The organism is Burkholderia sp. Cy-637 (assembly GCF_011753175.1).
Lineage (GTDB): Bacteria > Pseudomonadota > Gammaproteobacteria > Burkholderiales > Burkholderiaceae > Burkholderia > Burkholderia gladioli.
Genome location: NZ_VWWC01000012.1, coordinates 1 through 56,843, shown reverse-complemented (window position 1 = coordinate 56,843; position 56,843 = coordinate 1). Strand labels below are relative to the sequence as shown.

Here is a 56,843-nt window from a genome sequence, read left to right as displayed (position 1 = left end):
GGCACGCCCCAGTGATCATGCAGGTTCATGGCCGCCTGGATGGCCGACTGCCCCATCTGGCAGGCGCCGCCCACCAGCACGCAATTGCCCGGCAGGGCCGAACCGTAATCCATCGTCATCAGGTCGATGGTGTAGTTCTTCAGGTTCGAGCTCTTGATCGCCTGCATCACCCAGTCGCCGAGCACGTTGAAGCTGTCCGGCGCGCTGGCGCCCCAGGACGTGGCCTGGGTGGCGCCGTTCGGGGCCGGGGCCACGGTCTGCAGCGTGAAGCTGAAGCGCAGGTTCGGGAACTGCTGCTGGGCGTTGGCGGCACGCTGCACCAGGCTGTTGATCACGGCCTGCGACTGGCCCCCTTCGATATCGAAATCGATGCCGACCAGGTTCTTGGACGCGTAGCGGTTGATGAACGTCGTCATGCCCGCATCGGTGCCGCAGGTGAAGACGCCCGCCGCGCCGCCGGTCGACAGGATGTAGTTGACGTTGGCGGCCGACAGCAGCGGCACGTTGACGGAAGCCAGCGTATTGCCGGCCACGCCGCCCCAGTTCTCGCTGCCGCATTCACCGTTGGCGAAGGCCAGCGTGAGCGTGTGGGTGCCCGTAGGCAGCGCCGAGGCGATCGGCTTGAGCGAGCCGGTCACGTTGGTGGAGATGGTGTTGGTGTTCCAGTTCAGCGAGATCGAGGTGTCCTTGTACGGGCCGTAGATGAAGCCGGCCGCCGTGCCCGTGGGCGAGCCCGTTCCCGGTCCGCTGCCGCCGCCGTTGCCCGGCCCCGTGCCGCCGCCCCCACCGTTGCCCGGGCCGGAGCCCGAGACCAGCGTCCACAGCGAGGCCACGGTCGGGTTCCAGCCGGTGCCGGTGTAGTCGGTCTGGTTGACGGTCGCCTGGTAGTCGCTGCCGTTGTAGGTCACGATGGTGCCGGCGGCGTAGAAGGTATCCGGCGCCCAGGCCGCGGCGGCCATCGCCGCGTGCGGGGCGGCCGTCGACAGCAGCAGGGCCGCCGCCGCGTTCAGCACCAGGGCCGGGAGCGCCAGACTTTTTCTCTTCATTTTGATATTCATTTCTTGTATTCCTGATCGATGGGAGAGGGATGGAAATCGCGGATCCTCTTGATTTTTTTCGCACGTCCATCGAATTCGATGGCGGCATTTCATTATTGAAGATTATCCGGAATCGGAAAGCTGACAGGAATATCAGGTTTTCCGGATTTTCATCGATCGGTTTCGCACCGGGCTTCGAAACTGCGTGTATGTAGTTGCTTCACAAACTACAGACCGCCCTATCCATCGGACGCTCGGCATGTTAAGTAGTTACATGATTGCGCGATGGTCTCCAGGTAAAATCGGCGCGGAACGGGCGTCGATCAATCAATGGAAATTGAATTTATTACCGAGACAGGATTTTATTTTATTTATTTTCCAGATCACTTATTTACTCTATTTCTTATTAACCAATTCAGATCGGCTTCATGGCTCCAGCATGAAACCAGATCGATGCGATGCATCCCGTCGACGATGAAGCGAATCGTCCCGGAATGCATCGCAAGCGGCTCGCTCAGGAACGGGCCTCGGCCCCATCCGCCGGGTCCGGTCGGCGCAGCTTGTGGGTCACCTCGTCGAGCTTGTCGCCCAGCATCCGGCGCACCGCCACGTAGAACACCGGGATCAGCAGCACGCCCAGCGCCGTGGCGAACAGCATCCCGCCGATCACGCCGATGCCGATCTCGTGCCGCGAGGTCGAGCCCGCCCCGCTGGACAGCACCAGCGGCAGCACGCCGAGGATGAAGGCCATCGAGGTCATCAGGATCGGCCGCAGCCGCAATCGCGCGGCGCGCAGCACCGCGTCGTACAGCGTCAGGCCTTCGGCCTGCCCCTCGATCGCGAATTCCACGATCAGGATCGCGTTCTTCGCGGCCAGCCCGATCACCGTGACCATGCCGATCTTGAAGTAGATGTCGTTCGGCGTATTCGTCAGCAGGCAGAACGAGAGCATCCCCAGCAGGCCGAGCGGCACCACCAGCAGCACCGAGACCGGCACCGACCAGCTCTCGTAGAGCGCCGCCAGGCACAGGAACACCACCACCACCGACAGCAGCATCAACTGCGTGGCCGAATCGCCGGCGATGATTTCCTGGTACGACTGCCCGGTCCAGTCGGCGGCGAATCCCGGCGGCAGCGACTTGTCGACGATCTGCTGCAGCGCCTGCATGGCCTGGCCGGTCGAATAGCCCGGCGCGGCGTTGCCGACGATCTCGACCGCGGAATAGCCGTTGTAGCGCGGCAGCGCCTGCGGGCCGACGCTCCAGCCCGAGTGGATCACGCTCGACAGCGGCACCATGTTGTACGGGCTGATCGCCGCGTTGCTGGAGGACGGATCGACCGGCGCGGTGGAGGTGCTGACCGTGCCCGAACTCGAGGCCGAGGCCGAGGCGGTGCTGCCGCTGGTGGTGGAGGCGCTCGCATTGGTCGGCGTGTAGAAATGGCCCAGCGCATCGAGGCTCATGCGGAACGGCGCATCCGCCTCCAGGTAGACGCGCTTGACGCGGCCCGCGTAGGTGAACTGGTTCACGTAGAACGGCGCCAGCTCCATCTGGATGGTGTTGTAGACGTCGGACAGCGACAGCCCCATCGATTCGGCCTGCACACGATCCACCGAGAGCTTGAGCTGCGGCGCCTCGGGCAGCGAGTTCGGCCGGATGCCGTACAGCACCGCGCTCTTCGCGGCCGCGCCGAGCAGCATGCCCTCGGCCTGCCCGAGCTGCGCGCGGGACTGCCCGGCGCGCGCCTGCAGGTACATGTCGACGCCGCCGAACTGGCTCAGGCCGCGGATGGTCGGCAGGTTCACCACGAAGATCTGCGCGTCGTTGATGCCGTGCAGGATCCCGTTCGCCTTCGGGATCAGCTGCATGGCCGTCTCCGAGCGCTGGCCCCAGTCGGTGAGCTTGATGAAGGCCATGCCGACGTTCTCGCTGCTGCCGACGAAGCTGAAGCCCTCGATGCCGAACACGTCGTCGATATCCTTGCCGATCGCGCTGTGCTTCAAGCGCTCGCGCACCTCCTTCATGACCCGGTCGGTGTTCTGCAGCGTCGAGCCGGGCGGCAGGTTGACCAGCGCGAGCACGAAACCCTGGTCCTCGTCGGGCACGAACGAGGTCGGCAGCCGCGTGTAGAGGAAGCCGGCCAGCACGCTGACGGCGACGAAGGCCACCATCCAGCGCGGCACATGGCGCACCGCGCGCGCCACTTGGCCGATGTAGGTCTCGCTGAGCCGGTTGAAGCCCGACTCGAAGCGGCGGAACACGAGGTTCGGCTCGCCGTGCCGGTCATGCTTCAGGATGGTGGCGCACAGCGAGGGCGTGAACGACATCGCGAGAAAGGCCGAGAAGGCCATCGACACGGCGATGGTCAGCGCGAACTGCGCGTAGATGATGCCGGTGGCGCCCGGTTGCAGGGCCGAGGGCACGAACACCGCGGCCAGCACCACGGTGATCGCGATGATGGCGCCGGTGATCTGCCCCATCGCCTTGCGGGTGGCCGCGCGTGGGTCCAGCCCCTCCTCGCGCATGATGCGCTCGACGTTCTCGATCACCACGATCGCGTCGTCCACCACGATGCCGATCGCCAGCACCATGCCGAACAGGGTCAGCTGGTTGATCGAGAAATGCAGGGCCGACAGGCCGATGAAGGTGCCCAGCAGCGCCACCGGGATCACCAGGGTCGGGATGATGGTGGCGCGGATGTTCTGCAGGAAGATCAGCATCACGAAGAACACCAGCACGATCGCTTCCACCAGGGTCTTGACCACGTCGAGGATCGAGGCCGTGATGAAGGGCGTGGTGTCGTAGGGCACGTCCCAGGTGACGCCGTTGGGCAGGTCCTTGGCGAGCACCGCCATCTCGGCCTTGACCGCCTTGGCCACCGCCAGCGCGTTGGCGCCGGGCAGCAGGTAGATGCCCAGGCCGCCCGCCGGCTTGCCCTGGTAGATGGCCGAGGTGCCATAGGTCTGCGCGCCGAAGGTGATGCGCGCCACGTCGCCCAGGCGCACCACCGTGCCGTCGTTCTTCGACAGCAGGATGATGTCGCGGAACTGCTGCAGCGAGGAGAACAGCGTGTCGCCCGACACCGTCGCCGTGAACGTCTGCCCCTTGACGGCCGGGTCGGCGCCCACCGAACCGGTCGCGAACTGCGCGTTCTGCGCGCTGACCGCGTTCTGCACCTGGGTGGTCGACAGCCCATAGGCCTGCAGCTTGTCCGGGTCGAGCCAGATGCGCATCGCGTACTCGGCGCCGAGCATGAAGGTATTGCCCACCCCGTTGATACGCGCGATCACCGGCTGGATCTGCGAGGCGATCACGTCGCTCAGGCGGGCCGCGTCGATGTCGGGGTTGCTCGATTGCAGACTCAGGAACATCAGGATGTCCGGGCTCGCCTTGGCCACCTGCAGGCCCTGCTGCGTCACCTCGGTGGGCAGCAGCGGCTCGGCGAGCGCGACCTTGTTCTGCACCTGCACCTCGGCGATGTCGGCATTGGTGCCGGTGGCGAAGCTCAGCGTGATGGTGGCCTGGCCGTTGCCGTTCGACGCCGAGCTGAAATACAGCAGGTTGTCGATGCCGGTGAGCTGCTGCTCGATCACCTGGGTGACGGTGGATTCGAGCGTGGCGGCATTCGCGCCGGGATAGGTGGCGGTCACCGTCACCTGCGGCGGCGCGATGTCGGGATAGGAGTCGATACCCATCTTCAGCAGCGAGATGGTGCCGATCAGGCAGATCAGGATCGGGATCACCCAGGCGAACACGGGACGATCGATAAAGAAGCGCGGCATGGATCGTTCTCCTCAGGATGCCTGGCCGGCGTGCGGCGCGGATGCGGCGCCCTGGGCCGCGGCCGGCGCCTGCCAGGGGCCGGCCTTGACGGTCACGCCCTCGCGCGCGCCCTGCAGCCCGGTGACGATCACCTCGTCGCCGGCAGCCAGCCCGCTGGTGACGATCCAGTCGTTGCCATAGCTGGCGCTCGCCTCCACGTTGCGGCGCTGCGCCTTGCCGCCGGCCACCACCATCGCGTAGGCACCCACCACGTCGCGCTGGATCGCCTGCTGCGGGATCAGGAACACGCCGTTGCGGCGGCCGAAGTCGGCCTTCAGGGTGACGAACATGCCGGGCAGCAACTGGTGCTGCGGGTTCGGGATGCGCGCGCGCAGGTTGACCGCGCCGGTGGTCGCGTTCACCTGGGCATCGGAGAAGTCGAGCGCGCCCGCCTGCTCGTAGGTGCTGCCGTTCGGCAGCGTGACGCTGACGGCGGTGTCGGCCTGCCCCGCGAGCGCGACGTGGCCCGCGCCCTGCGCCTGGCGCAGCGTCACCAGGTCGGCCGCGCTGAGGGTGAAGTTGACGTAGAGCGGATCGATCTGCTGCACGGTGGCCAGCAGCGTGCCGCTCGCGCCGGCGTCGGACACGCCGCTGCCCACCACGGTGCCGGCGGTCACCTGCTGCTCGCCCGCGATGCCGGTGATCGGCGAGGTGACCTTGGTGTAGCCCAGGTTCACGCGGGCGCTTTCCACCGAGGCCCGGTCCGCCTGCACCTTGGCGGCCGCGCTGCGCTCGGCCGCATCGGCGTTGTCGACGGTCTGTTGCGACACCGATCCGACCGGCAGCAGCTGATGGTCGCGCTCGGCCGTGATGCGATCGTTGACGTAGGTCGCCTGGTCCTCCGCCAGCGTGGCGAGGCTGTTGTCGAGCACGGTCTTGTAGTAGCTCGGGTCGATCTCGAACAGCGTCTGCCCGGCCTTCACCTCGCTGCCCTCGGCATAGCTGCGCTTGAGCAGCACGCCCGACACGCGGGCCGTCACGTTCGCGCTGTAATAGGCCGACAGGCGGCCCACCAGGTCGCGCGTCAAGGGCACGTCCCGCGGCTGCGCCGTGACGGTGGCCACCACCGGCGGCGGCGCGGGCGGCGGCCCGCTCTTGCCGCATCCGGCCAGCGCCAGCAAACCCGTGGACAGCAGCGATGCACCCAGGAAAGATCGATTCATGTCACACCACACCGAATTCGTGAAATGGAAAACCCGCGCGGCGCGATGAAGCCGTCGCCGCCGGATGGAGAAAGCGCGGGAGTCGGGCTCGCGAGCGGATCGGTCGACTGCGCGACCCGCGCCGCCGCTCATTCGAGGCCGGTCGAGGCGGCACCCGCCGGCTTGGGGCGCGTCGACGAACCCAGCTGCATGCCGTGCGCGTCGTCCGTTTCGTGCGCGTCGTCCCATTGCCAGCCGCCGCCGAGGTTGCGGATCAGGCTGACGCTGCTTTGCGACAGCAAGGCACGCGTGTCCTCCAGGTTCTGCCGCGCCTGGATCAGCGTGAGCTGCTGGGTCAGCAGGTCCTGCTCGCTGGCCGTGCCGATGCGCTGCTGCGCGCTCGCGCTGTCGAACAACTGCTGGTTGCGGCGGTAGATGCCCGCATACGAACGGGCCTGGTCCTGCAGGTGGTTCAGCGAGGACAGGCTGTCCTCGACGTTCTGGAACGCGCCCAGCACCGTCTGGCGATAGCTGGCGACATCCTCGTCATAGGTCGCGCGCGCCTCGCGCACGGCGGCCGTGCGCGCGCCGCCGTCGAAGATCGTCGCGGCCAGCGTGGGGCCCAGGGTCCAGAAGCGGCTCGGCACCGTGAACAGGTTGGCCAGCGTGTTGTGCTGGAAGCCGCCCTCGGCCGAGAGCGTGAGCGTCGGGAAAAAGGCCGCCTCGGCCACACCTATCTTGGCGTTGGCCGCCGACGCGGTGCGCTCCGCGCTGACGACGTCGTAGCGTCGTTCCAGCAGTTGCGACGGCAGGGCCAGCGGCACCGCCGGCAGCGCGAACGCATAGTCGGGCCTGGGCTCGATCGAGAAGCCGCCGGGCGCCACGCCGACCAGCACCGCGATCGCGTGCTCGTCCTGTTCGCGCGTGATCCGCGTCGACTGCAGCGAGGCGATCACCAGTTCGAGCGTGTCCTGCGCGTTGAGCACGTCGTCGTTGGACGAGGTGCCGAGCGCGAAACCGCGGCGCGTCATCTCGAGGATCCGTTCGTCGATGCGGCGCTGCTGGGTCAGCAGGTCGATATCCATGTCGGCCTGGCGCAGCTCCAGGTAATCGATGGCCAGGCTGGCCGCGATCGACAGGCGCTCGCCCGCCAGTTGCGCGTCGCTGGCCTGCGCGCTGGCCTTGCTCGACTCGATCTGGCGGCGCACGCTGCCCCATAGATCGGGCTCCCAGCTCGCCGTCAGCGAAGTGGAAGCCAGGTTGCTCACGCCCGCCTGCGAACTGCCGCTCGATGCCGCGTTCGCCCCGCTGCCGGAGCGGGTGCCCGAGAGGTTCGCGCCCACCGTCGGGAACAGGCTGGCGCGGTCGGCCATCACCGTCGCCAGCGCGAGCCGGTAGGCCGCCTCGGCCTGCGCGATCGACTGGTTGGCCCGCTGCGAGCGCTCGATCAGGTCGGTCAGCGTGGCGTCGTGATAATCGAGCCACCAACGGCTCGACAGCGAGGCTTGCGGGTTCGCCTCGGCGCGCTGCCAGTTGGCCCCTTCCTTGAAGGCCAGCGGCAGGTCCATGGTCGGCTTCCGGTAGTCCGGCCCCACCGCGCAGGCGCTCAGCGCGACGGCCACGGCAGCCGTCGCCAGCCAGCGCGTCGCGCGTCGTGCCTCCATTACAGAAACTTTCGGATCGCTAAGCGATGCATGCTTGCCGGAATCCATGTCTTGTCGATCTGCTGGGGCCATGCGGCTCGTCCTGTCCTGGTTTCCCGGCTCACGCGTCGTAATCGCCAGAAATGAGGAAGCTCGCCGCGCCACGCGAAAAGCCCTCGCATCGGGCGATGGCGAGCCGGGAATAGTGGTCTAATCAACTTGTCTGGCTCGCAGCTTAGAGCGTTTTTTTTGACCCCACTAGACGAGCTATTCGCATTGATGTCGTCCGAAATTGAGAGGAATCGATGATCGACCTCAACGAGATCTACCTGTTCGTCGAAGTGATACGAGCCGGCAGCTTCGCCGAAGCCGCGCGCCGTCTCGGCATGCCCGCGAACACCATCAGCCGGCATATCCAGGCGCTTGAAAGCAAGATGAAAAGCCCGCTGATCCTGCGCACCACGCGCAAGCTGACGCTCACCGCGGTCGGCCAGTCCTTCTACGATCAATGCGCGCAGAACGTCGCCGACATCGTGCAGGCCAGCCAGGAGGCCAGCGATATCCACACGGCGCCGGTCGGCCCCTTGCGCGTCGCGCTGCCCGGCGATTTCTTCCACATCTTCCCGGTGGCCTGGATCACCGAATTCCTGGCGACCTATCCGCAGGTCAACCTGGAATTCCTGATCGACGACGCGCGCGCCGACCTGGTCACGCATGCCGTCGACGTGGCGCTGCGGCCCGATTCCCTGCTGGAGGAGAACGACGTGCGCCGGGTCCTCACCTCGACGCCGCGCCGGCTGGTCGCCGCCCCGGCCTACCTGGCCGCGCGCGGGGTGCCGCGCAAGCCCGAGGACCTGGCTCGGCACGATTGCCTGCTGCTGTCGCGCAAGCCGGGCACCCAGGTCTGGTCCCTGAGCGGCCCCGAGGGCGTCACGCGTGTCGAGGTGGGCGGCCGCTTTCTCAGCAGTTCGCCCAACCTGATCCGCAAGACCGCCATCGACGGGCTCGGCATCGCCCTGCTTCCCGAGGTCTTCACGCAAGCCGACATCGATGCCGGAAGCCTGGTCGCGCTCCTCGACGACCATCGGTCGGCGAGCATCCAGCTCTGCGCCGTTTTTCCCAGCCATCGGTACATCCGGCGCGTCACCACGCTGTTCGTCGACTACATCCAGGACAAGCTCAGGACGACCCAGCAGCAGGTTGCCCTGGACCTTGCCGCGCGGCTGTCGACAAACCGAAGCGCGGCTGTCGAAAACATTACTGCGCGGCATGGAGGTCAATCCCCCGGATTCGGGCACTAGCCCGGTGCGTGGAAGCTGGCTAGATTGTGAGCGCCGGATCGGGGCGGCCGTATCGGCCAGCCGGATGCGATCCGTCAGCCCTGCGCGCGGCGGCGGCCGGACCTCGGCCGCGAGCGTCGTGCCAGGCCGTCACGCTCAGATCGTCATCGCACAACCGGGAGCCTTCGATGAGGCGTACGCAGGAGCAGGCCATGCACACGCGTGCCAGGATCCTCGACTCCGCGGTCCAGGCCTTCCTGCGGCAAGGCCTGTCGCATACCTCGCTGGCCGATATCGCCGGCGTGGCGGGCGTCACGCGCGGCGCCGTCTACGGGCACTTCAGGAACAAGTCCGCCTTGTTCGAGGCCATGCTCGAGCATGCGGGGCTGCCCGTCGATCCCTTCCTGATCGCCTGGCACGCGCCGGAGCCGGACCCGCTCGAACAACTGCGGGCGGCCCTGGTCCGCCATCTCGCGCTGGTGTTGTCGAATGGTGTGGCGCGGCGCGTCTACAGCATCGTCCATTCGCGCTGCGAAGTATCGGAGGAGACCCGGGAGTTCTGGGAGAAGGTGCATATGGGGCGCCGCGCCGCCGAGCAGCGCATCGTCGATGCGCTGGCCGATGCGCACGCGCAGGGACAGCTCGCCGACAACGCGGATATCGCGCAACTGGCGGCCTTCACGCACGCCAGCCTGATGGGCTTCTTCATTCGCAGCCTGGCGGAACAGGCGAGCATCGCGCCGCGCCAGAGCGCCGAGCATGTCGTCGATCTCGCCTTCCTGCTGCTGCGCCCGTTCGAGGCGGCGGATTGAGTCGCGAGCGCGTTCACGGCACTCGCGATGGCACGCGCCCCTCGAACCGCGATCGGCTCGCGCGCGAGCGACGAGGCCCATGCCTTCGGCCGCCTGCTGCTGCGTGCCGACCTGGCCTTGCACCAGGCCATCACGCGATGCACGCAGGACGCCCTGCAGGTGACGGCGCAGCAGGCTCGCGTGCTGTACCTGGTCGGGCAGCCCGAGCTGGCCCGCGCCGCCGATATCTCGCGTCAATGCGAGGTCGATCCCAAGGCCATCACCTGCATGGTCGATCGGCTGGTGCGCGACGGTTTCCTGCAACGCCGACGCGGCACGATCGATCGGCGCGTCGTCGAGCTGGTGCTGACGGCGCGTGGGCGGGCGGTGGCCGCCGGTACACCGGCGGCGTTCCGCGAGGCGCATGAGCGGCTGTTCGCGGGCTTCGAGGCGCAGGACATGGCGCGCCTGGCCACGCTGCTGCAGCGCATTCTCGAACGATAGCGCCCGCCTCGCCCTTCAGAGCCGGAATGCGCCCGGCAACAGGGCATCGGCCGTGGTCACCTGCGTCTGCCCCTTCAGGTTGCTCAGCACCACCTCCAGGTCCGCGCCGCCCAGCTCGTGGATCACCTGTCGGCAGGCACCGCAGGGCGCGATCGGCCCGTCGGTGTCGCCCGTCACCGCCAGCCGCACGAAATCGCCCGGGCGATGGCCGGCCGCGATCGCGGCGAACAGCGCCGTGCGTTCCGCGCAATTGCAGAGGCCGTACGAGCCGTTCTCGACATTGCAGCCGTGAAAGACCGTGCCGTCGCGCGTTTGCAGCGCGGCGCCCACCTTGAAGTTCGAATACGGCGCATAGGCGCGCTCGCGCGCGAGCTTCGCCTGTTCGACCAATGTATCCCGTTCCATGTCGATGTCCTCGTGTTGTCGATAAGCTGCCTATCGCGCCGTGGCGCCGGCCGCTCGCGGCGCGGCCAGGAAAGACTTGCCGTCCTCGAACGCGTCCAGCCCGAACCACGACGCGAGACTCTGGCCGATGTCGGCGAAGCTGTCGCGCACGCCGAGGCTGCCGGGCGCCACCTGCTTTCCATACACCAGCACCGGCACGTGCTCGCGCGTGTGATCGGTGCCGGGCCAGGTCGGGTCGCAGCCGTGGTCGGCCGACAGGATCAGCACGTCGTCCTCGCGCAGCAGCGGGTACAGCTCCGGCAGCCGCGAGTCGAAATACTCGAGCGCCGCCGCATAACCGGCCACCTTGCGCCGGTGCCCGAAGTTCTGGTCGAAGTCGACGAAGTTCGTCATCACCAGGCTGAAGTCGGGTGCCTCGCGCGCGGCCGCCAGCGTCGCGTCCCACAGGCCGTCCAGGCCGTTGGCCTTGATCTTTTGCGTGACGCCCATCCCGGCGTAGATGTCCGAGATCTTGCCGATCGCGATCACCTGCCCGCCCGCGCGCGCGAGCTTGTCGAGCACGGTGGGCGCCGGCGGCGGCACCGCCAGGTCGCGGCGATTGCCGGTGCGCGCGAAGTTTTCCGGCGCGTCGCCGACGAAGGGCCGCGCGATCACGCGGCAGATGTGGTAGGCATCCACCTCCTCGCGGGCGATCTCGCAGAGGCGATAGAGCCGCTCGAGGCCGAAGCTGCCTTCGTGGCAGGCGATCTGGAACACCGAGTCGGCCGAGGTATAGAAGATCGGCTTGCCGGTGGCGATGTGCTCGGCACCGAGCGAGGCGATGATGTCGGTGCCCGAGGCGTGGCAGTTGCCGAGGTAGCCCGGCAGGCCGGCGCGCCGCACGATCGCGTCGAGCAGCGCCGGCGGGAACGAGGCCTCGCGTTCGCTGAAGTAACCCCAGTCGAAGCGCACCGGCACGCCGGCCATCTCCCAGTGGCCGGACGGCGTGTCCTTGCCCGAGGAGCACTCGCGCGCGGCGCCGTAGGCACCGAGCAGCGCCGGCGCCGACGACATGCCCGCCGGCAGCGCGCCACCGGCCAGCGCGCCGGCCAGCCCGATGCCGAGTTGCTCGAGATGCGGCACGCGCAGCGGCCCGCCACGGCCGGCCTCGCCCTCGCAGCGGCCGGCCGCGCAATGCTCGGCGATATGCCCGAAGGTGTTCGAACCTTGGTCGCCGAAGCGTTCGGCATCGGGCGCCGCGCCGATGCCGAGCGAATCGAGAACCAGAACTAGCGCACGCATGATGCTCGCTCCTTGCCCGGCGTCACTTAGCGGACCAGCCGGTGAATGGTGGGCGGCAGCGGCTCGGCGCTGGCGCCGAGCGTGTAGGCGCGCTGCACCTCGGCCAGCGCGCGCGCGGCGGCCGCTTGGTCGCGCGCATGCACGTAGCCGAGCGGATCGCCCGCGTCGACCGGCTGCCCGAGTTCGACGAGATCCGACAGGCCCACCGAATAATCGATCGAGTCTTCCGCGCGCGTGCGGCCGCCGCCGAGCGCCACCACCGCCAGGCCGAGCCCGCGGCAATCGACGCGCTGCACCACGCCGCCGGCCGGCGCCGGAACCGGCACCTTCACCGCGGCGGCAGCCAGGTATCGCGTCGGCGTCTCGACCAGGTCCTTCGGGCCGCCGAGCGCGGCCACCATGGTCGCGAAACGCTCGGCCGCCGCGCCGGAATCGAGCGCGCGCTGCAAGGCGGCCCGCGCCTGCGCCTCGTCGGCGGCCAGGCCGCCCGTCACCAGCATCTCGGCGGTGAGCGCCATGGTGACCTCGTGCAGCCGAGCCGGACGCGACTTGCCGCTCAGGTAGTCGATCGCGCAGAGCACCTCGATCGCGTTGCCGGCGCAGGGCGCCAGCGACTGGTTCATGTCGGTCAGCACGGCGGTGGTCTTCATGCCGGCGCCGTTGCCCACATCGACGATGCTCTGCGCCAGCTCGACCGATTTCTCGAAGCTCGGCATGAAGGCGCCCGAGCCGACCTTGACGTCCATCACCAGCCCGTCGAGCCCGGCCGCCAGCTTCTTGGAGAGGATCGAGGCGGTGATCATGGCGACCGATTCCACCGTCGCCGTCACGTCGCGGATCGCGTAGATGCGCTTGTCGGCCGGCGCCAGCTGGGCGGTCTGGCCGATGATGGCCACGCCGACCTCGCGCACCGTGCGGCGCAGCAGCTCCGGATCGGGCGTGACGTCGTAGCCGGGGATCGCGCTCAGCTTGTCGAGCGTGCCGCCGGTGTGGCCGAGCCCGCGTCCCGAGATCATCGGCACGTAGCCGCCGCAGGCGGCGATCATCGGCCCGAGCATCAGGGACACCACGTCGCCCACGCCGCCGGTCGAATGCTTGTCGATCACCGGGCCGTCGAGCGCCAGCGAGCGCCATTCGAGCACCTGGCCGGAATCGCGCTGCGCGAGCGTGAGGGCCACGCGCTCGTCGACGGCCAGGTCGTTGAAGAACACCGCCATCGCGAACGCGGCCACCTGGCCCTCGGTCACGCTGCCGTCGGTGATGCCGCTGACGAAGGCCGCGATCTCCTCGCGGCTCAGCGGCTGGCGATCGCGCTTCTTGCGGATGAATTCCTGGGGCAGAAACATATCGGATTCCTTTCAATAAGTGAGGGACGGCGCGCTGCCGGGGCCGTGGCCGAGCGTGGCCGGCGCCCGGACTCCATCGTCCGTGTCGTCGTGGTTCAACGAGGTCGGCTCGATCAGGTGCAGCGCCTTCAACGCGGCTTGCGCCGGTTGCTTGCGTGTCCGATGGTCGACTACGGGAACCGTCATGCGAATCTCGCTCGTCAATGCAGGGAAAAGAACAGGCCGGCGATCGCCGCGCTCATCAGGTTCGACAGCGTCGCGGCGGTCAGCGCGCGCAGCCCGTGCCGGGCCACCTCGGAGCGCCGCTCCGGCGCCACCGCGCTGAAGCCGCCGGCGAGGATCGCGATCGACGAGAAGTTGGCGAAACCGCACAAAGCGAAGGACACGATCGCGATGGTCTTCGGATCGAGCACCTGCAGCCCGGCGGCCATCACCTTGGTGCTGTCCTTCAGGTAGGGCGAGAGATCGCCATACGCGACGAACTCGTTGAAGATCAGCTTCTCGCCGATGAAGTTGCCGGCCAGCGCCGCGTCGTGCCAGGGCACGCCGATCAGCCAGGCCAGCGGCGCGAACACCACGCCGAGGATGCCGAGCAGGGTGAGGTGCGGAAAGCCGACCAGGGTGGCGATGCCGCTCACGATCGCGTTCATCAGCGCGATCAGGCCGACGAAGGCGATCAGCATCGCGCCGACGTTCATGGCGATGCGCATGCCGACCGAGGCGCCCGAGGCGGCCGCCTCGATCACGTTGGCGGCGCGCTTCTCGTCGAAGTCGAGGCCCTCGATCACCACCCGGCTGGGCTCGTCGGTCGGATACAGCAGCTTGCCGAACAGCAGGCCGCCGGGCACCGCCATCACCGAGGCCGCCAGCAGGTATTCCATCTTCACGCCGAGGCCGGCGTAGCCGACCAGCACCGAGCCGGCGATCGAGGCCATGCCGCTGGCCATCACGGTGAAGATCTCGGCGCTCGTCATCTGCCGCACGAAGGGCTTGACCAGGGCCGGCATCTCGCTCTGGCCGAGGAAGATGGTGGCCACCGCCGAGCAGCCCTCGATCCGGCTCACGCCGAGCAGCTTCGAGAGCAGCGCGCCGAAGATGCGCACGATCCACTTCATCACGCCGATGTAGTACAGCACCGCGATCAGGGAAGTGACGAAGATGATCATCGGCAGCACGCGCAGCCCGAACACGAAACCGCCGTCGCCGAACAGGTCGAACATCTTGTTGCCGACCAGGCCGCCGAACACGAAGGCGATGCCGTGATTGCCCATCTCCAGCACCTGGTTCACGCCGTTGGCGGCCATCGCCAGCGCGGCGCGGCCGGTCGGCACGAACAGCACCAGGGCGCCGAGCACGAGCTGGGTCGCCAGGGCCGCGAGCAGGGTGCGCAGGCTCACGCCGCGCCGATTGTTCGACAGCAGGTAGGCAATCGCCAGCAGGCAAGCCATTCCCAACAGACTACGCAGAATATCCACCCTCGCTCTCCTCTCGTCTCTTTCATGTCATGGCGCCCTGCCCGGGCGCCTCGATATCGTTTCGATGCTCATGTCGTGCCCGGCTCGCGCCGAGCAGTATGCGCCCTTGCCGTCGCGGCGCAAGCGGGTTCGTGCGGATAGGCACGCGGGCCGTCATCAGAACTGGTAGCCGACGCTCGCGTAATAGCCCCAGCCGTTCGAGCGGTTCTGGAACGGGCCGTCGCCGAAGTTCAGCTCGGTGCCGGCCCACTGGCCGCCATGGTGGAAATAGCGGGCCGCGGTCCAGAAACGCCAGTGCTTGAACGAGTAGATCAGCACGTTGGTCGACACGAAGGCGGTATCGGTACGCGTGTTGTCGCCGGTTTCCTCGCGCAGCTTCGAGCCGAAGTCGTAGTTGAAGAAGCCGACGTAGAGCAGGTTGCCGCCATGGAACGTGCCCAGCGGCAGGATGTACTTCATCTGCGCGCGATAACCGTCCCAGCTGTTCTGGTTCGCGGCGCCGTAGTTCTCCCACTGGCGATGCAGGTAGAGATTCGCGGAGAGCATCAGCGGCGTATGCGTGTCGATATCGGTGCCGATACCCGCATACAGCGTGTTCTGCCGGCCGGGCGTGTTGTGCCCCTGGTCGTAGATCCAGTCGAAGGCCACGTACCATTCCTTGAACGGCCCGATGGCGAGCGACTTGCCGAGCAGGTGGTCGATCGAGACGCGCGGCTCCTGCTCGCTGAACACCGGCGAACCCTTGTTGGTGAAGCCGCCGTCGTAGCCGTTGCCGACCCCGAGCACGCGCGGCACGTCCACGTAGCCGTAGAGATCGAATGGCCCCTTGCGGCCGAAATACTCGTACTCGAGATAGAGGTCGTTGGTCCGGTGCGGGCCGAAGCGGATGTTCTTCGAACCGATCAGCCCGATGCTCTGGTGGAACCAGTCCGACAGATAGGGCGAAGGCGGCACCACCGTCGCCGCGGGCGCCGCGGGCGCCACCACATCGCTCTCGGCCAGCATCGTCGCGCCGGCCGGCGGCTCGGCCATGGCCGAGGTGGACGCCAGGGCCGCCATCACCGCCACGCCTGCCGCCAACACGGCCAGCCAGGCTGCCGCCGGCCGTTTTTTTGTTTTCTTTTTCTTATTCTGTATTCCTGCATGCATACAGGTGACTCCGCTCTCTCAGGTTCTTGGTATCGGGTTCCCGGCCGATCGATGTCGGGCTCGGGTCGCGGGCCGGCGCGCTGCCCTATATTCGCGCGCGCCGCCTGCTTCGGGTGCGTCCTTGCTTCGAGATCGCCCACCGGCCGGCTTGCGGCTGCCGGTCCTGCCGGGCGGGCAGACTCATGCAGGATCCGTGCCATATGTTGACCGATCGGACAGCTCGAACGCCGGTGTCTCCAACCGGCGGCGCGCAGTATAAACCAATGGGCCGGCGCGTAAACCAAAGCGCAAGAATCTGGCGGCGGAAGCCGGAAACGTCGTGCCGAAAGCCTCGATCGCTCAGCCTTCGCGCTCGACCGGCTGCGGCTCGCGCAGGCGGTTCGCGATCCGCGTGGCCTCGTAGTAGGCCGGATTCGGCGGACGCTTCAGGTAGCGGCCCGCGCCGCGCACGGCACGCAGTTCGCCGTCGGCCCAGGCCAGCGCGCCGCGCGTGAAGGTATGCGTGGCCAGGCCCCGCACCGTCATGCCCTCGAACACGTTGAAGTCGACCTGCTGGTGATGCGTCTTCACCGAGATGGTCTTGGTCGCGGCCGGGTCCCAGACCACCAGGTCGGCATCGGCGCCCACCTGCACGGCACCCTTGCGCGGATACAGGTTGAAGATCTGCGCGGCATTGGTCGAGGTGATGCGCACGAATTCGTTCGGCGTGAGGCGCCCCTGGTTGACGCCGTGATGCCAGAGCACCGCCATGCGATCCTCCACGCCGCCGCAACCGTTCGGGATGCGCGTGAAGTCCTCGCGGCCCATCGCCTTCTGCGAGGCGCAGAACACGCAGTGATCGGTCGCCGTGGTATGCAGCTGCCCGGCCTGCAGCGCGCGCCACAACGCGTCGCGGTGCTCGGCGGAACGGAACGGCGGGCTCATCACGTGGGCCGCCGCGCGATTCCAGTCCGGATCGCGATACACCGCCTCGTCGATCACGAGATGACCGGGCAGCACTTCGCCGAACACGCGCAGGCCCTCGTTGCGGGCACGCGCGATCGCGTCGACCGCGTCCTTGGCCGAGACGTGGACGATGTAGACCGGCACGCCCAGCACCTGCGCGATGCGAATCGCGCGATTGGCCGCCTCGCCCTCCACCTCGGGCGGACGCGACAGCGGATGCGCCTCGGGCCCGGTGATGCCGCGCGCGAGCAGCGCGCGCTGCAACTGGAACACCAGCTCGCCGTTCTCGGCATGCACGGTCGGCAGCGCACCGAGTTCGAGCGAACGCGCGAAGCTGTTCACCAGGATCTCGTCGTCGGCCATGATCGCGTTCTTGTAGGCCATGAAGTGCTTGAAGCTGGACACGCCGTGCTCGTTCACCAGGGTGCCCATGTCGCGATGCACGGATTCGTCCCACCAGGTCACGGCCACGTGGAAGCCGTAGTCGGCGGCGGACTTTTCCGCCCAGCCGCGCCAGGTGTGGAAGGCCTCCATCAGCGACTGGCGCGGGCTCGGGATCACGAAGTCGATGATGCTGGTGGTGCCGCCCGACAGGCCCGCCGCGGTACCGCTGTAGAAATCGTCGCTGGCGGTGGTGCCCATGAAGGGCAACTCCATGTGCGTGTGCGGATCGATGCCGCCGGGCATCACGTACTGGCCGTGCGCATCGACGATCTCGGCGCCGGCCAGCGCCTCGATCCGCTCGGCGATCTGCAGGATCGTGCCGCCATCCTGCGGGGCGGCGCACAGCACGTCGGCGCGGTAGCTGCGCTCGGCATCGACCACGGTACCGCCACGAATCAGGGTTGTCATCGCAATGCCTCCTCGTTATCTGAATGAACTGGAACGAGCTGGATCGGGCGACGCGCTCAGGCGCTCGCCACCTGCGCGCGCCGGCTCGCGCCGAGCTTCATCCAGCTGCCATAGACCAGGGACGCCAGCACCAGGCCGACGAACCACGCATAGGTATAAAGCGTGTTGAAGAACGCCGGCACGTTCGGGAACGCGGCCGGAAACGCGACGTGCAGGAAACCGGGCAGGTTCGGCAGCACGCCGGCGGCCAGCGCCACCAGCGCCGCCGGGTTCCAGCCGCGCACGTAGCTGAACGGCCCCGCCGCGTCGAACAGCGCGCGCGCGTCGAGCCGCGTGCCGCGGATCAGGAAGTAGTCGACCATCAGGATCCCCGCGACCGGGCCCAGCAGGGCCGAATAACCGACCAGCCAGGTGAAGATGTAGCCATCGGTGGTGGCGAGGATCTTCCACGGCATCATCAGGATCGCGATGGTGGCGGTGATCATGCCGCCCGCGCGATACGAGATGCCCTTCGGCCACAGGCTGGAGAAATCGTAGGCGGGCCCCACCAGGTTGGCCGCGAGGTTGCAGCACATGGTGTCGAGCGTGAGGATCACCAGCGCGATGCCCACGCCGATGCCGGTCATGCGGCTCGCCAGGTCGATAGGATCCCAGATGGTCTTGCCGTAGATCACCACGGTGGCCGAGGTCACCACCACCGAGACCACCGACAGCAGCGCCATCGGCACCGGCAGGCCGATCGACTGCCCGATCACCTGGTCGCGCTGGCTGCGCGCGAAGCGGGTGAAATCGGGGATGTTGAGCGCGAGCGTGGCCCAGAAGCCGACCATCGCGGTCAGCCCCGGCCAGAAGGTGGCCCAGAAGCGCCCGGCCTTGGCGCCGCCGGCCGCGAACTGCGAAGGCGTGGACAGCATCGAGCCCACCCCGCCCGCCTTCGAGGTCGCCCACCAGACCAGGGCCGCGCACATCAGCACCTTGACCGGCGCGGACCAGCTCTCGAGCCAGCGGATCGAATCGGTGCCGTGCAGGATGAAATAGAGCTGCAGTGCCCAGAACGCCAGGAAGCAGGCCAGTTGCCCGACCGAGATGTCGACCAGCGGCAGCGCCGCGCCATGCAGCGCATTGCCGGTCAGGATGTTGAGCAGCGTGTAGATCGCGCTGCCGCCGAGCCAGGTCTGGATTCCGTACCAGCCGCAGGCGACGATGGCGCGCAGCAGCGCGGGCAGCTTGGCGCCCTGGGTGCCGAACGAACTGCGCACCAGCACCGCGTAGGGGATGCCGTGCCTGGCGCCGGCATGGCCGATCAGCAGCATCGGCACCAGCACGATCAGGTTGCCGAGCAGGACCGTCAGCACCGCCTGCCACGGCGACATGCCCTGCTCGGTCAGCCCCGCCGCCAGCATGTAGGAGGCGATGTTCATCACCATCCCGACCCATAGCGCCGCGAAGTGATACCAGCGCCAACTGCGCTGCGCGGCCGTGGTCGGCGCCAGGTCCTCGTTGTAGAGACTGCCGCCGGCCACGGCCGGTCCTGCCTCGCCGGCCAGGCCGGCGGACTGCGCTGTGAGCTTCATCGAATCGACTCCACGGAATCGCTCGCGCCGTCCCGGCAAGGCCCGGGCCGCGGCGTGAACCGTTCGCTGGCGGCGCGCGAGAGGCCTGCCCTCGCGTGCCGGACGCCGGTCAGGCTGCCTTCACGTGCGGCTCGGCGGGTGCCGTGGACGCCGCGCCGGCATCCACGCGCGCCGGATTGTTCGGGTGCGTGGTCCAGTTCGCGTAATCGCCGGCGTCGACGCGCTCCATCGTGATGCATTGCTCGACCGGACAGACATGCATGCATAAATTGCACCCGACGCACTCGGCGTCGATCACCTCGAAGTGGCGCTGCCCGTCCTTCTCGCGCGTGATCGCCTGGTGCGAGGTGTCCTCGCAGGCGATATGGCAGAGCCCGCACTGGATGCAGCGGTCCTGGTCGATGCGCGCCTTGATGTCGTACTTGAGGTTCAGGTACTTCCAGTCGGTCACGTTCGGCACCGCGCGCCCGCGCACGTCCTCGAGCGTGGCGTAGCCCTTCTCGTCCATCCAGTTCGACAGCCCGTCGGCCAGGTCCGAGACGATCCGGAATCCGTAATGCATCGCCGCCGTGCAGACCTGCACGCTGCCGGCGCCGAGCACGATGAACTCGGCCGCGTCGCGCCAGGTGGAAATGCCGCCGATGCCCGAGATCGGCAGGTTCGGCGTTTGCGGATCGCGCGCGATCTCGGCCACCATGTTCAGCGCGATCGGCTTCACGGCCGGGCCGCAGTAGCCGCCGTGGGTGCCCTTGCCGTCGACGGTCGGCATCGGCGCCATCTGGTCCAGGTCGACGGCGACGATCGAGTTGATGGTGTTGATCAGCGACACGCCATCGGCGCCGCCCTTCCAGGCCGCGCGCGAGCCCATGCGGATGTCGCTGATGTTGGGGGTGAGCTTCACCAGGCAAGGCAGCCTGGTGCCCTCCTTCACCCAGCGCGTGACCATCTCGACGTATTCGGGCACCTGGCCGACCGCCGCGCCCATGCCGCGCTCGCTCATGCCGTGCGGGCAGCCGAAGTTCAGCTCGACCGCGTCGGCGCCGGTATCCTCGATGCGCGGCAGGATCCATTTCCAGTCCTGCTCGTTGCAGGGCACCATCAGCGAGACGATCAGCGCGCGATCCGGCCAGTCGCGCTTGACCTGGGCGATCTCGCGCAGGTTCACCTCCAGCGGACGATCGGTGATCAGCTCGATGTTGTTGAGCCCGGCGATGCGCTGGCCGTTCCATTGCACGGCGCCGTAGCGCGAGCTGACGTTGACGACGTGCGGGTCCAGCCCGAGCGTCTTCCAGACCACGCCGCCCCAGCCGGCCTCGAACGCGCGATTGACGTTGTAGGCCTTGTCGGTGGGCGGCGCGGAGGCGAGCCAGAAGGGATTGGGCGAGGTGATGCCGGCGATGTTGCAGCGAAGATCGGCCATGTTCGGCTCCGTGAAGGTGGGGTCCTGGTCGTGTGCGTGGCTGGGGCGTGGCCGGCGGTTCAGGCGGCCTTGGCGTCGCGTCGCGCGAGCGTCGCGTCGATCGCGGCGGCCGCGCGCTTGCCGTCCTCCACCGCCTGCACCGTGAGGTCGATGCCTTCGGTGGCCGCGCAATCGCCGCCGGCCCACACATCGGGCAGCGCCGTGCGTCCCTCGGCGTCGACGGCGATGCGCGTGCCGTCCGCCGTCAGCAAGCCGGCTTCCACGCCGGCCGGCAGCAGCGTCTGGCCGATCGCCTTCAGCACCATGTCCGCCTCGATCAGGCAGCGCTCGCCCGAGGCCGTCTCGAACTCGACGCCGCTGACCCGCCCGCCCTCGCCCGCGATGCGCAGCGGCCTGGCATGCGTGAGCAGGCTCACGCCGCTCTTCTGCGCGAACTCGCGTTCGGCCCAGGTCGCGCTCATCGATTCCACGCCGCGCCGATAGACCATCGTCACGCGCTCGGCGCCGAGCTTGCGGCTCTGCACGGCCGCGTCGATGGCGGTATTGCCGCCGCCGATCACCACCACGCGCCGGCCCACCGGCACCTGCTCCAGCGCCTCGGCCTGCCGCAGCCCCTCGATGAAATCGACCGCGTCCATCACGCCGGCCAGCGCCTCCCCCTCGATTCCGAGCGCGCGCACGCCGCCCAGGCCGATCGCGAGGAACACCGCGTCGTGCTGCTCGCGCAGCGCCTCGAGCGTCAGCTCGCGGCCGAGCGCCAGGCCCGTGCGCACGGTGATGCCGCCCACCGACAGCAGCCACTCGACTTCGCGCTGGGCGAAATCGTCGACGGTCTTGTAGGCGGCGATGCCGTATTCGTTGAGGCCGCCGGCCTTCGGGCGCGCGTCGAACAGCGTGACGCGATGCCCGGCCAGCGCAAGCCGGTGCGCGCAGGCCAGCCCGGCCGGCCCGGCGCCGACCACGGCCACCTGGCGGCCCGTATCGGGCGCGCGCCGGAAGGTCACCGCGCCGGTCTCCATCGCCCAGTCGGTGGCGTGCCGCTGCAGCGCGCCGATCGCGACCGGCTGGCTGTCCTGATGGTTGCGCACGCAAGCGCCTTCGCAGAGGATCTCGGTCGGGCAGACCCGCGCGCACATCCCGCCGAGCGGGTTGGCCGACAGGATGTCGACGGCCGCGCCTTTCAGGTTGCCGTGGCCGATCTTGCGGATGAAGCTCGGGATGTCGATCCCGGTCGGACAGGCCTGCACGCAGGGCGCGTCATAGCAGTAATGGCAGCGGCTCGCGGCGGCGGCCGCCGCGGTGGGATCGAGCAGCGGCGCGATATCGGAGAATTCGCAGGACAGTTGCGTGGACGACAGGCGATGCGCGGCGATATCGCCGGCTGGCTGGGTGCTCATACGCGTTCCTTCGATGGATTTGGGGACGACACCGTCCCTGCCGGCTGCGCGGGCGCAGTCGGGGGCGGTTGTTTTTCGAACGTTTCAGGCTTGGGGCGAGCGGACGATGGCGGGCCCGCCGGCCGACTTAGGGCGGGTGCTTCATGAGACGGGCTCGCAGGCGCGCGACAGCATGGCGTGCAGCAGCACGTTCGCGCCGGCCTCGATCCACTCGGGCGTCGCGTCCTCGATCTCGTTGTGGCTGATGCCGTCGACGCAGGGCACGAACACCATCGAGGTGGGTGCCACCTGCGCCAGGTAGCAGGCGTCGTGGCCCGCGCCCGAGACGATCTCGCGATGCGGGTAGCCGAAGCGCTCGGCCGCCTCGCGCACGGCCTGCACGCAGGCGGCATCGAAGGCCACCGGCTTGTAGTAGAAGATCTGCTCGAGCGCGGTGTCGAGCCCGATGCCCGCGCTGATGCGCGCCACGCCCTCGCGCAACGCGGCGTCCATCTTGGCGAGCACCGCGTCGTCGGGATGCCGGAAGTCGACGGTGAAGAACACACGGCCGGGAATCACGTTGCGCGAGTTCGGGTACACCTGCATCATGCCGACCGTGGCGCAGCCGAAGGGCGCGTGATCGAGCCCGATCCGGTTCACCAGGTCCACCACGCGCGCCGCGCCCAGCAGCGCGTCGCGCCGGCGCGGCATCGGCGTGGGCCCCGCATGCGCCTCCTGGCCGGTCAGCGTGATCTCGTACCAGCGCTGCCCCTGCGCATCGGTGACGATGCCGATGGTCTTGTGCTCGGCCTCCAGGATCGGCCCCTGCTCGATATGCAGCTCGAAGGCGGCATGCAAGGGCCGGCCGCCGCAAGGCAGCTCGCCCGCATAGCCGATCCGCTCCAGCTCCTCGCCGATCGTGCGGCCGTCCACGTCCTTGCGCGACAGCCCGTATTCGAGCGAGAACACCCCGGCGAACACGCCCGAGGCAACCATCGCCGGCGCGAAGCGCGAGCCCTCCTCGTTGGTCCAGATCACCACCTCGATCGGGTGCTCGGTCTCGATGCCGTGGTCGTTGAGCGACCGGATCACCTCCAGGCCGCCCAGCACGCCGTAGATGCCGTCGAAGCGCCCGCCGGTGGGCTGCGAATCGGCATGCGAGCCGGTCACCACCGGCGCCGCATCGCGCTGGCGCCCTTCGCGACGCATGAACACGTTGCCCATCCGGTCGACGCCGATGCTGCAACCCGCCGCCCTCGCCCATTCGACGATCAGGTCGCGGCCCTGCTTGTCGAGATCGGTCAGCGCCAGGCGGCAGACGCCGCCCTTGGGCGTCGCGCCGATCTTCGCCATCGTCATCAGGCTCTCCCACAGGCGCCGGCCGTCGACCTGGAGCATCGGGTCGTGGCCTGCCCGCTTCACTGCTTCCGATATTGCGTTCACTCGTATCTCTCCCAGGGGATCTGTCACGCTGCCTGCTTCGGTCGCCGCCGGTGCATGCCCAGTCCATCAAGGGGCATCGCCGCACGCGCACGGTGCATGTTCTCGTCATGGCTCGGATCGCGATCGACGCGGGAGGGCATCGCTTTCGCCGCTCGTCGAATCTTGTCCGATCGGACAGGTTTTAAGTCGAAAATATTGGCAAATCAACTACTTTCTTTTCGACGGATACAGAGCGAGAAGCGTGCCACTGCACTGCAGCAGCGATCGCGAGGCCGCCACGAGCCAGGCGTGCCAGGCGCCTGCCGAGCAGCTAGAATGACGCGCAACGCGGCATCCGCGCCGCGCGAGGCCCTGGATGAAACATGACGAAGCAGTAGCCGGCGTGCCGGCAGACGAGGAGACGGCCGCCCCTTTGCGGCGGCGCAAGGCACACATTCGCGAGTCGAACGAAGCGCAATTGCTGGCCTGCGCGGAGGCGGTGTTCGCGGAACGCGGGCTCGACGGCGCCAGCACCGCGCTGATCGCCGAACGCGCCGGGGTGCCGAAGGCCAACCTGCATTACTACTTCCCGACCAAGCTGGCGCTGTACCGCCGCGTGCTCGAGGACCTGTTCGACGACTGGCACCAGGCGGCCGGCGCCTTCGAGGGCGGCGACGATCCGGTGGAGGCGATCGGCGGCTACGTGCGCGCCAAGATGGAGCTGTCGCGGCGGCGCCCGCTCGGCTCGAAGGTCTGGGCCAACGAGATCATCCGCGGCGCGGAGCACATGCAGGACATCCTCGCGCAACGCGTGAAGCCCTGGTTCGATACGCGCGCCAAGGCGATCGACGACTGGATCGCGCGCGGGCTGCTGGCGCCGGTCGATGCGCATGCCCTGCTCTACCTGATCTGGGCGACCACCCAGCACTACGCCGATTTCGACGCGCAGATCCAGGCGCTCAGCGGCAAGCGCGCGCTTACGAAAAAAGCCTTCGAGACCAAGACCGAGCAGGTCGTGCAACTGGTGCTGCGCGCCTGCGGCGCGGTATCGCCGGAACGCGCCGGGCGGAAGTAAGGATTCCTGTATCACCCATCGTCGAGACGGCATTGGAGGCCGCCTCGACGATGCGCGTGCGCGAACGCCGGCTGCGGCCATGCGATCCCGAGCCGACTCATGATCGGACGCCCGACCGGAAAGCAAAACGAATGCGGACAAAAATAATAACGAAAGACATTCGCCATCTCCCCATCACACATCGCTACCGACTGACCTGTCCAGTGACATTCAGATGACGAAACGCGCTGTCATCGCTCGTAAAAAACGTTTTCACGCAGTTGAAATTTTGCAATTCTAAAATCCGGTTCCAGCAACAATCGGTGAGTCGCCGCGGGTTCTCGTCCAGGGAATGAACGGCCGCTCGTGCACCGGAAGTTGCTGGCAGCCGCAGTAAACAATTCGTTATGCGAATCAGTGCAGCGACGAAGAACCCACCAGGCCAAACCACACGAGGCAGCGGGATCGACAGGAAAATCCAGATTTTCCGGCGCGCTCGATGAGGCTTGTTTCTCACCTCCAAGAATTGAAAGAAAACGGATGAAAGCTCACAAGATCACGGCCGCCCTCATGGCGATGGGCGCGTTCGCAGGGGTTGCACACGCACAGAGCAGCGTCACGCTGTACGGCATCGCCGACGCCGGCTTCCTGTACAACAACAACGTGAAGGGTGCCAAGCAGTACGCCCTGTCGAGCGCCACCTCGTCGCGCTGGGGCCTGCTCGGCTCCGAGGACCTGGGCGGCGGCGTGCGGGCCATCTTCGATCTCGAGAACGGCTACACGATCGGTACCGGCTCACTGAGCCAGGGCGGCCTCGAGTTCGGCCGCAAGGCCTTCGTCGGCCTGGCCAGCAGCCACTGGGGCACGCTCACGCTCGGCCGCCAGTACTCGGCTAGCAACGACGCCACCGCGAACTTCGCATCGGGCGCGGACTGGGCCGCATCTGGCCTGGGCTTCGGCACGCGCGCGGCCGACGTCGACAACGTCGATACCTCGAACCGCGTGCAGAACGCGATCAAGTACACCAGCCCCAGCATCCAGGGCATCACGGTCGGCCTGCTGTACAGCCTGGGCGGCCAGGCCGGCCACGCCACGCAGAACGAGGTGCTCGACGCCGGCGTCGCCTACTCGAACGGCCCGGTCAAGCTCGGCGCGAGCTACATGTACACGAAGGACCCGTACTACGCGACCTTCGGCGACCAGGGCAACTCGTCCTCGCCGTCCTCGTCGGCCACCGGCGCGAACAACAACATGCCGAGCCGCATCTTCGGCGGCTACGCCTCGGCCGGCTCGCAGCAGATCATCACGGCCGGCGGCTCGTACGCCTTCGGCCCGGCCACCGTCGCGGTGCTGTACTCGAACACGCAGTTCCAGAACCTCGGCACGGTCAACGCGGTCGGCAGCTTCGGCACCAAGTACAACGGCGGCACGGCCACCTTCAACTCCGGGGAAGTGAACCTGAAGTACCTGCTGACGCCGGCGCTGACGCTGGCGGGCGCCTACATCTACACGCACAACAGCGGCGCGGACGGCGTGGGCAGCGCGCATTACAACCAGTTCAACCTCGGCACCATCTACTCGCTGTCCAAGCGCACCTCGCTGTACGCGATCGGCTTCTACGAAGCCGCGTCCGGCACGGACTCGACGGGTGCCAAGGCGGTCGCGAACTTCAGCGGCTCGACGGTCTCGGCGACGCCGCACGCGGTGGCCGCCATCGTCGGCATGACGCACAAGTTCTGAGCATCACGACAATCCGAGCGTCTCCGGGGTCGATCCGCCCCGGACGCCTTTTCGACCGGTCTCTCGCGAGACCGGTTTTTTTTCGCCCGATTCGAGACCGGTCTGTCCAGGCGCAGGTCCGGCCGCCGAACCGGATCAGGGGCGAAGAATGGCGTCCAGACTGGTCGCGACCTCGATCAGATACGTGCCCTCCGATGCCAGCCCTCTCGCGATCGCCTCGTCGACCTCGTCGATCCTTGTCACGCGCTCCGCGGCGGCACCGAATCCCCGTGCAAGCGCCAGGAAGTCGGGATTGAACAAGCTCGTTCCGACATGGCGTCCAGGATATTTTCGGTGCTGATGCAGGCGAATCGATCCGTAGCAGTGATTGTTCGACAGAATGAACAGGATCGGCAGGTTTCGCTCGACGGCCGCAATCATCTCCGGCCCGGTCATGAGGAATCCGCCGTCCCCGACGAGGCAGACCGTTTTCCTGCCCGGTCTGCGCAACTGCGTGGCGATCGCGGCCGACGTTCCATATCCCATGGCTCCGCATTGTGACGCCATGAGGATCTGCGGCGCGGTGAACGGGAAGTGCCGGTAGACAGGTGCCGCGAACATGCCGGTGTCGAGACAGATCGCGATATCGGCCGGTGCCTGCGCCGCCAGGGAGCGCACCACCTCGGAGAATGGCACGCCGTCGCTGACCTCGTGTTCCGGCCAGGCGGCGTATCGCTCGAAGATCGAGCGCAGCTTTCCCGCCCATGCACGGCGATCGGCATGGCTGCCCGGCTCGCGGATCAAGGCCTCGGCCAGCGCCACGGGATCGCACACCACGCCAAGATCCGGTTGCGTGTTCAAGCCCACGATGTGATCGTCGGGCCAGCAGTGAATCAGGGTTTGCCGGGGAGCGGGATGGCAGGGAAACGTGTAACCCTGACTCGTGATGTCGCCGAGCCGCGTACCCAGGGCGAAGATCAGGTCGCTGCCCTGGAATGCCTCGATCTGATCGGCGGGATTGACCAGGCCCAGATCGCCGACGTAGAGCGAATCCCGGTTCGGAAAGATGTCGTGGTGGCGGAACGACACCGCCACGGGGATGTCGTAGGCGTGCGCCAGGGCCGACAGCGCCTCGCGCCCGGCATCCGAGGCCATCGCGCCGCCCGCGATGATGAGCGGCCGCTCGGCGCCGGCGAGCAGGGTCCGGATCCGCTCGACGCTTGCCGCCTCCGGGACGGTTCGTGCATGGCTCACCGCCTGCCAGCCATGCAGCTCGACCGGCTGTTGCTGCACGTCCTCCGGGACCACGAGCACGACCGGGCCCGGCGTGCCGCTGGCTGCGATACGAATCGCCTTGAACGCGGCCGCTTCGAGTTGATTCGGGTCCGTGACCTCGACAACCCATTTCGCCATCGAGCCGAACATCTTCTGGTAGTCGATTTCCTGAAACCCTTCCTTGCGCAGGTCGGCTTTCGGAACCTGTCCGACCACCAGGACGACGGGCACGGCGTCCTGCTGCGCGGTGTGAACGCCGATCGCGGCATTCGTCGCGCCCGGGCCCCGGCTCACCATGACGACGCCAGGGCGCCCGGTCAGGCGTGCGTCGGCGCATGCCATGAAGGCCGCTCCGCCCTCGTGCCGACAGGTCACGACATCGAGCTCCGGAAAGTCTCCCAAGGCGTCGAGAATCCCGAGGTAGCTTTCTCCAGGGACCAGGAACACGCGATCGATACCGTTCCGGACGAAGGTGGACAGCAGGGCGTGAGATGAAGTGTTCGTACTGCCTGGGTTCATTTGATGCCTCGAAGGTAAGCAAGGAATGAAGAAATTCGTGCCGTGGTTTCGGCCGTCGGTGCAACTCATGGGGACGATGCCCCCGTCCGGCGTGCCGTCGCCGGCACGTCCCGGCGCCGCGCGAACAGCCGCCGTGCGAGATCGAAGGCCACCAGGTTGCCGCCCGCCACGAGCGCCAGCCCGAGCACCGAGAGCGGCGACCAGCGATAGCCCTCGAAGATCGTCGAGGCTCCCAGCGCAACAAACGGGAACAGCACCGTGCAGTAGGCCGCGCGCTCGGGCCCGATCCGGCCCACCAGTACGAGATAGGACGTGCAGGCGATCACGGAACCCGGCACGGCCAGGTAAAAAAGCGCGCCGAGATAGCGCGGCGTGGGCTCGAACACGAGCGGGTATCCCGCCACGGCCGCGCCGATGGTCAGCACCGATGCGCCGATCAGCATCGCCCAGCCATTGGTGGCGAGCGGATGCAAGCCCATCGTCTGCATCCGGCTCGACAGCAGGTTGCCCGTGGAGAAGCACAGCGTGCCTGCCAGGGCGATCGCCAGGCCGCGCCAGGTGGCCGCGTCGTCGAGATGGCCGGCCATCTGCTGGTAGAACAGGCAGGCGATACCCGACAGTCCCAGCAAGGCGCCGACGATCGCGCTGGCCTGCAGCGGCCGGCCGAGGAAAATTCTTCCGTTGACGGCGTTCAACAGCGGCGCGATCGAGAACACCACCGCAATCAGTCCGCTCGGCACCACCTGTTCCGCGTAGTAGTAGCAAAGAAAGTTCAGACAGAACATGGCGATGCCCTGCGCGGCGATAAAACGCCAGGCGTCGCGAGGCGGCGCGATCGGCCGGCGCATGATGCGCAGCAGTGCAAACAGCACGGCGGCGGCAATCCAGAAGCGCCAGGCGACCGAGACCGGCGGCGGCGCGATGTCGAGTTGCCATTTGATCGCGATCCAGGTGGTGCCCCAGATCAGCACGGTCAGCCCATAGAGCAGGAGATTCATAGCCAAGGTCGGTAAGGGTTGGAATGGCGGGTATCGATCCTTCCCGCGCCCCCACTGTGATTGCCGACACGGCGGCCCATCTGTCTGAAATTGCGGTCTTTACGCGGCGGGCACGCTCGTCTCGCACACGCGCCCGCTCGCGCGCCTATACTGCTCGATATGAAATCCGCCCCTGCCCTTGCCCCGATCCTGGCAACGCCTCCCCGTTCCTCCGCCGAACTGGCCGGCGGGACGGACCTGCCGTTCGGCCTGCAATCGGTATGCCGCACGCTCGCCGGCACCGACGCGCAACTGCAGCGCTTCGCCTGGCTTGGCGATCACCTGGCGATCGCGGAATGGGTACATGAAGTGGACGTGGCCGAGACCGTTTACGAACGGCCCGGCCATCACACGCTGTCGTGCTACTTCACGGGAGGCGAGCGCACCGAGCGCCACAAGGTGCCCGGCTATGGCGGCCCCAGCCGCCTGTGCACCCTGCCCGGCGATCACGAATCGCGCTGGCTGGTGCGTGGAAACATGCGCTTCATGCATCTCTACTTCCTACCCGAGCATTTCACCCAACGCGCCGTGAGCGAACTCGATCGGGAACCCCGGGAGCTGATCCTGGCCGATCGCACCTATTTCGAGGACCCGCGCGTGGTCGTACTCTGCCGCGATCTGCTGCTCGAATCCTGGGATGACGTGGACGGGCGGTTGCGTGCCAATCAAACGGTGCACGCCGTGCTGAGCCGGCTGTTGCGCGGACAGAGCCAGGTGCGTACCGGTCTGGCTCGCATCGGTGGGTTGTCGCCGACGGTGCGCCGCCGCGTGCGCGACTACATCGACGCCATGCTCGATCAGCCGATCACGCTCGGTGAACTGGCCGCGCTCGCCACGCTGTCCGAGTATCACTTCGCGCGGATGTTCCATGTCTCGTTCGGCTTGCCGCCCCATGCCTGGGTCGCGGAACAACGACTCGCACGGGCCCGTGCCTTGCTGCGCATCGATGCGCTGCCGCTCACGCTGGTGGCCGCACGTTGCGGTTACGCCAACGTCAACCACTTCAACCAGCGCTTTCGCAAGGCTCACGGCGTGGCGCCCACGGTGTTCCGCAAGGCAATGCTCGGCGCCTGAGCAGGAAGACGATGCGGTACCCGCGCCGCAACACCAGCAGGCCACCAGGGCGGATCAGTTCCACCGGGAAATCGGCTTGCCTTGCTTGTCCTTGAACTTCCCCAGCATCAGCATCGCCAGGTCGATCACCGACCAGACGCCCAATCCGCCATACGTCAGGAGCATGAGGATGCCGGTTTTGTTCCTGCCGAGATAAAAGCGGTGTACGCCGAATGGACCGAGAAAGAAGCAGAGAAGAACCAGCGTCAGAAGTTTTTTTTCGGAGTTCATGAAACAGTACCCAATATCGAGTGGGAAGAATGGAGAGGATCGAACAGACCGATCGCCCCACTCATCAACACTGCCTCATGGCCACCGACAAACATGAACTAAGGAAAACTATGTAATGTTGTCCATGATGCGCCAGACCACGCCAACCCGAAATGGGTCGAGGACGGAATGGTTTGGCAATGTGCGTGCATCAACGTAAACGCGGATGCGAAGATTTTTATTCCGGGTTTCTTGAAGCGGAGGTTCGGCGAACCTGGGCGAGAAGTGCGAGACATTCTTCCGAGGAAACCCGCGGCGTATTCGTCGTGCCCTCCCTCACTCGAAGGCGAGCCCGCCACGGACCTGCCAGGGCGCGCGGTGCGCAAACCTCATCGCAACGCGGCATTGCAAGCCGGGCGAACGGGAATATTCGCCCCAGCCGGTTTCCAGCGGCACGACGCTGATCTTAATCCCTACGCCGCCTCTTTCGCCTGCGCCTGGCCTCCGCGGTGCCAGACCGATCGTGACGCCATATGCTAGTCGCGCCCCTCGTTTTCCGGGCACTGGCTCATTCGATGACAGGCCGCCTCCAGCGCCACCTTCTGCCTGTCTCGTCAACCGCTTCGCCAGTTCAGAACATGTGCCGCACGCCCGCCATCACGCCGAGCTGGCCTTGCCCCGGCGACGGCGTGGTGCCGCCGCCACCGGCACTGACGCTGAAGGCCGCGTGCGCGCTATTGGCGAGGTAGGCACCCTGGAGATAGACGGCGGTCTGCTTCGACAGGAAGTAGGTGCCGCGCAGCACGCTCAGCGTCGCGCGCGCATCCTGGCCCGAGACGTCGACGCGATAGACGCCGCCATCCACCAGGAAGGCGAGCGTGACGTAGTAGTTGGCGGTGAGATAGAACAGGTTGGAGTGCAGGTTCGGGCCGCTCGACGCGCCGGTGTCGACCCAGCGGCCGATCCAGCCGCCGCCGATCTTGATGCCGTAGACGCTCAGATAACCATTGAGCTGGGCGCGATCGTCCCGGTCCCCGTTGGCGCCCAGCGATACCGGCTTGACGCCGTCGAAGAAACTGGCGGCCGCGTTGGTGCCGCCGCGCTGCTCCTCGTAGGACGCAGCCGCGCCGAAGCCGTTCGCATCGTACTTGAGCATCGCCGACCAGAGCCGGCATTGGGTCGCATCGCCGGGCACCTGCCCCGCGCAGGTGCCCTGGCCCGGCGAGTTGCCGGTGCCGGCCGAATCCCTTCCGAACGAATACATCGCGCCGATCGTCAGCCCGCCGAACTTGCCGCGCCAGGCCACCGAATTGTCGGCGCGGCCGTTCGGGATGTAGGCATCGAGCGAGGGCAGCCCATAGATGTTCGGGCCGAGCAGGTCCGCGTCGAGCACCGCGAGATAGGTCATGGTGTACTGGCGGCCGAAGGACAGCGTGCCGTAGGGACTGTCGATGCCCACCCAGCTCTGGCGGCCGAACAGGCGGCCGCCCTGCCCGAGCGTGCCGTTGCCGACGTTGATGCCGCTCTCGAGCGCGAACACCGCCTTGTAGCCGCCGCCGAGATCCTCCGAGCCTCGCAGCCCCCAGCGCGAGGGCAGCTCGCCGGTGATCGCCGGCATTCGGACCACGCCCTTGCCGGCCGAATTGGCATGCGATACATATTCGACGCCCGTATCGAGGATGCCGTACAAGGTCACGCTGCCCTGCGCGAAACCGCTGGTCGCGAAGCCGAGCAAGGCGCCGCCCACGAGATACCGAAATCTCATACTGTCTCCAAACTTTTATAGGGATGTTCCGATTTTCTTGGTATGACTAAGGAATCGTTCTCAATCGGATGGCGTCGATACTAGCGAGGCCATTTCCGAGGGTCCAACACCGATTGGGTATCGGTTGATATCTCTCGGGTATATAGATCCTCGCGGGGCGCATGAAACGCCGTGCCGCCAGAAAAGCACCGCTTGCAAGCCACGGCTACAGTAGAATGCGGATCACCCCACATCGGGCTCGCCTGCCGCCAGGCAAGGCAAGCGGCCCAGGCTTCGCCCAACTCACTCTTCGACGGCAAGGAAACATGGAGCTACGCCATCTCCGCTATTTCATTGCGGTCGCCGAGGAACGGAGCTTCACGCGCGCGGCGCAACGCCTGCATATCGCGCAGCCGCCGCTGAGCCGGCAGATCCAGCAACTGGAACAGATCCTCGGCGTGCAGTTGTTCGAGCGCAATTCGCGCCCGCTCAAACTCACGGAAACGGGCGGCTTCTTCTATCAGCACGCGGTGCAGCTTCTCGCGCAGACGGTCGAGCTCGAATCGATGACGCGCCGCGTCGGCAAGATCGAACGAAGCCTGTCGGTCGGCTTCGTCGGCTCGACGCTCTACGGCATGCTGCCGAAGGTGATACGCCGCTATCGCCAGCGTTATGCGGAGGTCGAGCTGAGCCTGCACGAGATGTCGACGATGGACCAGGTCAAGGCCCTGAAGGAAGGCGCGATCGATGTCGGCTTCGGCCGTATCCGCCTCAACGACCCGAGCATCCGCCGCGTGGTGCTGCGCGAGGAGCGCATGATCGCGGCGCTGCCGGTGGGCCATCGGCTGTGCGAGGCAAAGCCGCTGCTGTCACTGCACGACCTGCTCAACGAAACCCTGATCATCTTCCCGAAGGCGCCGCGCCCGAGTTACGCGGACCAGGTGCTGACCGCCTTCCACGATCGCGCGCTCAAGCCCACCCGCGTGCTGGAGACGCGCGAGCTGCAGGTCGCGCTCGGCCTGGTGGCGGCCGGCGAAGGTGTATCGATCGTGCCGCGCAGCGTCTATGGCCTGAAGCGCGACGACGTCGAATACAAGGACCTGGACGACGCGAAGCTGGTATCGCCGATCATCATGAGCATGCGCATGCTGGAGGAATCCGAGGATCTCGAGCGCATGCTGCGCCTGATCTACGAGCTGTACGACGAGGAAGGCATGGATTACCTGCCGCCGACGGAACGCGGCGAACCAGGCTCGCGAGGCTGAACGGCAACGACGAACGCGCGGCGGTCTTTCGACGCCGCGTGCACTGCCGCTCAGAACCGTCGCTCAATCCCCGACGCTCAGCCCCCGCCGTTCAACCCGTATCGCCGCCCGCCACCGGCAGCACCGTGCCGGTGATGTAGCTGGCCTCGTCGGAGGCGAGGAACAGGATCGGCGCGATCTGCTCGTCGAGGCTGCCGTAGCGCTTGAAGAAGGTGGAATCGGTCACCTGCCGGACCGCCTCGCCCATCCAGGCCCGCTCCTGCTCGGTGTCGCCGGCGGCATTGCGAGGCACCCGTCTCGGCGGCGCGTCGGTGCCGCCCGGCGCGGTGGCGACCACGCGGATCCCGTGTTCGGCATACTCCATCGCCAGCGACTGGGTCAGCGCGTTGACGCCGCCCTTGGCGGCCGAATACGGCACGCGCCGAATGCCGCGCGTGGCGTTCGACGAGAGATTGACGATGGTGCCGCCGCCGCGCGCGAGCAGATGCGGCAGCACCGCGTGACAGGCGTACAGCGTCGGCATCAGCGAGCGGCGGATCTCGGCGTCGATCTGCGCCGGCTCGAACTCGGCGAACGGCCGCATGCGGATCGCGCCGCCCACCCCGTTGATCAGGATGTCGATGCCGCCGAAGGCCTGCGCGGCGAAGGCCATCGCCGCGTGGGCACCTTCATGGGTTTCCAGGTCCGCGACGAAGCCGGCAGCCTGATCGCGCGGCGCCTGCGCGGCCACCTCGGCCACGAACTCGGCGCGATCGACCAGCAGCACCTTTGCGCCCTCGGCCGCCGCGCGCAAGGCCACGCCTCGCCCGATCCCCTGCGCCGCCCCGGTGACGACGATCACCTTGCCGGAGAACCGTGCCATGCTCATGCCGCCTTCGCGTTGGAATTGGGGGTGAATTTCTCGTAGTGGAAGCTGCGCGGCTTCACACCCGTCTCGTCGAAATACCGGCGCACCGCGTCGACCATCGGCAGCGGCCCGCACAGATAGACGTCGACCTCGCCGTCGTTCAGCGCATCGGCGGGAATATGCTGCGTCACCCAACCCTTGCGCGGATGCGTCGAAGCCGCATCGGCCACCACGGTCGCGAAGCTGAAGTTCGGCAGCCGTGCCGCGTAGGCCTCGATCGCCTCGACCTGGACCAGGTCGAGATCGCGCGTGACGCCGTAGATCAGGTGCACCCGCTGCGTCGGCACGCTGCGCGCCAGCACCTCCAGCATCGACAGGAAAGGCGCGAGGCCGGTGCCGCCCGCGAGGAACAGCAGCGGCCGCCGCAACTCGCGCAGGTAGAAGCTGCCGAGCGGCCCGTGCATCCGGAGCGTGTCGCCGGGCCGGGCCGCCTCCAGCCAGCGGCTCATCACGCCGCCGGGGATCTTCTTGATCAGGAACGCGAGCCGCGTATCGCCGGGCGCCGAGGAGAACGAATAAGCGCGATGCTGCCCGCTGCCGGGCACCTCGATGTTGACGTACTGGCCCGGCAGGAACACGGGCGCCGACGCATCGGCCTCGAGTTCGAGCACGATGGCCGCGTCCTCGTGCGGCTCCACCTTGCTCACGGTCGCGGCGAAACCGCCTTGCCCCGTCTTGCACACTTGCGACGAGGCCGGCACCGCGATCACGCAATCGCTTTGCGGCACCATCTGGCAGGTCAGCACCAGCCCCTGGTCCCTTTCGTCCTCGCTCAACGCATCCTCGATGTAGTCGTCGCCGAGTTCGTAGCGGCCGCTTTCCGCGCGGCACTTGCAGGTGCCGCACACGCCGTCGGAGCAGTCCATCGGCAGGTTGATCCTGGCGCGGAAGGCGGCGTCGAGCACCTTCTCTCCCGCCTTGCATTCGATGAAGCGGGTCACCCCGTCCTCGAAATTCAATGCGATCCGGTAGTCGGACATGGCCTCTCCTCCTCTTCCCTCGTCGGCGGCGCGACGAGTATCAAACGTGGTAGACATCGAGCACCTGCCGGATATAGTCGTTCTTCAGCACGATCTTCTTCGACGAGATCAGCAGCGCGTCGCCGACCCGGCGCAGCGTGACGAACAGCGTGCCGAAGAATTGATCGGTCTCGCGATAACGATAGCTCAGCGTCAGGAAATTGCAGCGCAGGTCCACCTCGTCCTCGCGCTCGGCCAGCACCTCGACATTGGCGAGGTTATGGCTGGTGCGCGGCTCGGGCGTGGACGCGCCGCTGCGCTCGGTCTTGATGCGAAACACGCGATCCTCGAGGCCGCCGCGATCGGCGTAGTACATCAGCGAGATCTGGCTCAGCGGGTCCTCGGTGGGCCGATCGTCGTCGTCCCAGGCCGGCATCCAGTAGGTGACGTCGTCGGTATAGCAGGCGAGCCATTCGTCCCATCGACGATCGTCGAGCAGGCGTGCCTCGCGATACAGCGCGGCGCAGATGGCGTGGTGGTCGAAGCTCATGCCCGCACCTCGCCGCGTTCCTGCTCCAGCGCCTCGCGCATCACCTCCACCCAATACTCGTGCTGGCACACGAACAGGCCTTCGTCCTCGCTGCGCGCGCCCGAGATGCGCGGCTTCAGGCCCATGCGCGCCGCGTTCTCGTCGGGGCCGTCGACCCACAGCGGCGCGCCGCGCGACAGGTCGTTCCACATCGCCGTGATGCCGGCATAACCCGACTGGCAGGCGCGAAATTCCTCCAGGTCGTCCGCGGTGCCCATGCCCGAGACGTTGAAGAAATCCTCGTACTGGCGGATGCGCGTGGTGCGATCGGCCTGGCTCTCGCCCTTCGGCGCGAAGCAGAAGATGCTGACCTCGGTGCGGTCCACGTCGAGCGGGCGCACCACGCGGATCTGCGTGCTGAACTGGTCCATCAGGAACACGTTCGGGTAGACGCACAGGTTGCGCGTCTGGTTGACGATGAAGTCGGCGCGAGCCTCGCCCACGCGCGCCTCGATCTCCTCGCGATGCTGGTAGACGGGGCGCACTTCCGGATTCATGGTCTGCGTCCAGAGCAGGATGTGGCCATGCTCGAAGCCATACACGCCGGCCACCGACTTGCTCCAGCCGTTCGCATCGACGGCCTTGGTGCCGTCCTCCTTGCGCCGGCCCATGGTCGCGGCGTAGTTCCAGTGCACGGTGCTGACGTGGTAGCCGTCACAGCCGTTCTCCATCTGCATCTTCCAGTTGCCTTCGTAGATGTAGGAGGAATTGCCGCGCAGCACCTCCAGGCCGTTCGGCGCCTGGTCGACGATCTGGTCGATGATCACGCGCGCCTCCCCAAGGTAGTCCTCCAGCGGCGCGACATCGGCAGCGAGGCTGCCGAACAGGAAACCGCGGTAGTTCTGGAAACGCGCGACGCGCTTCAGGTCGTGCGAGCCCTGAGTGTTGAACTGCACGGGGTACTCGGTGGTCTTCTCGTCCTTCACCTTCAGCAGCTTGCCGGTATTCGAGAAGGTCCAGCCATGGAACGGGCAGGTGAAGCTGCCCTTGTTGCCGTGCTTGCGCCGGCACAGCATCGCGCCCTTGTGCGCGCAGGCATTGATCACGGCATGCAGCTCGCCGCTCTTGTCGCGCGTGATCACGATCGGCTGGCGGCCGATCCAGGTGGTGTAGTAGTCGTTGTTCTCCGGCACCTGGCTTTCGTGCGCCAGGTACACCCAGTTGCCCTCGAAGATGTGCTTCATCTCCAGTTCGAACAGGGCCGGGTTGGTGAAGATATCGCGGCGGCAGCGGAACACGCCGGCCTGGCGGTCGTCCTGCACCGCGGTGGACAGCAGCTGATCCAGCTCGCTGGTGTCGAATGTCTTGACGGTCATGGGGGTGTCTCCACGTGTATTGGGGAATGACGGCCTCGATGCCTGAGGCGGGCGATCGGAGGTGCTTCGTCAATCCGTCATGGAGCGGATTTATAGCGCTCGGCGCAAACCAGCGTCCAATACTTTTGAGCGCCCGTTTTTATACTTGGCAGGTATAAAAACGGTGAGATATTCGTGAATTTTCCTCGCCATCAATACCTCATACGATGGTTCATCGCCTGCTGGCGCCTTGTGGGAAGGCACGGGCGACGGACATCGGCAGCGACGCGAAACGTGGTCTTGAACGACGGCCGCCGACTCGCGGTGATCGCGAAAATCAGCGGCCAAGCGGCGGTCACGAGGGTTTTTCCCGATGCCCGGAACAAGCGGAGCGCCCGGCCCCGCTGTGCATTTCTTAGCAGCCATTGAGCGCAAATGGCGGCTACTCCCCGAGCGCGCGCGCCTTCACCATTCGATCGACGATCCGGCATCGATTCGATGCCGGCACCCGAACCCCATCGATCGACTCGCCATGAATCAGCGCTCGCGCCTTGCCACCCTTTCCGCCACCCTCGCCCTCCTGTTCGCGGGCGGCCATGCCCAGGCCGCCGACTACGGCAAGCTGGAGCGCTGGCGCAGCTTCAGCGGCGTGAGCTGGGACGCTTCGGCGGCGCCCTTCGCCGATTCGGCGAACACGCCGATCGCGGGCCTGCACGGCGACTCGCAGGGACGGCTGTTCGTCAGCACGCCGCGCTGGATATCGGCACGCGTGCCTGCCACGCTGAACCTGCTCGATACCCGCCACGATTCCGGGCCCGCCCGCCTGAGCGCGTTTCCGTCAGCGTTGGACAATGCGCTCGACGCGGCGCCCGACAAGACCCTGCGCAGCGTGCTCGGCTTCCATGTGGACCGCACCAACGGCTGGCTGTGGGCACTCGACATGGGCTACGTCGCCGGCGAACAGGAAGCGCCGCCCGGCGGCCAAAAGGTCGTGATCCTCGATCTCGCGTCGGGCGCCGTTCTCCGGCGCATTCCTCTCGACGCTTATGCCGACCGCCGCGCCAGCTTCCTCAACGACATCGTGGTCGACGAGAAGCGCAAGCTCGCCTATATCGCCGACAGCGGCGTGCGCGGCCAGGATGCGGGGCTGATCGTGGTGGACCTGCCCGCCGGCAGGACGCGCCGCGTGCTCGACCGCGACCCGCTGGTCCAGGCGGAAGCGGGCGCGAAGGTGGTCTCGCATGGACAGGAGGTGCTGCCCGGCCATCCGCTGGAGATCGGCATCAACGGCATCGCCTTGTCGCCCGATGCCGGCACGCTCTACTGGACCGTCACCAGCGGTAATCGTGCCCGTGCCGTGCCGACCCGCATCCTGCGCGACTGGAGCAGCACCGACGGGCAGATCCGCGCTCAAGTCGAAACCATCGGCGAGGTGGGCGGCAGCTCGGACGGCATGCTGGCCGACCGCGACGGCGACCTCTTGATCACCGACCTGGGCCGCAACGGCGTCGTCAGGTACGACCATCGCGGCAAGACCATGCAACTGATCGCGTCCAGCCCCGACATCTACTGGCCCGACACGCTGGACGCGCTGGCCGACGGCGACCTGCTGTTCACCTCCAGCGCGCTCAACCAGCATTTCATGGGCGCCGTCCACGCCGGCAGCGAGCACTACGACATCTGGCGCCTGCACAGGATGTGATCGCCTTCACACCAGCGACGCGGTCGATGCAGGCCGCGCCCTCACCCACTCCATGGAGAACATCATGCCGAAAGCCTATTGGGTCGTTGCGATCCGGAACGTGTCGAAGCCGGAGCAGTTGCTCGAATACTCGAAGCTCGCCGGACCGGCGATCGCCGCCGGCGGCGGCCGCATCATCGCGCGCGGCACGGCACAACATGCCTACGAGGCGGGGCAGCTCGCGCGCACGGTCGTCACCGAGTTCGCCAGCCTCGAGCGGGCGCTGGCCACGCGCGAAGGCGAAGCCTATCAGGCGGCGCTGAAGGTGCTCGGCGACGCGGCCGAGCGCGATTTCCGCATCGTCGAAGGCACGGAATAAGCGCGACTCGCCGAGAACATCGTGAAAAGCTCATCCACCCAAAAAGTTTTCCTGATCACCGGCGTCAACTCGGGGCTGGGCCGCGCGTTTGCCGACGCGGCGCTGGCGGCGGGACACAAGGTGATCGGCACGGTCAGGAGCGAAACGGCGCGAGCGGAATTCGAGCTGCGTGATCGCGAGCGCGCCTTCGGCCTGGTACTCGACGTCACCGAATACGATCGCGTCGCCGCGGCGATCGGGGAAGTCACGCTCGAGAGCGGCCCGGTCGAGGTACTCGTCAACAATGCCGGTTATGGGCACGAGGGCGTGCTCGAGGAATCGCCGCTCGACGAGCTGCAGGCGCAATTCGCCGTCAACGTGTTCGGCGCGGTGGCGATGATCAAGGCCGTGCTGCCCTCGATGCGCGAGCGCCGCCGCGGCCACATCGTCAACGTGACGTCCCTGGTCGGCTCGCTGAGCTATCCCGGCATCGCCTACTACAGCGGCAGCAAGTTCGCGCTGGAGGGGATTTCGGAATCGCTGGCGCAGGAGGTCGAGGCCTTCGGGATTCATGTCACGGCGCTGGCGCCGGGATCGTTCCGCACCGACTGGGCCGGGCGCTCGCTGGTACGCACCGGGCGCAGCATCGCCGACTACGACGCGGTCTTCGATCCGGTCAGGCAGGCGCGGCAGGCCAAGGACGGCCGCCAGATCGGCGACCCCGCGCAGGCGGCTCGCGTGCTGCTGGAGCTGGTCGAACACGAGGCGCCGCCGCGGCAGTTGCTGCTCGGCAGCGACGCGCTGGTCGCCGGCCAGGCACGCATCGAGGCGCGCTCGGCGAGCATCGATGCCTGAGAAGCCGTGACGAGGTCGACCGACTTCGCGTCCTGAGCGCGTGGCGGGATCGAGTGCGGCGCCGGCTTTCATGCTCCGCGCTCGCCTCGCCTGCCAAGCTGGATCGGAAGCCACGCGGCCGGCTTCCGATCGCTTCGTCGTTTCAGCCATCACCGGGTGTCGCCGGCCCGAACTCGCCTCGTCCATGTCCAGCTCGCCCCTTTCCATCGCCACCGCCTCGCCGAGACGCGCGATGTTCGCCATCCTGCTCGCCGTGGGCCTATCGATCCTCGACACGGCGCTCGCGAATATCGCGCTGCCCCTCATCGCGGCCGACCTGCATAGCTCCGCGGCCGCATCGGTATGGATCGTCAATGCCTACCAGTTGGCGATGGTCGCCAGCCTGCTGCCGTTGGCGGCCCTGGGCGGCATCGTCGGTCATCGCCGCCTCTACCTGTTCGGCCTGGCCGTGTTCGTGCTGGCCTCGCTGGCCTGCGCGCTCTCGGGCAGCCTGACGGCCTTGACCATCGCCCGGGTGCTGCAAGGGCTCGGCGCCAGCGCGGTGATGAGCGTCAATACCGCGCTGATCCGGATCGTCGTGCCCCCGGATCGCCTCGGGCGCGGCATGGGGCTCAACACGCTCGTGGTGGGCCTGGCCTATGCCGCCGGCCCGAGCATCGCCGCGCTGATCCTGTCGCTCGCCTCCTGGCCCTGGCTGTTCGCCATCAACGTGCCGCTCGGCGGCCTGGCCTTCCTGGTGGCATGGCCGGCCCTGCCCGATTCCGTGCGAAGCCGCCATCGCTTCGATCCGATCGCTGCCCTGCTCAATGTGGTCGCGTTCGCCGCCCTGGTCTACGCGCTGGGCGAAGCGGCGCAGCTGGGTTCGGCGCTTCCGGCACTGGCCACCGCGGCGCTGGCCGCGATCGCCGGCTGGCTGCTGGTGCGTCGCGAATCTGGCCATCCGGCGCCGGTGCTGCCGGTCGACCTGTTCCGCAACCGATCCTTCGCGCTATCGACCTCGATCATCGCCACGGCCTATGCCGCGCAAGGTCTCGCCTTCGTCTCGCTGCCGTTCTACCTGGAGAATGCGCAGCATCTCAGCCAGGTCCGCACCGGCTTCGCGCTGACGCCGTGGCCCTTGTTCGTCGCGCTCGCGGCACCGATCGCCGGAAGACTGGCCGATCGATACACGCCGAGCCTGCTGAGCGGCGCGGGCCTGGTTTGCCTGGCGCTCGGCCTGGCCTCGCTGGCGCTGCTGCCGGCGCATCCGGATGCCTTCGATATCGGCAGCCGGATGGCCCTCTGCGGCGCCGGTTTCGGTTTTTTCCAGTCGCCGACCTCCAAGGCCCTGATCTCCAGCGCGCCGGCCACGCGCAGCGGTGGCGCGAGCGCCATGCTCGCCACCTCGCGCCTGATCGGCCAGGCCACCGGCGCGGCCCTGGTCGCGCTGTGTTTCGGCGTGACGCCGCATCACGTCTATACCGTCGCGCTGGTACTCGGCGCGGCCCTTGCCGCGCTCAGTTCGATGCTGAGCTGGGTTGCCTTCGTGGCGGCCTGATCCATGGAGTGTTCATGACGCAAGCTCATTCGCTTCTCCTTGCCGGGCTGATCGCCGCGGCACAGCTGCTGCCCTCGCTCTCGCAAGCCACCGAGGCCAGTCAACACGCCAACGCAGCCTATGGCGCCGAGCTGGAGGGCGCGGCCTATCCGTTCCCCCTCCGGCGTTTCGACTTTTCCTCCCAGCAGCAGTCGCTTCACATGGCCTACATGGACGTGCGTCCGGTGAAACCGAGCGGCCAAACCGCGGTCCTGCTGCATGGCAAGAACTTCTGTTCGGCCTCCTGGCGCGACACGATCCGGGACATGAGCGCCGAGGGATATCGCGTGATCGCGATCGACCAGATCGGCTTCTGCAAATCGAGCAAGCCGGCGCATTACCAATACACGTTCCAGCAGCTCGCCGACAACACGCGCCGCCTGCTGCAATCGATCGGCGTCGGCAGCTACGCGCTGATCGGGCATTCGACCGGCGGCATGCTGGCGGCGCGCTATGCGTTGATGTATCCGCGGGAGGTAGGCAAGCTGGTGCTCGTCGATCCGGTTGGCCTGGAGGATTGGAAGGCCAAGGGCGTGCCGGCGCAGACGGTCGACCAGTGGTATGCCAAGGATCTGCGCACGAGTGCCGAGGGCATCAGGAAATACGAGCAGGCCGTCTACTACAACGGCCAGTGGGACCCGCGCTTCGAACCCTGGGTGCGGATGCTCGCCGGCCTGTATCTCGGCCCCGGCAAGGAGCGGGTGGCCTGGAATTCCGCGCTGATCTTCGACATGATCTACACGCAGCCAGTCATCTACGAACTGGGCAAGCTGCAGCCGCCCACCTTGCTGATGATCGGCGACAAGGACAGCACGGCGATCGGCCTCGACGTCTCGCCGCCCGAGGTCAGGGCCTCGCTCGGGCACTACCCGGAACTCGCGCGGGACGCGGTACGCAGGATCCCTCATGCGGCGCTGATCGAATTTCCCGCGATGGGGCACGCCCCGCAGATCCAGGATCCCAAGGCTTTCGACGATGCCCTGCTGGGCTGGCTGTCGTCGAACTAGCTCGATGGCGGCCCGCTCTTCCCGAAGGACGAGCGGACCGGCGCGCGTCAGGGCTTCACGCCGAGCAGCGTCAGCCCCTCCTGGTCGAGCGCGCGCTGCACCGCCGGCCGCTCGCCCAGCCTGAGAGCATGCGCGTGCCATGCCGGGTAGCGCCCCGGGCCATCGATGCCGATGCGCACCACCCAACGATAGATCGCCAGCAGATAGGGATCGGCGATGCTGAAGCGATCGCCGGTGCCATAAGCCTGCGTCGCGGCGAGCATCGCCTCGATGCTCGCCGAGGATTCGTCGATGATGCGTCGTCCGTTCGCCATCACGGCCTCGTATTGCGCGGGCTCCCCGATGAATCGATGAGGACGCCAGAGCTCGGTCCAGCCCATGCCGTGCACCCAGCCCGCCAGCCAGCTGAGCAGCTCATGGCAGCGCGCCTCCTCGATCGGTTCCACTGGCACCAGCCCGGCCTCGGGATAGCGTCGCGCGAGGTAGGCCATGATCGCGGGCAGTTCGGTCAGGACCCGCGCCTGACCCGGCACCTCGAGGGCCGGCACCCTGCCCTTGGGATTGACGGCGAGATAGTCGGCTGCCTGCGTCGCGCCCTTGGCGATCACCCTGGCATCGAGCGTATAAGGCACGCCGAGTTCTTCGAGCACGATATGGACCGCCAGCGAGCAGGCACCGGGAGAGTAATGGAGTCGATAAGTCATGCGGATATCCGGCGGATGCGTTCGAGGCGGCCCTCAGGCCGGCTTCACGCTGGTGTCGTGGTCGAATTCGATGCGGATGCCGCCCGGCTCGTAGACCATGGCGTGGCGCTTCGGGCCCGTGCCGAGCAGCTCCGGCGCGAACTCGACGCGCGCGCCGGGCCAGGCCGACACGCGCGCGACCACCTCGTTCAGCGCCGCCTCGCTCGCCACGCGCAGGGCGAGGTGATGGAGACCGACATTGCGCTTGCGATCGAATTCGATCGGCGCTTGGGTGTCCTGCACCTGCCAGAGCGTGAGCGTGACGCGGCCGTCGGAAACGAAGGCGGCCGGATATGCCGGACGTTCGCCGACGACCTTCCAGCCCAGGCAGTGGGCGAAGAAATCGCGGGTGGCGGCCAGGTCCCGGACCGTGAGGCCGAGATGGTCGATTCCTTGGGTGAAGGCGATATCGGACATCGAGCGTTTTTCCTTGTCAGCTTGAATGGGAAACAGGCGAGCCCGGCCGCATGGATGGCGCCAGCGGCACCACCACGCCCGCCGGGCCGGCGGCAGATCGAGGCGCGGCCGGCATCGGCACGAAGCCCGGCAAGGCCTCGATGCGCGCCAGCCAGCGCCGCAGGTTCGGATAGGCGGCGAGCGACAGGCCGCCCTCGTGCGCATGCGCGAGATAGGCATAGGCCGCCAGGTCGGCCAGCGTCGGGTGCGCCCCGATCGCCCAGTCCTGCGCCGCGAACATGCGTTCGGCGACGTCGAAGAATTCGGTGGCGATGCGCGTCGCCGTCGGCAGCGGCACCAGTTCCTCGTCGTAGACCACCAGCCGCCGCGCCGCGCAGGGGCCGTGCGCGATCGGCCCGGCACAGAACGAGAACCATTGCTGGACCCGCGCGGCCTGCACGGGGTCCTTCGGCAGCCAATTGTCGCCGCCGTAGCGGCGCGCGAGGTAGGTCAGGATCGCCGTCGATTCGTAGAGCGTCACCTCGCCGTCGACGATCACCGGCACCAGCAGGAAGGGGTTCAGTTCCAGGAAGGCCGGATCGAGCAGCGTGCCGCGTCCGGTGCTCTTCGGATCGACATCGATCTTTTCGTAGGGCAGGCCGAGGATCGAGAGAAACAACTGGACTCGATGGCTATGCCCCGAGTAGGTCATCGCGTAGAGCCGGATCGGTTCGGCCGGCCAGGGTTTCGTCGGGTTCATGGGGTTCACGGACCAGGGAGCGGGAATATGCACGGGCTACATCGCGGCGACGGCCGCGCCCCACAGATGCGCGTAGCGCAGCAAACCGGTGGCGGGATCGCAATTGAGATACTCGAACGCAGGCGGCGTGCTCAACACGCCGACCTCGTGCCAGGTCACGACCGAGCGCGCCTGGCCGTATCGGCGGCGCATCGCCAGCGCGTGGCCGAAGATCGCCAGGTGGCTCGGGTGATCCTCGGCCCAGCGCTCCAGGTGGCCGAGCGAGAGGAAATAGGCATGCTTCGAGGTCTCGCGCAAGGGCTCGCCATCGGCATCGAGATTGACCATCGGGCGCAGCACGAGGCAGCCCGAGGTAGCGGGATGCTCGACCAGGTGGCGCATGCCGTTCTCGAGCTTGGGCTGCAGGTTCTCCAGGTAGTCGTCGAGCTGCTCGCCCTCGGCCCGCTGCCAGTACTGCCCCGAGCGGATGCTGACCACGTTCGGCGGCAACTCGATGCGAATGCGCCGCAAGCCCGGCCCCGCCGCCTTGAAATCGGGCTCGGGCATCGCCTCGCCATGGGGCGAGGCCAGTACATCGATCGCCGAGATCGGCAGGCGGTCGCGCATCGCACCGAAATACCCGGCCGTGTAGGTGGGCGCGAGTTCGCTGCGGCGAGTGCGAGCCACGCCGGCGTGGTAATAGCCTTCGGAGAAGATCGTCTCGAAACGATCGTAAGGAACGCTGACGGTCTCGCGCCAGTAGCCGACGCCGTCGTGCTCGCGCTCGGGCGAACGCAGCCAGGCCTGGAACGCGCTGGCGCGCTTCCACATCGCGTGACGCACGAGGTCGGTCCAGTAGGCGACCACGATCGAATCGACACGGCCGTCCCGCGTCTCGTGCCGCATCTCCTCGAAGCAGTCAGGGCCCCACTCGTGGTCGAAGCCGGCCCGCGCGCGGCGGAAAAAACCGCGTTCGACCTCGGGATCGGTGGTGTCGTGCTGGACGGCCAGGTAGTCGGAAATAACGGCCGTGATCGGCATCTCCCAGCGGACGTTGAATTTCGGCGCCGCGGGGCGGAAACCGTCGCGGCGCCGTTCCGGCACCACGCGCGGGTAGTCGATGTGAAAGCTCATGGGGATCGCTCCATGTGATCGGCCCCGGGTCGGCCGCCCCCGGGACCTCGTCGTCAGTCCGGAAAGCATCCTACAAGCGCGCCGCCCGGGCTGTCCCAAGCGATCGCATCACAGGTCTGCCTACGATCCCAATACCCTGTTTCATATGGATATTTTCTGTACTATCGTGACGAACGAATCGCGCCGGAACGGGGCTCGCTCATTCCGCCGAAAAACTCACCGGCGGCATCCGCGCGGTGTTGACGCTCAGGTGGAAGATGTCGGGCCGCGAGTAATGGCCGACCACGTCGAAATCCAGGTTGCTGGCGCGGCCGACGCCGGTATCGATCTCGGCGTACAGGATCGTCTCGGTATCGAATACCGGGCCCGCCAGCACCTTGCCCAGCGGATCGACGATCATGCTGCCGCCATGCATGATGTAGTCGGCCTCGCCCGCTTCCAGGTGGAAATCGTCGCGAAAGAAGGCCGGATACGCGTCGAGACGGATCGCCTGGCAGGCGCTCAGCACGTGCACGCGGCCCTCCAGCGCGATATGGATCATCGAGGGCGCCCAGGAAGCGCGATCGTCGGCGGTCGGCGCGCAGTAGATCTCGGTGCCCTGCGCGTACATCGCCTGGCGCAGCGCCGGCATGTAGTTCTCCCAGCAGATCACCGAGCCCAGGCGGCCGAGCGGCGTGTCCACCGGCGCGATGGTCGAGCCGTCGCCGAAGCCCCAGATGATGCGTTCCTGGCCGGTCGGCATCAGCTTGCGATGATGGCCGACCACGCCCTTGCCCGGCGCGAGCGTGACCGCCGTGCAGTACAGCGTGCGGCCAGATCGTTCGATCACGCCCACCACCACGTGCACGCCCGTCTCGGTCGCCGCCTCGGCCAGCAGCGCGAGCTCGGGGCCGTCGAGCGTCACCGCGCCGTTCATGTAGTGCAGGAAATGCGCGCGCCCGCCGTCGGTGCGCTTGCCCACCAGCGTGCCGAACGAGGCGCCCTTCGGATACCCGCCCAGGAAGGCCTCGGGGAACACGGCCAGCGTCGCGCCCTCGCGGGCGGCTTCGCGGATCAGCGCGGCGGCCTTCTCCGCGCTCTGCATGGGCTCGAACGGCACGGATGCGGCCTGGACGACTGCGGCTTTGAACATGGAACAACTCCTACTCGTATCAAGGGTAACGATAGGGAAACGCGAAGCGGTTCAGCCCTTCGCGATATCCCGCCCCTTCGTCTCCGGCAGCGTGACATAAAGGATGACGAAGCAAACCAGCGAGATCCCGGCCAGGTAGGCGGCCGGGATGTCCGGATTTCGGGTCCAGCGGATCAGCGCGGCGGCGATGAACGGGCCGGGGCCGGCCAGCACCGCCAGCGCGAGGTTGTGGCCCACCGCGGCGCCGCTCGAGCGGATCGAGGCGGGAAACACCTCGACCAGCAGCACCACGTCCATCACCGCCGTCACGGCGACCAGGGCCGCCAGCACGATCAGCCCGGCGAGGATCGCCGCCGTGTTGCCGGTATTCATCAGCAGGAACACCGGATAAGCGAGCAGCGTGAGGCCGAGCGCCGAGGCCAGCACCAGGGGGCGGCGCCCGATCCGGTCGCTGAGCAGGCCCACCAGCGGCTGGAACAACGTGTAGAGCAACAGCGCGAGGCTGCAGAGCCACAGCGAGGCCGTCTTGCTCAGGCCGACAGTCTGGGTCAGATGATTGTTCGCGTAGGTGATGAAGTAGTAGAGCGAGACGCCGAACAGCGCCGAGAAGGCGAAGGTCGTCAGCATCGCGCGCATGCGTTCGCCGCGCGGCACCGCATCCACGCCGTGCAGGGCGCGCTTGCGCTGCACTTCCTCGTACACCGGCGTGTCGCCGAGCCGGCGGCGGATGTAGATCGCCACCAGGGTCATGAACACCGAGGCCACGAACGGCAGACGCCAGCCCCAGGCGGCGAGCTGGAGCTCCGAGAGCAGCATCGACAGCAGCGCGGCGATGAAGGTGCCGACCAGGAACGCGGCGCCGGCGGTGCCCGTGATCACGCTGGCGGCCAGCGCGCGGCGCGTGCGCGGCGCGCTCTCCACGATGTAGATGCCCGCGCTCGACCACTCGCCGCCCACCATCATCCCCTGCAGGAAGCGCAGCACCACCAGCAGTACCGGCGCGGCCAGGCCGATCGCGGCGTAGCCGGGCAGCAGGCCGATCAGGGTGGTCGACACGCCCATCCCGAACACGGTCACGATCAGCACCGCGCGGCGCCCGAGCCGGTCGCCGATCGGGCCGAGCACCACGGCGCCGAGCGGACGCGACAGGAAGCCGACCGCGAATACCGCCAGCGCCGAGAGCAGGGACACGCCCGGCGCCGCCGACGGGAAGAAGGTCTTGCCGATGATGGCGGCGAAGTAGCCGTAGATCGCGAAATCGAACCATTCCATGAAATTGCCGATGCCGACGGCAAACGCGCGTTTGCGCAGGTCGGCGCCGGCCGCCGCGTCGGCGCTCCGGTCATGCGCTGCAATGGCGGTAGTCATATGTTTTCCCCTGGATCCCGTATCGATGATTCGCACCCCGATGCTTGCGGGAGATGCGGGACTCAGTGTAAAAATGGGCGCTTGATTTAATCAAACGATTGATAAAAATGACCGTCATCAATGTGGCTAATATCAGCCGGATGGATCTCAACCTGCTGGTGGTGTTCCAGTGCGTGATGAGCGAGCGCAGCGTGACGCGCACCGCCGAGATCCTGAACCTGACGCAAGGGGCGGTCAGCTCGTCGCTCAAGCGGCTGCGCGAGCATTTCGGCGACGAGTTGTTCCAGCGCGGCGCGGGCGGCATGGTGCCCACGCGGCGCGCGCTCGAACTCGCGCCCAAGGTGACCGAGGCGCTGGCCGCGATCGCCGCGATGATCGACGGCAAGGCGCAGTTCGCCGCCGAGACCTCGGCGCGCGTGTTCAACATCGCGCTGTCCGACGACATCGAGAGCTGCATCTCGCCGCTGCTGATCAACGAGGCGCGGGCCCGGGGGCTGGCGGTCGGCTTCGCGTTCCACCAGTCCAACAGCTCGCTGTGGAAATCGGCGCTGGCCGACGCGGAGATGGACCTGGCGATCTGCTCGGAACCGAAGGCCTTCAGTTCGCATTACTCATCGCAGATCCTGTTCTCCGCCTCGTACGCCTGCCTGTACGACGGCCCGCGCCTGAACCTCAAGAGCCCGATCTCGCGCGACGAATACCTGGCGCACCCGCATGTGCGCGTCTCGTACGACGGGCGGCGCGGGTTCGTCGACGACCTGCTCGACAACGAGGGAATTCCGCGCAAGGTCTGCGCCTCGTTCACGCATTTCTCGGGTGCGTTGGCCGCGCTCGTCTACGGCGACGCGATCGCGACGCTGCCGAGCTTCGCGGCGCACGCCTATGCGCGCATCGCGCGACTGACCGTGAGCCCGGTACCGATCACCGTGCCGGCGTTCCGCGTGTTCATGATCTGGAAGGCCTCGCGCAACGAGGATCCGCAGAACGCCTGGCTGCGCAACTTCATCGTCGGCACCACGCGCGAATTGCAGTACGAGGGAGCGCGCTCGGCCTCGACGGCGGCCACGCGCGCGTCCCGGCCGGGCCGCGCGCGATCGTGAAGGTGCCGCCGCGCCCTGCCCTCGATCCGGCGATGCGTTGCCCGGATCGGCTCGCGTCACGTTCATGTCATCGACGGCCCTGCGCGGGCCATGCGGGAGAAGCTTGATGAATCTGGTGGAAATGCTGCAGGCGGCGGGAATCGACGGCCACAAGGCCGATTTCTATCTCGCCTCGCTCGAGCTGGGCGAGGCCACCGTGGCCGCGATCGCGCAGAAGGCCGGGATCGGCCGCACCAATGCCTACGAGGTACTCGACCGGCTGCTGGCCGCGGGGCTGGTGGCCACCGTGCAGAAAGGCGCGCGCAGCCACGTGATCCCGCAGGACCCGATCATGCTGCTGCGGCGCGTCGAAGCGCAGCGGCAAACCGTGCAGGAGATGCTGCCGCAATTGCGTGCGCTGCATAACTCGGCGGGCGGCAAGCCGAAGGTGCGCTACTTCACCGGCGTCGAAGGCATCAAGCGCGTGCTCGAGGAGATGCTCGACTGCCGTTCGCGCGAATTGCGCGCGATCATGGCCAACAGCGAGCTGTTTCGCATGCCCGGTTACGAGACCATCGCCGGCGTGGTCGCCAAGCGGGTGAAGTCGGGCGTCTCCCTGCGCATCATCCGCTGCGGGCCGGCCGACGCGCGCGACTTGTGGCGCAGCTCCGAACGCGAGCGGCGCACGCTGCGCTTCGCGCCCGAGTCCTTCGATACCGGTATCACCACCTACCTGTACGACGATACGGTGGCCTTCATCTCCTCGAAGGCCGAGCACTATGCGCTGTCGATCCAGAGCGCGGAAATGACGGCCTTTCAGACTGGCTTGTTCGAAGTGCTGTGGGCGGCGAGCACGCCGGATCAAACGGATAAAACGCGCTGAGCCGGCGAGAGCGACGCGCGTCTCACGGCACGAGCGAATCCGCTCGCCCGGCCGAGGCACGCCGTCGCCGGCGAGCCGCGAGCTGGCCGAGCACCAGGGCCAGGCCGGCAGCGGCGATCAGCGCGCCCGCTCTCGGCACGGCTGCATAACCCCAGCCACCGGAAATCACCGCGCCGCCGATCGCCGCGCCCAGCGCATTGCCGAGATTGAACGCGCCGATGTTCATCGACGACGCCAGCCCCGGCGCATCGCCCGCCGCATGCATCACGCGCGTCTGCAAGGGCGCCACCATCGCGAACATCGCCGCGCCCCAGGCGAACAACGCGAGCGCCGCGCCGAGCTGCGTGAGGGCGAACCACGGGTAGACCAGCATGATCGCCATCAGCAGCGCCAGCGCCACGGCCAGGAACCGGTCGAGCGAGCGATCGGCGAACCTGCCGCCCACGGCGTTGCCGACGCAGAACCCGCAGCCGATCAGCACCAGCATGGCCGTGACGAAACCGGGCGTGGCTCGCGTGAGCGTGGCCAGCATCGGCGCGACATAGGTATAGAGCGTGAAGGTGGCTGCGGCGCCGAGCACCGTCGTCGCCAGTGCCAGCAACACCTCGGGTCTCGCCAGCACGCGGAATTCGCGGCGCGCGTCGGGCGCCCGCCCCGCCTCGCATGTCGGCAGGGCGAGGAACAGGATCGCCATCGCCAGCAAGCCGAACGCGGCCGTGGCGGCAAACGGCGGTCGCCAGCCCAGCGCTTGCCCGAGCCAGGCTGCGGCCGGCACGCCGAGCACGTTCGCCGCCGTCAGACCGGAGAACATCGCGGCGACCGCGCCGGCCTTGCGACGAGGCGGCACCAGGCTCGCCGCCACGATCGCGCCGAGGCCGAAGAAAGCGCCGTGACAGAGGCTCGTCAGCACGCGCGCCGCGAGCAGGATGGCATAGCCGGGAGCGAGCGCCGACAGCAGGTTGCCGAGCGTGAAGATCGCCATCAGCAGGAGCAGCGCGCGACGGCGCGGCCAGCGGGCCAGCGCCACGCTCATCAGCGGCGCGCCGGCCATCACGCCAATCGCATAGGCGCTCACCAGCAGGCCGGCGGCCGGGATGGTGACGTGCAACCCGCGGGCGATCACGGGCAGCAGCCCCATCGGGGCGAACTCGGTGGTACCGATGCCGAACGCGCCGACCGCCAGCGCGAACAACGGCAGGCCGGCACGCGAGCCGGCTGCGCGGGTGGAACGGGAATTCAAGCGTGACTCCGGAAGGAAACATTGCGGGTCGAGCCGAGGTCGCGGCCGGTACCAGCGCGCACGGCGCCTCGCCGGCCGCCCGGCCCTTCATCGTCCCAGCATGAATTCGCGCAGCGTGGCCGCGAGCCGATGTTCGGCCTCGAGCGCGAGACTGTGGCCGCATTGCTCGAACATCTCGCTGCGCTCCACGTTGTCGGCGAAACGGCGCATGTGATCGCCGATCAGGGGTCCGAAGAATTCGGTCGCGCCGATCGTCAGCACCGGCAGCGTCAGCTTCCTCGTCGCCAGTTCCTGGTTGATCCGGGCATTCTTCAGGCCCGCCCGATAGCTCTCCAGGCAGCCGCGCAGACCGCCCGGCGCCTTGAGGCAGGCGATCCATTCGTCGATCGCTTCCTCGGCAATGCTGTAGGGGTTGTAGGTCTCGGCCTTGATCCAGTATTCCCAGAACTCGCGTTCGCGACCGTTGATCAGCATCTCGGGGATATGCGGCAGCCAGAAGAACGGCGGATGCCAGATCCAGATCCCCTCACCGCGCGAGCGGGCGGCGACATGCTCGGGCGTGAAGAAGGTCCATTCCTCGAAGCCCTGGCCCGACAGCAGCATCTCCCCGAAGGAGAGGGTCCTGACGCGTTCGGGATAGGTCGCGGCCAGCACGTAGCCGTATTCGGCGCCGCGATCCTCGCCGTGGATGTGATAGCGCTCATGCCCGAGTTGCGCCATCAACTCGGTGAGGTCCCTGGCGCTCGTCAGGCTGTCGTAGCCCTCCTCCGCCGGCGGCTTGTCGGTATGCCCGAAACCGCGCAGGTCGGGCGCCACTACCGTGAAATGCTCGGTCAGCAGCGGAATCAGCTTGTACCAGTAGTAGTGGTTCTTCGGCGTGCCGTGCAGCAGCAGCAGGGGTTCGCCCCGGCCTGCCGTCACATAGTGCATGCGAATGCCGTTGACCCAGGCGCGGCCGTGCGTGACGGGCTTGCCCAGGTGATCGTGGATCTCTGCCATGGTGGTTCCTTGTCAGCGTGTCATCGAATCTCGCGCTTCGGCAAGACTCGCGGCACACTATGAACCTTCACTTCGAAGAATATAATCCGTCGAATTCGCGAACCACTTTCACTGATTTCGGGAAAATCGAATGGACCGTATCGAAGGGATGACGATGCTGCTGCGGGCCATCGAGCTCGGCAGCTTCTCGGCCGCGGCCCGCGAACTGCGCGTGCCGGTGCAGACGGTCAGCCGCAAGATCGCGGAACTGGAAGCGCATCTCGGTGCGCAATTGCTCACGCGCACCACGCGCCGCCTCGCACTGACCGACGCGGGCGAGTCCTACGCGGCCGCCGCCAAACGCATCGTCGAACAGGTGGAGGACGCGGAGCGGGAGGTGGCCGGGGAATTCGTCGCGCCGCGCGGCGATCTGGTGATCACGGCGCCGCTGCTGTTCGGACGGCTGCACGTGCTGCCGATCGTCTCGGACTTCCTCGCGCAGTTTCCCGACATCAATATCCGGCTGGTGCTCGGCGACTGGAACCTCAACCTGCTCGATGCGCAGATCGACATGGCGGTGCGCATCGCGCATCTGCCCGACAGCGGCATGATCGCCACGCGCGTGGGGACGATGCGCGGCGTGGTGTGCGCGAGCCCCGCCCTGCTGGCGCGGCTTGGCGCGCCGCGAACGCCGGTCGAGTTACAGGGCCTGCCCTGCATCTCGCCGGAGGGGCCCGCCTCGACCGCGGCCTGGCGGTTCCGCGATGCGCTGAAGGGCCTGGTATTCGAAGTGCCGATCGCGCCGCGCTTGATCACCTCGGCGGCCGCCTCGATCGACGCGGCGATCCGCGGCACGGGTTTCACGCGCCTGCTGCATTACCAGGCCTTCGAGGCGATCGAGGCAGGCGAGCTCGAGGTGGTGCTCGAGGCTTATGAACTCGATCCGTTCCCGGTCCACCTGATGCATGCCTCGCGCGGGCAGATGCCCTTGAAGCTGCGTCGTTTCCTGGATTTCGCGGCGCCGCGCCTGCGCGAGGCGCTCGCCGTCATCGCGTCGCAGGCAAGGTCCTGAGCGGCAACGCTTGGTGGTGGCAATGGACGCAGGCGATTCTCGATCGTGGGCCGACGTCGATCGATCGAATCGATGAGCCCGGATGGAACGGGCACCGAGGGATTGGCCGGTGCGAAGCCCGGCGAATAGAACATGCCGGAAACAATGGCGGAAGGCAGCCGGAGTCGAACCGACCCGGGAACGATTGACGTCCCCAACCAGGTTTGAAGCCTGGCCGCACCACCGGATGCGAATGCCTTCCGCGATGAAGAAACGCCGCCGCGCCTAGCCCTGCTGCAGATCCTGCCCGGGGCCGTCGACGCGCAACAGATGGCGGTCGCGATGGAAGCGAGTATACCCAACGCGATCGAAGAATTCGAGGATCTGGATCGCGCGCTTGCGGCCCAGCCCGCTCGCGTCGCGAAAGGTCGCCGCGTCGAGCGAGCCGCCATGGCGGGCCGCCACCTCGGCGATCAGCCGCGCCAGCTCGGCCACCACCTCGCGGTGATAGAAAAGATCACGCACCACCTGGTGCAGCTCGCCGCGTCGCGCGAGCTTGCGCAGCAGCGTGCGCACCGCCTCCTCCTGGCCGCCGGTGGTCGTCGCCAGGTCGCGCACCCAGGGCGGATCATAGCGCCCCGCCGCGATCAGCGGCAGCAGCCGTCGAGCCTGCGCCTCGTCGGCCGGATCGAGGTTCGCCGTGTGCGCGGGCAGGCGCACCCACTGGCCGTCGCGCACCACGCTGCCCGCGGTCGCCATCTCGTCGATCAGCGCACGCCACAGGGCCTCGTCGGCCAGCGGCAAGGCGATGCGCCGCAGGCGGCCCAGCTCGGGGCCCGGCTCGTCCGGCGAGCGCTGGTGGAACTGCGCCAGCGCGTCCAGCACGCGCGCGCGCAATGCCTCGCGATGGCGCGGCGCGATCGCGCGCGGGCCCGCGCCGCCCGGCACCACCGCCGCGCCCGGCGGCAGCGGCAATGTTTCGGCCGGCAGCCCGGTCAGATGCATCAAGGTAGCCAGCGGCACGCCGAGCGGCGCCTCGTCGAGCAAGGCATCGAGCCGGCCCTGGTCGAGCCACGCGGCAATCGCGTCGAGCCAGGCACGCCGCGCCGCCGAACGACGCTTGTGCGCCGGCCCGAACGGATCGAGCACGCGGCCACCGCCGACGGTGCGCGTCGCCTGCGCGTTACGCACGATGAAGCGATCGCCCGGCATCGCGAACACCGGTTCGTCGAACACCAGTTGCGCGCGTGCCGCTTGCCCGGCGGCGATCGTCTCGCCGTCGATCGGCACCACATGCGCCACCTGGTGCTGGGTGCCGAGATGCACGTGCAGCGGCGCCCAATGCGCAAGCGTGAGGTCCGCATCGGGCAGCAGGCGCAATTCGACGTCGATGCGCGGCGAGGTGCTGGCCAGCCGCGCGTCGACGATCGCATCGCCCCGCGAGAGCGCCGCCTTGTCGGTGCCGGCCAGGTTGAGCGCGCAGCGCTCGCCGGCATGGCTGGTCTCGGCGGGCCGGTTCTGCGCATGCAGGCCGCGCACGCGCACCGCCTCGCCGCCGCGGGCCACGCGCAGGCTGTCGCCCGCCTGCACGCGGCCCGCGAAGGCCGTGCCGGTCACCACCGTGCCCTGCCCGGCCAGCGTGAACACGCGATCGACGGCGAGCCGGAACAGGCCATCGTCGCGGCGCGCGCGCCATTGCGCGGCCAGCTCGCGCAGCGCGGCGCCGAGCGCGGCCACGCCGGGGTCGTCGGCCAGCGTGGCGCGCGTCTCGAAGACCGGCGCGCCGGCCAGCGCGGTGGCGTCCAGCCAGGCGCGGATCTCGGCGGACACCTCGGCGATGCGCGCCGCGTCGACCCGATCGCACTTGGTGAGCGCGACGATGCCGTGCCTGACGCCGAGCAGTTCGAGGATCGCGAGGTGTTCGCGGGTTTGCGGCATCACGCCGTCGTCGGCGGCGATCACCAGCAGCGCCACGTCGATCCCGCAGGCGCCGGCCGCCATGGTGTGCACCAGCCGCTCATGGCCGGGCACGTCGATCATGCCGAGCACCTCGCCGTTGTCGAGCGGCGTGTAGGCGTAACCGAGCTCGATCGAGATGCCGCGCGCCTTCTCCTCTTTCAGTCGATCGGTATCGACGCCCGTCAGCGCACGCACCAGGGTGGTCTTGCCATGATCGATATGGCCGGCGGTACCGACGATCACGAGCGCGCGTCCCGCGTCGCGGCCGCCTCGCAGAGCGCGAGCAGCTCGGCCTCGTCGGCGGCTTCCAGGCAGCGCAGGTCGAGCCGCAACGCATCGTCGGCGATGCGTCCCACCACCGGGCGCGCCCAGCCGCGCAGGCGCGTCTCCAGCTGGCCCAGCGCACGACCGCCGCGCTTGCCGGAAGCCACGCGCACCACCAGCCCGTGGCTGGGCAGCACGTCGACCGGTAGCGCGCCGCTGCCGATCTGGCTGAACATCGGTTCGGCGCCGACCGTGTAGGCCCCGCCGATCGCGCGCTGGAAAGCCGGCAGCACGCGCTCGGCGGCCGCCGCGATCTCGGCGTGCGAGCGCGTGAGCAGGCGCAGCGTGGTCAGCCGCTCGCGCAGGAACTCGGGCGAGCGATAGAGACGCAGCACCGGCTCCAGCGCGGCGAGCGTGAGCTTGCCCACGCGCAGCGCGCGCTTGAGCGGATGCTTCTTGATCTTCGCCACCAGCTCGCGCGAGCCGACGATCAGGCCCGCCTGCGGGCCGCCGAGCAGCTTGTCGCCGCTGAAGGTGACCAGGTCGGCGCCGGCGGCGATGGTGTCGCGCACGGTCGGCTCGCGCGGCAGGCCCCATTGCGCGAGATCGACCAGGGTGCCGCTGCCGAGATCGACGGCCACCGGCACGCCGCGCTCGCGGCCGAGCGGCGCGAGCTCCTCGATCGTGACTTCCTTGGTGAAGCCGCTGATCGCGTAATTGCTGCAATGCACCTTCATCAGCAGCGCGGTGCGCGCGCCGATCGCCTCGGCGTAGTCGCGCGCATGCGTGCGATTGGTGGTGCCGACCTCGCGCAGGCGCGCGCCGGCGCGGCTCATGATGTCGGGAATCCGGAACGCGCCGCCGATCTCGACCAGCTCGCCGCGCGAGACCACCACCTCCTTGCGCGCGGCCAGCGCCGACAGGCTCAGCAGCACGGCAGCCGCGTTGTTGTTGACCACGGTGGCCGCCTCGGCGCCGGTCAGCTCGCAGATCAAGCCGTCGATCAGGTCGTCGCGATCGCCGCGCCGGCCGGTTTCCAGGTCGAACTCGAGGTTCATCGGCCGCGTCAGCGCGGCCGTCACGGCCTGCACCGCCTCGTCGGGCAGCAGCGCGCGGCCGAGGTTGGTATGCAGCACCGTGCCGGTCAGGTTGAACACCGCCTTCATCTCGCCGGCGTCGGCCGCGGCGAGCCGCGCGGCCACCTCGGCGGCCACGCCGGCCTCGTCGGGCGTCACGGAGATCGGAAGAGCG

Annotated in this window: 48 protein-coding genes and 1 tRNA gene (1 of these 49 running past the window's edge); 15 read left to right on the top strand and 34 right to left on the bottom strand. The window is 67.7% G+C overall.

The features are described from left to right. The 4 genes from F3J10_RS06020 to F3J10_RS06005 form a co-directional block, all read right to left on the bottom strand. Window positions 1-1,046 carry the 5' portion of a carbohydrate-binding protein gene (locus tag F3J10_RS06020; RefSeq protein ID WP_240155402.1) on the bottom strand. 247 nt of this gene lie to the left of the window's left edge, so only the first 1,046 of its 1,293 coding nucleotides appear in the window; it begins with the start codon at window positions 1,044-1,046; its stop codon lies beyond the left edge, outside the window. Between the two features lie 505 nt (window positions 1,047-1,551). Continuing rightward, window positions 1,552-4,818: an efflux RND transporter permease subunit gene (locus F3J10_RS06015; protein ID WP_167241616.1), complete on the bottom strand. Its 3,267-nt coding sequence runs from the start codon at window positions 4,816-4,818 to the stop codon at window positions 1,552-1,554. A gap of 12 nt (window positions 4,819-4,830) precedes the next feature. After that, a complete protein-coding gene (locus F3J10_RS06010) occupies window positions 4,831-6,021 on the bottom strand; it encodes an efflux RND transporter periplasmic adaptor subunit (RefSeq protein WP_036037811.1) in 1,191 nt (396 codons plus the stop codon). Between the two features lie 128 nt (window positions 6,022-6,149). Beyond that, window positions 6,150-7,664: an efflux transporter outer membrane subunit gene (locus F3J10_RS06005; RefSeq protein WP_167241614.1), complete on the bottom strand. Its 1,515-nt coding sequence runs from the start codon at window positions 7,662-7,664 to the stop codon at window positions 6,150-6,152. A 284-nt stretch (window positions 7,665-7,948) separates the two neighbouring features. Here F3J10_RS06005 and F3J10_RS06000 point away from each other — a divergent pair, with 284 nt between their 5' ends. The 3 genes from F3J10_RS06000 (at window position 7,949) to F3J10_RS05990 (ending at window position 10,218) form a co-directional block, all read left to right on the top strand. Next, complete coding sequence (locus tag F3J10_RS06000; protein ID WP_167241612.1) at window positions 7,949-8,944, top strand: LysR family transcriptional regulator; 996 nt, start codon at window positions 7,949-7,951, stop codon at window positions 8,942-8,944. A gap of 167 nt (window positions 8,945-9,111) precedes the next feature. Next, window positions 9,112-9,735: a TetR family transcriptional regulator gene (locus F3J10_RS05995; protein WP_126241315.1), complete on the top strand. Its 624-nt coding sequence runs from the start codon at window positions 9,112-9,114 to the stop codon at window positions 9,733-9,735. A gap of 27 nt (window positions 9,736-9,762) precedes the next feature. Next, entirely contained in the window at window positions 9,763-10,218 is a 456-nt protein-coding gene (locus F3J10_RS05990; protein WP_167241610.1) for a MarR family transcriptional regulator, read from the top strand. Between the two features lie 15 nt (window positions 10,219-10,233). Here the strand turns inward: F3J10_RS05990 and F3J10_RS05985 are convergent, their stop codons facing one another. From F3J10_RS05985 to F3J10_RS05935, 11 genes are all read right to left on the bottom strand, one after another. Beyond that, entirely contained in the window at window positions 10,234-10,623 is a 390-nt protein-coding gene (locus F3J10_RS05985) for a cytidine deaminase (protein WP_167241608.1), read from the bottom strand. A gap of 30 nt (window positions 10,624-10,653) precedes the next feature. Then, a complete protein-coding gene (locus F3J10_RS05980; RefSeq protein ID WP_205195488.1) occupies window positions 10,654-11,904 on the bottom strand; it encodes a phosphopentomutase in 1,251 nt (416 codons plus the stop codon). A 26-nt stretch (window positions 11,905-11,930) separates the two neighbouring features. Continuing rightward, entirely contained in the window at window positions 11,931-13,250 is a 1,320-nt protein-coding gene (gene deoA, locus F3J10_RS05975; protein WP_167241606.1) for a thymidine phosphorylase, read from the bottom strand. Window positions 13,251-13,262: 12 nt separating this feature from the next. Continuing rightward, a complete protein-coding gene (locus F3J10_RS05970; RefSeq protein WP_025099587.1) occupies window positions 13,263-13,436 on the bottom strand; it encodes a deoxyribose-phosphate aldolase in 174 nt (57 codons plus the stop codon). Window positions 13,437-13,450: 14 nt separating this feature from the next. Continuing rightward, window positions 13,451-14,725 (bottom strand): NupC/NupG family nucleoside CNT transporter, encoded by a 1,275-nt coding sequence (locus F3J10_RS05965; RefSeq protein ID WP_096751320.1) that lies wholly within the window; start codon window positions 14,723-14,725, stop codon window positions 13,451-13,453. 156 nt (window positions 14,726-14,881) lie between these two features. Continuing rightward, window positions 14,882-15,784 carry a nucleoside-specific channel-forming protein Tsx gene (locus F3J10_RS05960; protein ID WP_240155399.1) on the bottom strand — a complete coding sequence of 301 codons (903 nt, stop codon included), beginning with the start codon at window positions 15,782-15,784 and terminating at the stop codon, window positions 14,882-14,884. Between the two features lie 429 nt (window positions 15,785-16,213). Beyond that, window positions 16,214-17,671, bottom strand: a complete 1,458-nt coding sequence (gene hydA / locus F3J10_RS05955; RefSeq protein WP_167241601.1) for a dihydropyrimidinase — start codon at window positions 17,669-17,671, stop codon at window positions 16,214-16,216. A gap of 56 nt (window positions 17,672-17,727) precedes the next feature. After that, window positions 17,728-19,245, bottom strand: coding sequence for an NCS1 family nucleobase:cation symporter-1 (locus tag F3J10_RS05950; RefSeq protein WP_025099591.1), 1,518 nt, complete (start codon window positions 19,243-19,245; stop codon window positions 17,728-17,730). A gap of 109 nt (window positions 19,246-19,354) precedes the next feature. After that, a complete protein-coding gene (gene preA, locus F3J10_RS05945) occupies window positions 19,355-20,665 on the bottom strand; it encodes an NAD-dependent dihydropyrimidine dehydrogenase subunit PreA (protein WP_098152658.1) in 1,311 nt (436 codons plus the stop codon). Window positions 20,666-20,724: 59 nt separating this feature from the next. Continuing rightward, window positions 20,725-22,062, bottom strand: coding sequence for an NAD(P)-dependent oxidoreductase (locus tag F3J10_RS05940; RefSeq protein WP_025099593.1), 1,338 nt, complete (start codon window positions 22,060-22,062; stop codon window positions 20,725-20,727). A 141-nt stretch (window positions 22,063-22,203) separates the two neighbouring features. Further along, window positions 22,204-23,484 (bottom strand): Zn-dependent hydrolase, encoded by a 1,281-nt coding sequence (locus tag F3J10_RS05935; protein ID WP_126241324.1) that lies wholly within the window; start codon window positions 23,482-23,484, stop codon window positions 22,204-22,206. Window positions 23,485-23,839: 355 nt separating this feature from the next. On the opposite strand from F3J10_RS05935, the gene F3J10_RS05930 reads away from it, so the two are divergent. Together F3J10_RS05930 and F3J10_RS05925 are read left to right on the top strand one after the other, a co-directional pair. Further along, window positions 23,840-24,538, top strand: a complete 699-nt coding sequence (locus F3J10_RS05930; RefSeq protein WP_013690534.1) for a TetR/AcrR family transcriptional regulator — start codon at window positions 23,840-23,842, stop codon at window positions 24,536-24,538. Between the two features lie 519 nt (window positions 24,539-25,057). Beyond that, complete coding sequence (locus F3J10_RS05925) at window positions 25,058-26,257, top strand: porin (protein WP_025099596.1); 1,200 nt, start codon at window positions 25,058-25,060, stop codon at window positions 26,255-26,257. A 135-nt stretch (window positions 26,258-26,392) separates the two neighbouring features. Here F3J10_RS05925 and F3J10_RS05920 read toward each other — a convergent pair whose 3' ends face one another. Further along, on the bottom strand, window positions 26,393-28,030 hold the full coding sequence (locus F3J10_RS05920; RefSeq protein WP_025099597.1) for a thiamine pyrophosphate-dependent enzyme: 1,638 nt from the start codon (window positions 28,028-28,030) through the stop codon (window positions 26,393-26,395). A gap of 65 nt (window positions 28,031-28,095) precedes the next feature. Next, window positions 28,096-29,028 carry an EamA family transporter gene (locus tag F3J10_RS05915; RefSeq protein WP_166914636.1) on the bottom strand — a complete coding sequence of 311 codons (933 nt, stop codon included), beginning with the start codon at window positions 29,026-29,028 and terminating at the stop codon, window positions 28,096-28,098. A gap of 159 nt (window positions 29,029-29,187) precedes the next feature. Here F3J10_RS05915 and F3J10_RS05910 point away from each other — a divergent pair, with 159 nt between their 5' ends. After that, window positions 29,188-30,141 (top strand): AraC family transcriptional regulator, encoded by a 954-nt coding sequence (locus F3J10_RS05910; protein ID WP_166914638.1) that lies wholly within the window; start codon window positions 29,188-29,190, stop codon window positions 30,139-30,141. 54 nt (window positions 30,142-30,195) lie between these two features. Here the strand turns inward: F3J10_RS05910 and F3J10_RS05905 are convergent, their stop codons facing one another. Then, complete coding sequence (locus tag F3J10_RS05905) at window positions 30,196-30,411, bottom strand: TM2 domain-containing protein (protein ID WP_166914640.1); 216 nt, start codon at window positions 30,409-30,411, stop codon at window positions 30,196-30,198. A 610-nt stretch (window positions 30,412-31,021) separates the two neighbouring features. After that, window positions 31,022-32,155 (bottom strand): porin, encoded by a 1,134-nt coding sequence (locus tag F3J10_RS05900; protein ID WP_167241599.1) that lies wholly within the window; start codon window positions 32,153-32,155, stop codon window positions 31,022-31,024. A gap of 305 nt (window positions 32,156-32,460) precedes the next feature. Here F3J10_RS05900 and F3J10_RS05895 point away from each other — a divergent pair, with 305 nt between their 5' ends. Beyond that, window positions 32,461-33,399, top strand: a complete 939-nt coding sequence (locus F3J10_RS05895; protein WP_025099602.1) for a LysR family transcriptional regulator — start codon at window positions 32,461-32,463, stop codon at window positions 33,397-33,399. 91 nt (window positions 33,400-33,490) lie between these two features. On the opposite strand, the gene benD is transcribed toward F3J10_RS05895, so the two are convergent. From benD to F3J10_RS05875, 4 genes are read right to left on the bottom strand one after another with little or no spacing between them, the layout of a single operon-like run. Further along, a complete protein-coding gene (benD, locus tag F3J10_RS05890; RefSeq protein WP_025099603.1) occupies window positions 33,491-34,267 on the bottom strand; it encodes a benzoate diol dehydrogenase BenD in 777 nt (258 codons plus the stop codon). Continuing rightward, window positions 34,264-35,286, bottom strand: a complete 1,023-nt coding sequence (benC, locus tag F3J10_RS05885; RefSeq protein ID WP_167241597.1) for a benzoate 1,2-dioxygenase electron transfer component BenC — start codon at window positions 35,284-35,286, stop codon at window positions 34,264-34,266. The genes benD and benC overlap by 4 nt, the downstream gene beginning before the upstream one ends. A gap of 40 nt (window positions 35,287-35,326) precedes the next feature. Continuing rightward, window positions 35,327-35,815 (bottom strand): benzoate 1,2-dioxygenase small subunit, encoded by a 489-nt coding sequence (gene benB / locus F3J10_RS05880; RefSeq protein WP_167241595.1) that lies wholly within the window; start codon window positions 35,813-35,815, stop codon window positions 35,327-35,329. Next, window positions 35,812-37,170, bottom strand: coding sequence for a Rieske 2Fe-2S domain-containing protein (locus F3J10_RS05875; protein ID WP_105853325.1), 1,359 nt, complete (start codon window positions 37,168-37,170; stop codon window positions 35,812-35,814). Before F3J10_RS05875 ends, benB begins: the two co-directional genes overlap by 4 nt. A 511-nt stretch (window positions 37,171-37,681) precedes the next feature. Here F3J10_RS05875 and F3J10_RS05870 point away from each other — a divergent pair. From F3J10_RS05870 to F3J10_RS05850, 5 genes are all read left to right on the top strand, one after another. Next, a complete protein-coding gene (locus F3J10_RS05870; protein ID WP_167241593.1) occupies window positions 37,682-38,851 on the top strand; it encodes an L-dopachrome tautomerase-related protein in 1,170 nt (389 codons plus the stop codon). 64 nt (window positions 38,852-38,915) lie between these two features. Next, window positions 38,916-39,209 carry a DUF1330 domain-containing protein gene (locus F3J10_RS05865; RefSeq protein ID WP_167241591.1) on the top strand — a complete coding sequence of 98 codons (294 nt, stop codon included), beginning with the start codon at window positions 38,916-38,918 and terminating at the stop codon, window positions 39,207-39,209. A gap of 21 nt (window positions 39,210-39,230) precedes the next feature. Continuing rightward, window positions 39,231-40,043: an oxidoreductase gene (locus F3J10_RS05860; protein ID WP_167241589.1), complete on the top strand. Its 813-nt coding sequence runs from the start codon at window positions 39,231-39,233 to the stop codon at window positions 40,041-40,043. 184 nt (window positions 40,044-40,227) lie between these two features. After that, a complete protein-coding gene (locus tag F3J10_RS05855) occupies window positions 40,228-41,580 on the top strand; it encodes an MFS transporter (protein ID WP_167241587.1) in 1,353 nt (450 codons plus the stop codon). Between the two features lie 14 nt (window positions 41,581-41,594). Continuing rightward, complete coding sequence (locus tag F3J10_RS05850; RefSeq protein ID WP_167241585.1) at window positions 41,595-42,626, top strand: alpha/beta hydrolase; 1,032 nt, start codon at window positions 41,595-41,597, stop codon at window positions 42,624-42,626. 47 nt (window positions 42,627-42,673) lie between these two features. Here F3J10_RS05850 and F3J10_RS05845 read toward each other — a convergent pair whose 3' ends face one another. The 6 genes from F3J10_RS05845 to F3J10_RS05820 all read right to left on the bottom strand — a co-directional run bounded on the left by F3J10_RS05845 (window position 42,674) and on the right by F3J10_RS05820 (window position 48,138). Beyond that, a complete protein-coding gene (locus tag F3J10_RS05845) occupies window positions 42,674-43,330 on the bottom strand; it encodes a glutathione S-transferase N-terminal domain-containing protein (RefSeq protein ID WP_167241583.1) in 657 nt (218 codons plus the stop codon). A 33-nt stretch (window positions 43,331-43,363) separates the two neighbouring features. After that, complete coding sequence (locus F3J10_RS05840) at window positions 43,364-43,786, bottom strand: VOC family protein (protein ID WP_167241580.1); 423 nt, start codon at window positions 43,784-43,786, stop codon at window positions 43,364-43,366. A 16-nt stretch (window positions 43,787-43,802) separates the two neighbouring features. Next, window positions 43,803-44,525, bottom strand: coding sequence for a glutathione S-transferase family protein (locus tag F3J10_RS05835; protein ID WP_167241578.1), 723 nt, complete (start codon window positions 44,523-44,525; stop codon window positions 43,803-43,805). A gap of 36 nt (window positions 44,526-44,561) precedes the next feature. Beyond that, window positions 44,562-45,638 (bottom strand): phenylacetaldoxime dehydratase family protein, encoded by a 1,077-nt coding sequence (locus tag F3J10_RS05830; RefSeq protein ID WP_167241576.1) that lies wholly within the window; start codon window positions 45,636-45,638, stop codon window positions 44,562-44,564. Between the two features lie 199 nt (window positions 45,639-45,837). After that, the gene (locus tag F3J10_RS05825; protein ID WP_167241574.1) at window positions 45,838-46,770 is read right to left on the bottom strand and encodes a carbon-nitrogen hydrolase family protein; all 933 of its coding nucleotides are present in this window, start codon (window positions 46,768-46,770) and stop codon (window positions 45,838-45,840) included. Between the two features lie 51 nt (window positions 46,771-46,821). Then, window positions 46,822-48,138 (bottom strand): MFS transporter, encoded by a 1,317-nt coding sequence (locus tag F3J10_RS05820; protein WP_105770865.1) that lies wholly within the window; start codon window positions 48,136-48,138, stop codon window positions 46,822-46,824. 107 nt (window positions 48,139-48,245) lie between these two features. On the opposite strand from F3J10_RS05820, the gene F3J10_RS05815 reads away from it, so the two are divergent. Next, complete coding sequence (locus tag F3J10_RS05815) at window positions 48,246-49,238, top strand: LysR family transcriptional regulator (RefSeq protein WP_167241572.1); 993 nt, start codon at window positions 48,246-48,248, stop codon at window positions 49,236-49,238. Between the two features lie 106 nt (window positions 49,239-49,344). After that, window positions 49,345-50,100, top strand: a complete 756-nt coding sequence (locus tag F3J10_RS05810) for a helix-turn-helix domain-containing protein (RefSeq protein WP_167241570.1) — start codon at window positions 49,345-49,347, stop codon at window positions 50,098-50,100. Window positions 50,101-50,122: 22 nt separating this feature from the next. On the opposite strand, the gene F3J10_RS05805 is transcribed toward F3J10_RS05810, so the two are convergent. Both F3J10_RS05805 and F3J10_RS05800 read right to left on the bottom strand, forming a co-directional pair. Next, the gene (locus F3J10_RS05805) at window positions 50,123-51,340 is read right to left on the bottom strand and encodes an MFS transporter (protein ID WP_167241568.1); all 1,218 of its coding nucleotides are present in this window, start codon (window positions 51,338-51,340) and stop codon (window positions 50,123-50,125) included. Between the two features lie 87 nt (window positions 51,341-51,427). Then, window positions 51,428-52,339, bottom strand: coding sequence for an alpha/beta hydrolase (locus F3J10_RS05800; protein WP_167241566.1), 912 nt, complete (start codon window positions 52,337-52,339; stop codon window positions 51,428-51,430). A gap of 130 nt (window positions 52,340-52,469) precedes the next feature. On the opposite strand from F3J10_RS05800, the gene F3J10_RS05795 reads away from it, so the two are divergent. Continuing rightward, the gene (locus tag F3J10_RS05795) at window positions 52,470-53,390 is read left to right on the top strand and encodes a LysR family transcriptional regulator (RefSeq protein WP_167241564.1); all 921 of its coding nucleotides are present in this window, start codon (window positions 52,470-52,472) and stop codon (window positions 53,388-53,390) included. A 145-nt stretch (window positions 53,391-53,535) separates the two neighbouring features. Here F3J10_RS05795 and F3J10_RS05790 read toward each other — a convergent pair. From F3J10_RS05790 to selA, 3 genes are all read right to left on the bottom strand, one after another. Continuing rightward, a tRNA-Sec gene (locus F3J10_RS05790) sits at window positions 53,536-53,631 on the bottom strand. A gap of 23 nt (window positions 53,632-53,654) precedes the next feature. Next, on the bottom strand, window positions 53,655-55,571 hold the full coding sequence (gene selB / locus F3J10_RS05785) for a selenocysteine-specific translation elongation factor (RefSeq protein ID WP_167241562.1): 1,917 nt from the start codon (window positions 55,569-55,571) through the stop codon (window positions 53,655-53,657). After that, window positions 55,568-56,843, bottom strand: a 1,276-nt coding sequence (selA, locus tag F3J10_RS05780; protein WP_167241560.1) for an L-seryl-tRNA(Sec) selenium transferase, incomplete at its 5' end; no start/stop codon positions are given. The genes selA and selB, both read right to left, overlap by 4 nt.

What these genes read in the sequence shown, in the direction of transcription:
- F3J10_RS06000 (WP_167241612.1), top strand. Translation starts at nt 7,949, where the DNA reads ATGATCGACCTCAACGAGATCTACCTGTTCGTCGAAGTGATACGAGCC.
- F3J10_RS05825 (WP_167241574.1), bottom strand. Translation starts at nt 46,770, where the DNA reads ATGTTCAAAGCCGCAGTCGTCCAGGCCGCATCCGTGCCGTTCGAGCCC.
- F3J10_RS06005 (WP_167241614.1), bottom strand. Translation starts at nt 7,664, where the DNA reads ATGGAGGCACGACGCGCGACGCGCTGGCTGGCGACGGCTGCCGTGGCC.
- F3J10_RS05795 (WP_167241564.1), top strand. Translation starts at nt 52,470, where the DNA reads ATGGACCGTATCGAAGGGATGACGATGCTGCTGCGGGCCATCGAGCTC.
- F3J10_RS05990 (WP_167241610.1), top strand. Translation starts at nt 9,763, where the DNA reads ATGGCACGCGCCCCTCGAACCGCGATCGGCTCGCGCGCGAGCGACGAG.
- F3J10_RS06010 (WP_036037811.1), bottom strand. Translation starts at nt 6,021, where the DNA reads ATGAATCGATCTTTCCTGGGTGCATCGCTGCTGTCCACGGGTTTGCTG.
- F3J10_RS05820 (WP_105770865.1), bottom strand. Translation starts at nt 48,138, where the DNA reads ATGACTACCGCCATTGCAGCGCATGACCGGAGCGCCGACGCGGCGGCC.
- F3J10_RS05930 (WP_013690534.1), top strand. Translation starts at nt 23,840, where the DNA reads ATGAAACATGACGAAGCAGTAGCCGGCGTGCCGGCAGACGAGGAGACG.
- F3J10_RS05995 (WP_126241315.1), top strand. Translation starts at nt 9,112, where the DNA reads ATGAGGCGTACGCAGGAGCAGGCCATGCACACGCGTGCCAGGATCCTC.
- preA (WP_098152658.1), bottom strand. Translation starts at nt 20,665, where the DNA reads ATGGCCGATCTTCGCTGCAACATCGCCGGCATCACCTCGCCCAATCCC.
- F3J10_RS05900 (WP_167241599.1), bottom strand. Translation starts at nt 32,155, where the DNA reads ATGAGATTTCGGTATCTCGTGGGCGGCGCCTTGCTCGGCTTCGCGACC.
- F3J10_RS05850 (WP_167241585.1), top strand. Translation starts at nt 41,595, where the DNA reads ATGACGCAAGCTCATTCGCTTCTCCTTGCCGGGCTGATCGCCGCGGCA.
- F3J10_RS05915 (WP_166914636.1), bottom strand. Translation starts at nt 29,028, where the DNA reads ATGAATCTCCTGCTCTATGGGCTGACCGTGCTGATCTGGGGCACCACC.
- F3J10_RS05800 (WP_167241566.1), bottom strand. Translation starts at nt 52,339, where the DNA reads ATGGCAGAGATCCACGATCACCTGGGCAAGCCCGTCACGCACGGCCGC.
- F3J10_RS05810 (WP_167241570.1), top strand. Translation starts at nt 49,345, where the DNA reads ATGAATCTGGTGGAAATGCTGCAGGCGGCGGGAATCGACGGCCACAAG.
- F3J10_RS05865 (WP_167241591.1), top strand. Translation starts at nt 38,916, where the DNA reads ATGCCGAAAGCCTATTGGGTCGTTGCGATCCGGAACGTGTCGAAGCCG.
- hydA (WP_167241601.1), bottom strand. Translation starts at nt 17,671, where the DNA reads ATGACAACCCTGATTCGTGGCGGTACCGTGGTCGATGCCGAGCGCAGC.
- F3J10_RS05980 (WP_205195488.1), bottom strand. Translation starts at nt 11,904, where the DNA reads ATGCGTGCGCTAGTTCTGGTTCTCGATTCGCTCGGCATCGGCGCGGCG.
- F3J10_RS05920 (WP_025099597.1), bottom strand. Translation starts at nt 28,030, where the DNA reads ATGAACCCAGGCAGTACGAACACTTCATCTCACGCCCTGCTGTCCACC.
- F3J10_RS05830 (WP_167241576.1), bottom strand. Translation starts at nt 45,638, where the DNA reads ATGAGCTTTCACATCGACTACCCGCGCGTGGTGCCGGAACGGCGCCGC.
- F3J10_RS05845 (WP_167241583.1), bottom strand. Translation starts at nt 43,330, where the DNA reads ATGACTTATCGACTCCATTACTCTCCCGGTGCCTGCTCGCTGGCGGTC.
- deoA (WP_167241606.1), bottom strand. Translation starts at nt 13,250, where the DNA reads ATGTTTCTGCCCCAGGAATTCATCCGCAAGAAGCGCGATCGCCAGCCG.
- F3J10_RS05925 (WP_025099596.1), top strand. Translation starts at nt 25,058, where the DNA reads ATGAAAGCTCACAAGATCACGGCCGCCCTCATGGCGATGGGCGCGTTC.
- benB (WP_167241595.1), bottom strand. Translation starts at nt 35,815, where the DNA reads ATGAGCTTCGACCACCACGCCATCTGCGCCGCGCTGTATCGCGAGGCA.
- F3J10_RS05895 (WP_025099602.1), top strand. Translation starts at nt 32,461, where the DNA reads ATGGAGCTACGCCATCTCCGCTATTTCATTGCGGTCGCCGAGGAACGG.
- F3J10_RS05875 (WP_105853325.1), bottom strand. Translation starts at nt 37,170, where the DNA reads ATGACCGTCAAGACATTCGACACCAGCGAGCTGGATCAGCTGCTGTCC.
- F3J10_RS05940 (WP_025099593.1), bottom strand. Translation starts at nt 22,062, where the DNA reads ATGAGCACCCAGCCAGCCGGCGATATCGCCGCGCATCGCCTGTCGTCC.
- F3J10_RS05910 (WP_166914638.1), top strand. Translation starts at nt 29,188, where the DNA reads ATGAAATCCGCCCCTGCCCTTGCCCCGATCCTGGCAACGCCTCCCCGT.
- F3J10_RS05985 (WP_167241608.1), bottom strand. Translation starts at nt 10,623, where the DNA reads ATGGAACGGGATACATTGGTCGAACAGGCGAAGCTCGCGCGCGAGCGC.
- F3J10_RS05855 (WP_167241587.1), top strand. Translation starts at nt 40,228, where the DNA reads ATGTCCAGCTCGCCCCTTTCCATCGCCACCGCCTCGCCGAGACGCGCG.
- F3J10_RS05905 (WP_166914640.1), bottom strand. Translation starts at nt 30,411, where the DNA reads ATGAACTCCGAAAAAAAACTTCTGACGCTGGTTCTTCTCTGCTTCTTT.
- F3J10_RS05950 (WP_025099591.1), bottom strand. Translation starts at nt 19,245, where the DNA reads ATGAAGCTCACAGCGCAGTCCGCCGGCCTGGCCGGCGAGGCAGGACCG.
- F3J10_RS05815 (WP_167241572.1), top strand. Translation starts at nt 48,246, where the DNA reads ATGACCGTCATCAATGTGGCTAATATCAGCCGGATGGATCTCAACCTG.
- benD (WP_025099603.1), bottom strand. Translation starts at nt 34,267, where the DNA reads ATGAGCATGGCACGGTTCTCCGGCAAGGTGATCGTCGTCACCGGGGCG.
- F3J10_RS06015 (WP_167241616.1), bottom strand. Translation starts at nt 4,818, where the DNA reads ATGCCGCGCTTCTTTATCGATCGTCCCGTGTTCGCCTGGGTGATCCCG.
- benC (WP_167241597.1), bottom strand. Translation starts at nt 35,286, where the DNA reads ATGTCCGACTACCGGATCGCATTGAATTTCGAGGACGGGGTGACCCGC.
- F3J10_RS05970 (WP_025099587.1), bottom strand. Translation starts at nt 13,436, where the DNA reads ATGACGGTTCCCGTAGTCGACCATCGGACACGCAAGCAACCGGCGCAA.
- F3J10_RS05960 (WP_240155399.1), bottom strand. Translation starts at nt 15,784, where the DNA reads ATGGCGGCCCTGGCGTCCACCTCGGCCATGGCCGAGCCGCCGGCCGGC.
- F3J10_RS05835 (WP_167241578.1), bottom strand. Translation starts at nt 44,525, where the DNA reads ATGAACCCGACGAAACCCTGGCCGGCCGAACCGATCCGGCTCTACGCG.
- F3J10_RS05840 (WP_167241580.1), bottom strand. Translation starts at nt 43,786, where the DNA reads ATGTCCGATATCGCCTTCACCCAAGGAATCGACCATCTCGGCCTCACG.
- F3J10_RS05870 (WP_167241593.1), top strand. Translation starts at nt 37,682, where the DNA reads ATGAATCAGCGCTCGCGCCTTGCCACCCTTTCCGCCACCCTCGCCCTC.